Annotated in this window: 55 protein-coding genes (2 of these 55 only partly in view); 38 read left to right on the top strand and 17 right to left on the bottom strand. The window is 61.8% G+C overall.

Annotated features, from left to right (window positions below; genetic code table 11):
- The 5 genes from SZ63_RS02685 to cobT all read right to left on the bottom strand — a co-directional run.
- Positions 1-443, bottom strand: the 5' portion of a protein-coding gene (locus tag SZ63_RS02685) for a nitroreductase family protein (RefSeq protein ID WP_048180601.1). The gene continues 85 nt to the left of window position 1, outside the view; 443 of the gene's 528 nt are visible here — the first part of the coding sequence; it begins with the start codon at positions 441-443; its stop codon lies off the left edge, out of view.
- A gap of 76 nt (positions 444-519) precedes the next feature.
- A complete protein-coding gene (locus SZ63_RS02680; RefSeq protein WP_048180598.1) occupies positions 520-1,716 on the bottom strand; it encodes a TraB/GumN family protein in 1,197 nt (398 codons plus the stop codon).
- Positions 1,709-2,251, bottom strand: a complete 543-nt coding sequence (locus SZ63_RS02675; RefSeq protein ID WP_048180594.1) for a YkgJ family cysteine cluster protein — start codon at positions 2,249-2,251, stop codon at positions 1,709-1,711. The genes SZ63_RS02680 and SZ63_RS02675 overlap by 8 nt, the downstream gene beginning before the upstream one ends.
- Positions 2,239-2,793, bottom strand: a complete 555-nt coding sequence (locus SZ63_RS02670) for a GMP synthase subunit A (protein ID WP_048180591.1) — start codon at positions 2,791-2,793, stop codon at positions 2,239-2,241. The genes SZ63_RS02675 and SZ63_RS02670 overlap by 13 nt, the downstream gene beginning before the upstream one ends.
- 38 nt (positions 2,794-2,831) lie before the next feature.
- Positions 2,832-3,848 (bottom strand): nicotinate mononucleotide-dependent phosphoribosyltransferase CobT, encoded by a 1,017-nt coding sequence (gene cobT, locus SZ63_RS02665; RefSeq protein WP_048180587.1) that lies wholly within the window; start codon positions 3,846-3,848, stop codon positions 2,832-2,834.
- A gap of 292 nt (positions 3,849-4,140) precedes the next feature.
- On the opposite strand from cobT, the gene SZ63_RS02660 reads away from it, so the two are divergent.
- Genes SZ63_RS02660 through SZ63_RS02650 form a run of 3 tightly spaced genes read left to right on the top strand, consistent with a single transcriptional unit; the run spans position 4,141 to position 6,207 of the window.
- Positions 4,141-4,584 (top strand): phosphatidylglycerophosphatase A, encoded by a 444-nt coding sequence (locus SZ63_RS02660; protein ID WP_048180585.1) that lies wholly within the window; start codon positions 4,141-4,143, stop codon positions 4,582-4,584.
- Positions 4,581-5,291, top strand: coding sequence for an adenosylcobinamide-GDP ribazoletransferase (gene cobS, locus SZ63_RS02655; RefSeq protein WP_048180581.1), 711 nt, complete (start codon positions 4,581-4,583; stop codon positions 5,289-5,291). Before SZ63_RS02660 ends, cobS begins: the two co-directional genes overlap by 4 nt.
- A gap of 40 nt (positions 5,292-5,331) precedes the next feature.
- A complete protein-coding gene (locus SZ63_RS02650; protein ID WP_082122624.1) occupies positions 5,332-6,207 on the top strand; it encodes a 4Fe-4S binding protein in 876 nt (291 codons plus the stop codon).
- Positions 6,208-6,238: 31 nt separating this feature from the next.
- On the opposite strand, the gene SZ63_RS02645 is transcribed toward SZ63_RS02650, so the two are convergent.
- Positions 6,239-6,541, bottom strand: coding sequence for a hypothetical protein (locus SZ63_RS02645; protein WP_048180576.1), 303 nt, complete (start codon positions 6,539-6,541; stop codon positions 6,239-6,241).
- 178 nt (positions 6,542-6,719) lie between these two features.
- Between SZ63_RS02645 and tuf the strand changes: the two genes are divergently transcribed.
- From tuf to SZ63_RS02630, 3 genes are read left to right on the top strand one after another with little or no spacing between them, the layout of a single operon-like run.
- Positions 6,720-7,997, top strand: a complete 1,278-nt coding sequence (gene tuf, locus SZ63_RS02640; protein ID WP_048180573.1) for a translation elongation factor EF-1 subunit alpha — start codon at positions 6,720-6,722, stop codon at positions 7,995-7,997.
- Between the two features lie 31 nt (positions 7,998-8,028).
- Positions 8,029-8,337, top strand: coding sequence for a 30S ribosomal protein S10 (gene rpsJ / locus SZ63_RS02635; RefSeq protein ID WP_011843573.1), 309 nt, complete (start codon positions 8,029-8,031; stop codon positions 8,335-8,337).
- 12 nt (positions 8,338-8,349) lie between these two features.
- Entirely contained in the window at positions 8,350-10,026 is a 1,677-nt protein-coding gene (locus SZ63_RS02630) for a flippase activity-associated protein Agl23 (RefSeq protein ID WP_048180570.1), read from the top strand.
- Positions 10,027-10,987: 961 nt separating this feature from the next.
- Here SZ63_RS02630 and SZ63_RS02625 read toward each other — a convergent pair.
- Positions 10,988-12,073 carry a hypothetical protein gene (locus SZ63_RS02625; protein ID WP_048180559.1) on the bottom strand — a complete coding sequence of 362 codons (1,086 nt, stop codon included), beginning with the start codon at positions 12,071-12,073 and terminating at the stop codon, positions 10,988-10,990.
- Between the two features lie 9 nt (positions 12,074-12,082).
- Complete coding sequence (locus SZ63_RS02620) at positions 12,083-13,249, bottom strand: tubulin/FtsZ family protein (RefSeq protein ID WP_048180556.1); 1,167 nt, start codon at positions 13,247-13,249, stop codon at positions 12,083-12,085.
- 114 nt (positions 13,250-13,363) lie between these two features.
- On the opposite strand from SZ63_RS02620, the gene SZ63_RS02615 reads away from it, so the two are divergent.
- The 15 genes from SZ63_RS02615 (at position 13,364) to SZ63_RS02545 (ending at position 25,234) form a co-directional block, all read left to right on the top strand.
- Complete coding sequence (locus SZ63_RS02615; RefSeq protein ID WP_048180553.1) at positions 13,364-14,596, top strand: NAD(P)/FAD-dependent oxidoreductase; 1,233 nt, start codon at positions 13,364-13,366, stop codon at positions 14,594-14,596.
- A complete protein-coding gene (locus SZ63_RS02610; RefSeq protein ID WP_048180547.1) occupies positions 14,589-15,308 on the top strand; it encodes a dolichyl-phosphate beta-glucosyltransferase in 720 nt (239 codons plus the stop codon). The genes SZ63_RS02615 and SZ63_RS02610 overlap by 8 nt, the downstream gene beginning before the upstream one ends.
- Entirely contained in the window at positions 15,292-16,272 is a 981-nt protein-coding gene (locus tag SZ63_RS02605; RefSeq protein WP_048180544.1) for a lysylphosphatidylglycerol synthase transmembrane domain-containing protein, read from the top strand. The genes SZ63_RS02610 and SZ63_RS02605 overlap by 17 nt, the downstream gene beginning before the upstream one ends.
- Positions 16,262-18,262, top strand: a complete 2,001-nt coding sequence (locus tag SZ63_RS02600; protein WP_241481225.1) for a DUF2298 domain-containing protein — start codon at positions 16,262-16,264, stop codon at positions 18,260-18,262. The genes SZ63_RS02605 and SZ63_RS02600 overlap by 11 nt, the downstream gene beginning before the upstream one ends.
- A 182-nt stretch (positions 18,263-18,444) precedes the next feature.
- Positions 18,445-18,813 (top strand): 50S ribosomal protein L7Ae, encoded by a 369-nt coding sequence (gene rpl7ae, locus SZ63_RS02595; protein WP_048180541.1) that lies wholly within the window; start codon positions 18,445-18,447, stop codon positions 18,811-18,813.
- A 10-nt stretch (positions 18,814-18,823) separates the two neighbouring features.
- Positions 18,824-19,033 carry a 30S ribosomal protein S28e gene (locus SZ63_RS02590; RefSeq protein WP_011843564.1) on the top strand — a complete coding sequence of 70 codons (210 nt, stop codon included), beginning with the start codon at positions 18,824-18,826 and terminating at the stop codon, positions 19,031-19,033.
- Between the two features lie 2 nt (positions 19,034-19,035).
- Positions 19,036-19,227 (top strand): 50S ribosomal protein L24e, encoded by a 192-nt coding sequence (locus SZ63_RS02585; RefSeq protein WP_048180537.1) that lies wholly within the window; start codon positions 19,036-19,038, stop codon positions 19,225-19,227.
- A 5-nt stretch (positions 19,228-19,232) separates the two neighbouring features.
- Positions 19,233-19,682, top strand: a complete 450-nt coding sequence (gene ndk, locus SZ63_RS02580; RefSeq protein WP_048180883.1) for a nucleoside-diphosphate kinase — start codon at positions 19,233-19,235, stop codon at positions 19,680-19,682.
- 736 nt (positions 19,683-20,418) lie between these two features.
- Positions 20,419-21,090, top strand: a complete 672-nt coding sequence (locus tag SZ63_RS02575) for a MarC family protein (protein WP_048180536.1) — start codon at positions 20,419-20,421, stop codon at positions 21,088-21,090.
- Complete coding sequence (locus SZ63_RS02570; protein ID WP_048180533.1) at positions 21,087-21,293, top strand: hypothetical protein; 207 nt, start codon at positions 21,087-21,089, stop codon at positions 21,291-21,293. Before SZ63_RS02575 ends, SZ63_RS02570 begins: the two co-directional genes overlap by 4 nt.
- On the top strand, positions 21,290-22,087 hold the full coding sequence (locus tag SZ63_RS02565) for a nitrilase-related carbon-nitrogen hydrolase (RefSeq protein ID WP_048180530.1): 798 nt from the start codon (positions 21,290-21,292) through the stop codon (positions 22,085-22,087). The genes SZ63_RS02570 and SZ63_RS02565 overlap by 4 nt, the downstream gene beginning before the upstream one ends.
- A gap of 9 nt (positions 22,088-22,096) precedes the next feature.
- Positions 22,097-22,843, top strand: coding sequence for a metal-dependent hydrolase (locus SZ63_RS02560; protein ID WP_048180526.1), 747 nt, complete (start codon positions 22,097-22,099; stop codon positions 22,841-22,843).
- A 59-nt stretch (positions 22,844-22,902) separates the two neighbouring features.
- The gene (gene thrC / locus SZ63_RS02555; RefSeq protein WP_048180523.1) at positions 22,903-24,108 is read left to right on the top strand and encodes a threonine synthase; all 1,206 of its coding nucleotides are present in this window, start codon (positions 22,903-22,905) and stop codon (positions 24,106-24,108) included.
- Entirely contained in the window at positions 24,048-24,662 is a 615-nt protein-coding gene (locus SZ63_RS02550; protein ID WP_241481224.1) for a DUF5803 family protein, read from the top strand. Before thrC ends, SZ63_RS02550 begins: the two co-directional genes overlap by 61 nt.
- Positions 24,659-25,234 (top strand): LysE family translocator, encoded by a 576-nt coding sequence (locus SZ63_RS02545; protein ID WP_048180517.1) that lies wholly within the window; start codon positions 24,659-24,661, stop codon positions 25,232-25,234. Before SZ63_RS02550 ends, SZ63_RS02545 begins: the two co-directional genes overlap by 4 nt.
- Here SZ63_RS02545 and SZ63_RS02540 read toward each other — a convergent pair.
- The 7 genes from SZ63_RS02540 to SZ63_RS02510 form a co-directional block, all read right to left on the bottom strand.
- Positions 25,209-26,117, bottom strand: coding sequence for a thiamine pyrophosphate-dependent enzyme (locus tag SZ63_RS02540; RefSeq protein WP_048180514.1), 909 nt, complete (start codon positions 26,115-26,117; stop codon positions 25,209-25,211). The two genes, SZ63_RS02545 and SZ63_RS02540, sit on opposite strands and share 26 nt — an antisense overlap.
- The gene (gene porA / locus SZ63_RS02535; RefSeq protein ID WP_048180510.1) at positions 26,118-27,272 is read right to left on the bottom strand and encodes a pyruvate ferredoxin oxidoreductase; all 1,155 of its coding nucleotides are present in this window, start codon (positions 27,270-27,272) and stop codon (positions 26,118-26,120) included.
- A complete protein-coding gene (locus SZ63_RS02530; protein ID WP_048180507.1) occupies positions 27,272-27,532 on the bottom strand; it encodes a 4Fe-4S binding protein in 261 nt (86 codons plus the stop codon). The genes porA and SZ63_RS02530 overlap by 1 nt, the downstream gene beginning before the upstream one ends.
- Positions 27,532-28,077, bottom strand: a complete 546-nt coding sequence (locus SZ63_RS02525; protein WP_048180504.1) for a pyruvate ferredoxin oxidoreductase subunit gamma — start codon at positions 28,075-28,077, stop codon at positions 27,532-27,534. Before SZ63_RS02525 ends, SZ63_RS02530 begins: the two co-directional genes overlap by 1 nt.
- A gap of 162 nt (positions 28,078-28,239) precedes the next feature.
- Positions 28,240-28,857 carry a 6-phospho-3-hexuloisomerase gene (hxlB, locus tag SZ63_RS02520; protein WP_048180502.1) on the bottom strand — a complete coding sequence of 206 codons (618 nt, stop codon included), beginning with the start codon at positions 28,855-28,857 and terminating at the stop codon, positions 28,240-28,242.
- A gap of 100 nt (positions 28,858-28,957) precedes the next feature.
- Complete coding sequence (locus SZ63_RS02515) at positions 28,958-29,830, bottom strand: methanogenesis marker 12 protein (protein WP_048180499.1); 873 nt, start codon at positions 29,828-29,830, stop codon at positions 28,958-28,960.
- A gap of 66 nt (positions 29,831-29,896) precedes the next feature.
- Entirely contained in the window at positions 29,897-30,772 is an 876-nt protein-coding gene (locus SZ63_RS02510) for a DUF368 domain-containing protein (protein ID WP_048180496.1), read from the bottom strand.
- A 276-nt stretch (positions 30,773-31,048) separates the two neighbouring features.
- Between SZ63_RS02510 and SZ63_RS02505 the strand changes: the two genes are divergently transcribed.
- From SZ63_RS02505 to SZ63_RS02435, 14 genes are all read left to right on the top strand, one after another.
- The gene (locus SZ63_RS02505; RefSeq protein ID WP_082122613.1) at positions 31,049-31,981 is read left to right on the top strand and encodes an NAD-dependent epimerase/dehydratase family protein; all 933 of its coding nucleotides are present in this window, start codon (positions 31,049-31,051) and stop codon (positions 31,979-31,981) included.
- Between the two features lie 279 nt (positions 31,982-32,260).
- Positions 32,261-33,415 (top strand): cofactor-independent phosphoglycerate mutase, encoded by a 1,155-nt coding sequence (locus tag SZ63_RS02500; RefSeq protein ID WP_048180493.1) that lies wholly within the window; start codon positions 32,261-32,263, stop codon positions 33,413-33,415.
- 72 nt (positions 33,416-33,487) lie between these two features.
- Positions 33,488-35,035, top strand: a complete 1,548-nt coding sequence (locus SZ63_RS02495; RefSeq protein ID WP_048180489.1) for a beta-ribofuranosylaminobenzene 5'-phosphate synthase — start codon at positions 33,488-33,490, stop codon at positions 35,033-35,035.
- 170 nt (positions 35,036-35,205) lie between these two features.
- A complete protein-coding gene (locus SZ63_RS02490) occupies positions 35,206-36,324 on the top strand; it encodes a glycosyltransferase family 2 protein (RefSeq protein ID WP_082122612.1) in 1,119 nt (372 codons plus the stop codon).
- A 644-nt stretch (positions 36,325-36,968) separates the two neighbouring features.
- Entirely contained in the window at positions 36,969-39,146 is a 2,178-nt protein-coding gene (locus SZ63_RS13220; protein ID WP_082122611.1) for a CARDB domain-containing protein, read from the top strand.
- Between the two features lie 244 nt (positions 39,147-39,390).
- The gene (locus SZ63_RS12330) at positions 39,391-41,007 is read left to right on the top strand and encodes a right-handed parallel beta-helix repeat-containing protein (RefSeq protein ID WP_156168335.1); all 1,617 of its coding nucleotides are present in this window, start codon (positions 39,391-39,393) and stop codon (positions 41,005-41,007) included.
- Positions 41,008-41,181: 174 nt separating this feature from the next.
- A complete protein-coding gene (locus SZ63_RS02470; RefSeq protein ID WP_156168333.1) occupies positions 41,182-43,116 on the top strand; it encodes a hypothetical protein in 1,935 nt (644 codons plus the stop codon).
- 730 nt (positions 43,117-43,846) lie between these two features.
- Positions 43,847-44,998, top strand: coding sequence for a glycosyltransferase family 4 protein (locus SZ63_RS02465; protein WP_052959037.1), 1,152 nt, complete (start codon positions 43,847-43,849; stop codon positions 44,996-44,998).
- A 112-nt stretch (positions 44,999-45,110) separates the two neighbouring features.
- Positions 45,111-46,325 (top strand): glycosyltransferase family 4 protein, encoded by a 1,215-nt coding sequence (locus tag SZ63_RS02460; RefSeq protein ID WP_048180480.1) that lies wholly within the window; start codon positions 45,111-45,113, stop codon positions 46,323-46,325.
- Positions 46,326-46,366: 41 nt separating this feature from the next.
- Positions 46,367-47,560 carry a glycosyltransferase gene (locus SZ63_RS02455; RefSeq protein ID WP_048180477.1) on the top strand — a complete coding sequence of 398 codons (1,194 nt, stop codon included), beginning with the start codon at positions 46,367-46,369 and terminating at the stop codon, positions 47,558-47,560.
- 43 nt (positions 47,561-47,603) lie between these two features.
- Positions 47,604-48,662, top strand: a complete 1,059-nt coding sequence (locus tag SZ63_RS02450) for a GNAT family N-acetyltransferase (protein ID WP_048180475.1) — start codon at positions 47,604-47,606, stop codon at positions 48,660-48,662.
- A 170-nt stretch (positions 48,663-48,832) separates the two neighbouring features.
- Positions 48,833-49,828 carry a GNAT family N-acetyltransferase gene (locus tag SZ63_RS02445; protein ID WP_048180470.1) on the top strand — a complete coding sequence of 332 codons (996 nt, stop codon included), beginning with the start codon at positions 48,833-48,835 and terminating at the stop codon, positions 49,826-49,828.
- Positions 49,829-49,869: 41 nt separating this feature from the next.
- Positions 49,870-50,883, top strand: a complete 1,014-nt coding sequence (locus SZ63_RS02440) for a GNAT family N-acetyltransferase (RefSeq protein ID WP_048180468.1) — start codon at positions 49,870-49,872, stop codon at positions 50,881-50,883.
- Between the two features lie 46 nt (positions 50,884-50,929).
- Positions 50,930-52,018, top strand: a complete 1,089-nt coding sequence (locus tag SZ63_RS02435; protein ID WP_206539403.1) for a polysaccharide deacetylase family protein — start codon at positions 50,930-50,932, stop codon at positions 52,016-52,018.
- A 26-nt stretch (positions 52,019-52,044) separates the two neighbouring features.
- Here SZ63_RS02435 and SZ63_RS02430 read toward each other — a convergent pair whose 3' ends face one another.
- Positions 52,045-53,535 carry a lipopolysaccharide biosynthesis protein gene (locus tag SZ63_RS02430; protein ID WP_052959036.1) on the bottom strand — a complete coding sequence of 497 codons (1,491 nt, stop codon included), beginning with the start codon at positions 53,533-53,535 and terminating at the stop codon, positions 52,045-52,047.
- Positions 53,536-53,801: 266 nt separating this feature from the next.
- Between SZ63_RS02430 and SZ63_RS02425 the strand changes: the two genes are divergently transcribed.
- Entirely contained in the window at positions 53,802-54,005 is a 204-nt protein-coding gene (locus SZ63_RS02425) for a hypothetical protein (RefSeq protein ID WP_156168331.1), read from the top strand.
- A gap of 52 nt (positions 54,006-54,057) precedes the next feature.
- Here SZ63_RS02425 and SZ63_RS02420 read toward each other — a convergent pair whose 3' ends face one another.
- On the bottom strand, positions 54,058-55,167 hold the full coding sequence (locus tag SZ63_RS02420) for a glycosyltransferase family 2 protein (protein ID WP_206539402.1): 1,110 nt from the start codon (positions 55,165-55,167) through the stop codon (positions 54,058-54,060).
- A 934-nt stretch (positions 55,168-56,101) separates the two neighbouring features.
- On the opposite strand from SZ63_RS02420, the gene SZ63_RS02415 reads away from it, so the two are divergent.
- Together SZ63_RS02415 and SZ63_RS02410 are read left to right on the top strand one after the other, a co-directional pair.
- Entirely contained in the window at positions 56,102-57,184 is a 1,083-nt protein-coding gene (locus SZ63_RS02415; protein ID WP_048180464.1) for a CapA family protein, read from the top strand.
- On the top strand, positions 57,181-57,223 hold the 5' end (the start) of the coding sequence (locus SZ63_RS02410; RefSeq protein ID WP_048180461.1) for a glycosyltransferase. 1,193 nt of this gene lie beyond the right edge of the window; the window shows 43 of its 1,236 coding nt (coding positions 1-43); its start codon is at positions 57,181-57,183; its stop codon lies beyond the right edge, outside the window. Before SZ63_RS02415 ends, SZ63_RS02410 begins: the two co-directional genes overlap by 4 nt.

The raw sequence follows: 57,223 nt of genomic DNA, 5'->3' as shown, positions 1-57,223 counted from the left end.
GGCACGAGGGATACGAGCGTGTACTCCTCCGGGACGTTGAGGAGTTTCCGGACATCCTCGGCATAATCCTTCTTCTCCCCTGCAACCCAGCAGGTTCCGAGACCCCATGCCTGGAGCGCGAGGAGGAGCTGCATCGTCGCCGCACAGCAGTCTTCGAGGTAGTACTTCGCATCCCGCTTCCCGAAGACGGCGAAACAGATGGGTGCATCGGCGATGAACCGGGCGTTCTCGGCGAGATCGGCAATTCCCCGCAGAGTATCGCGGTTCTGGATCGTCCCGAAAAGCCAGGGCTGCTCGTTTCGTGCGGTCGGGGCAAGCCGCGCGCAGTCGAGGGCGTCTTTTACGATCTTATCCTCGATAGGGCTGTCCTTGTACTTCCGCACGCTGTGCCTGCTCCGTATCACGGTGACACCGAGATTAACCGTTCCACCAATCGGACTCATGCAACGATGGTGGGCACTCCAGACCTAAATACCTTGGGGAAACGGAGGAAGGAAGGACTCCGGCAGAAAGGCCGCCCTAGAAGAAGCCCAATATCATCTGGAGCATGTTCGAGAAGCCTTCGATGATGACCACCTTCGGATCGATCCCGAGGACCGGGAAGATGAACAGGAAGTAAACGATGGTCCCGAGCGTGCTCCCCACGTTCGCGAGAGCTGCAACCAGCACCACCTTAAAGAGCGGGATCCGTCGCATCTCCGTCAGAGTTTCCGCCTCGATGATCTGCCGGAACTCTCCGGCGGCGGGCTTCCTTATCTTCGCCTCGACGATGGCGGCAAACCATCCCGCCGCAAGCAGCGGGTTGAGCGACGTCATCCAGGAGACCGCAAACGCCGTGGCGGCCGAGAGAGGATGTCCGCCGGCAGCCAGCGTGAAGACAGCGCTCAAGACCCCGTTGATCAGGACCCAGTAGAGGAGAGCGGTCAGCAGGACGTCAATCCCTACACCCGAGAACGCTATCGCGGCGATCAGAAGGAGGAAGAGGACGGTGACGGCCGCTCCGAGGATCTTCGCCCACGGCAGACTCTTCACCCCGGCGGTCAGGGTCGGGAGCGGCGGCAGCGTCTCCGGTGCGTCAAGATATCGCTGCACCCCCCGGATATGCCCGGCGCCGACGACGGCGAGCACCCGCTCGTATCGACCTCCGAGCATCAGAATCTGGTGAGCCAGATAGGCGTCCCGTTCATCGATCAGGGCCTGGGCGCCCCGGGGAGAGAACTTTCGGAACTCCTCCATAGCGGCGCTCACGACGTCCTGGTCGGTAAACTCGTCGACGTCGATCTTCTGCCCCTCGACACTCACGAGCGAATAGATCAGGGCTCCGATGAGTTTGATCTTCTCCCAGATACCCATCCGGCCCCAGAACCGGGCAAGCGTGATCCGGATATCCCGGTCGATGAGCGCCACGGGCTTCTGGTGCGCTTCAGCTTCCTCGATGGCGGCGAGCATCTCGGCACCGGGCTTCACGCCGGTTTCTGCGCCGATCCGCTGCTGGATGTAGGTGAGCACCCACTGAACGAGGAGCTGGCCGAAGTTCCCGCCTTTCAGGATCTCCCCTACCGAGGGTTCGGCCGCCTCCTCTCTGAGCGATACGAACCTCCCCCGGTCGAGCTCGACGCCGACGATATCGGGCTGGAACTCCTCGATGGCGGATCGGACTTCTTCAACGCTCTTCTGCGAAACGTGCGCCGTCCCGACAAGGCGGATCTCAGCCATCGAGCACCTTCACACCTTCGCTGTCGATTACGGCGCGCTTTCCCGGCGGCACCGATGCTTCATGGAAGACGGCGCGGATACCGGATTCCTCTACCGCCTCGGCGGCCTGCCGCCTGCAGAGGTCGGCCGCCGCGTCGCGTGCATCGCAAGGAGAGAGCGGCGCACCGAGGCCGGGACACTCCGATACCCCCAGGTCGTCGTCCACCAGCATGAAGGGGTAAGTGCGGCAGATCCAGGGACGGTGAGCGTAGATCGAACACCGCCCGTCCCGGAGAAAGATGCAGGCATCGGCAGTTCGCCTGAGACACCATGCAAGGGTGTACTTCCCACCGTTCCCGGTATCGATGAAGTCGGGATAGGGTTCGGCAACCTTGTCCCAGGCCATGCCGGTCGCCGCCATGATTGCCCGGACCTCTGCAGGACTCACCAGCACGAGATTCGAGTCCTCCGCGACCCGCCGGCAGCAGGCGCCGCACCCCCTGCAGCGAAATCCGATCGACCCGAGCCGAGCCGCAACGTCATCTACTCCGAGCATATCCTGTCAAAATTTTCAAAGAGAAGCCGCCCGTTGACGGTATGGCTGACCTCCGGATGCCACTGGATGCCGTAGAGGTGTTCATCGGGAGATGCCATCGCCTCCACGCCGCAGATGGATGATCCTGCAAGCCGGACAAACCCTTCCGGCACAACCGAGACCTCGTCCGCGTGCGACGCCCATACCTGCATCCGGTCGGGGTAGCCGTGGAGGAGGGGGTTCCGTTCGAGGATCTCGACCTCGACCGCACCGAACCCGCCGCTCGCACCCCGGCGGATCGCGCCCCCGCGGGCCGTCGCCATGATGTGCAGACCCAGACAGATGCCGAGGACGGGAAGGCCGAGGTCAAGGTACTCGGAGGCGACGCCGGCGCGTTCAAGGGTCGGGCCGCCGCCGAGGATGATACCGCGGCAGCCCCGGGCGACCTCGGCCGGCGGGGTCTCATTCGAGATCATCGTGGCCTCGATATCCATGTCACGGAGCGTCCGGAGGATCAGGTGATTGAACTGCCCGTGATTATTGACCACATAGAGTGGAAGCATTGCTTATAGATAGATGCAAAAAGGTAATAGTCCTTCCCTCAGGCATAGTTCCTGACGAAATCGAAGACTTTCCGGGAGATCTCTTCGGGCTCGTGGTTCATGAGGTAGGCAAGCGTCAGGGCCCCCCCGGCCCCCATCCCCTCCTTGACTTCGCCGATGCAGTAGCGGGCGAGCCCGACATGCCCGAGCTCGGCGAAGTTCGGGTCGACGAAGTACGCGGTGGTGCCGACATCGGCAACCGACCGGACGAACCCGGCAGACGGATCGTCCCTGACGTAGACCGTCGTCGCGAGGCCCGGCACCCGTTTCCCGAGCGCTTTCAGGACAGCCGCAACGGCAAGCATCTGGGTTCCTCCGGCAAACATGATCGCGCCGGAGTAGGCGCTCGCAATCCCCGCCGCCACCGGCATCATGGGGTCGCCCGCGGCGCGGAGGATCTCGAGAGGCTCTCTCGCACCGGTCGCCTCGATCCGGGCGAGCGCTTCCCGGCAGACGGCGTCTTTCAGGCCGATAGGGTTCTCTACAAACGCGCTGCTGACCGAGGCGTCGTAGCCGAGCGCCCGCAGAACGCAGAGGGCGGTGGTCGTCCCGCCGGGGACGCACTCCCCGAGCATTAAGAAATCACTACACTGCGAAAGAAGCCTCCCGACCGCTTCGCCCCGCTCGAAGAGGGCTGCCGCCTGCGGCACCGCGTCCTCCGTCCTCGGATCGCCGCCGGGGCTCCCGTAGACATCGATGCAGGGGACGGTGGGGGTATGAGCCAGCCCCGCGTTGATGATGACGGGGGCAAGCCCGGTCAGCTCTACCATCGACCGGGTGATGGTCGCGGGCGTCGGGCAGCCGGTGGGGGTGTTCGGCCGGGCCGCGGCACTCGTGATCGCGCCGGTCGTGACGAGTTCCGCGTCCAGAACCGGGGTGAGCAGGGTCTTTTCGGGGGTCGGCCCTGCGCCGGATATGCCGGGGACGGTGGAGAGCATTGTGTTGCCGAGGATGAGCGCCAGCATCGGGCGCTCGGGCCTTATCCCGGGGTCTTGTGAGAGGAACGGGTGTGACATCTGGTACAGGATAGGTGCCGCGGGATAGAAGAGGTTGCTGTCGGAGAGGGCGGGGAGGGGGACAGGGGGCGAGTTTAAGCAGGGAGGGGGCGCAGTGGACGGGCGCCATCTGGCAGTGCATGAACTTCGGTATTTCGCCAGTCGCACCTACGGTGCTCCGGCCCGTCGGCCCGTCGCTGCTCGAAAACCCTTCGGGTTTTCTCGAACTCCGCTCGTTCGAAGACCTTCGGTCTCCTCCGAGCGTCGTTAATACCAAACCCAAAAATACCTCCCCAAACCAAATACTTCAACAATGTTCGAGATAGAGCGCAGGCTGGAAGAGAAGGGCATCGTAAGGAGAGAGATCGTCGCCGCCGCGATGGAACTCTACGTCCCCCACGGAATAGAGGCGGATGAGGCCGCGCGCAGGCTTGATGCAAAGATCCAGAAGGCCCTCGAGGACCCGAACATCTCGTCGCTCCTTCTCGGTGCCCTCCTGCTCGAGGACGAACTCTACGTGAAGCGGAAAGACTCCGAGATCGCTGACGACCCGGTCTTCCTGCTCTCCGACGAGATCATCGGGATGGCCATCGCCGAGGTGATCGGTGGGACCTATGCACGGTTCGAGTTCACCCGCTACGACCAGAAGAAGCCGGGAATCCTGGGCAAACTCGGGCCGTTCCTCGACGACGCCGTCGCCGGGCTGATCGCAGGATGCACGTCGCGCCTCTACAGCGAGTCGATGGGATCGACGTGAAATCCGTTCTCGCCCTCCTGCAGTTCTGCACCTCGCTCCCCCTCGGGAAGCCGGTCGACTTCGAGCACTTCGCCCACCGCTCTTACCTCTACCCGCTCGCCGGCTACGTCATCGGCGGGATAGCGGCCGGTATCACCTACTGGATAGCGTCCCCGCCGGTGGGCGCGGCCGTCGCCCTCGCAACGGCGCTTCTCCTCTCCGGGTGCAACCACTTCGACGGGTTGCTGGACTTCGGCGACGGGCTCATGGCTCACGGGAGCCGGGAGAAACGGATCGCGGCCATGACCGACCGGACGACCGGGGCCGGAGCCGTTGCGGCCGGGATCATCGTCACGCTCCTCGCATTCGCCGGACTCCAGACCGCCGCGAACCTCCCGGCGACGATTCTCATCGCCGAAGTCTGCGCAAAGGTCGCGATGTCCTGGCTCACCACGCTCGGCACGCCGTTCCGGGAGGGGATTCACTCCTATCTTCACGGGTTTGCAAAGCCGTGGTTCCTCGTCCCGACCTTCCTGCTCGCGCTTCCGCTCTTCCTGCTGCCGGTGCCGCAGGTAACGATCGCGCTCGCCCTCGCGGCCACGGCCGTCATCGCGGCACTGATGCTCGCCCTCGCCCGGCGGCTCTTTTCTGGCGTCAACGGCGACGTCGTCGGCGCCGCAAACGAGATCGTCCGGGCAGGGATCATTCTCCTCCTCGTTCTCCCGTAATCACCTTTTTTACCCCGGCGGCCGCTACTACTGTAGAATGATGCAGGACCATACCCTCTACTCCCGGGGAGGGATCATCACCGAGCGGAACGCGGACTATGCGACGGTCCGGGTGCGGGTTCCGGCAGGAGCCCTCTCCGCGGCGCAGGTCAAGCAACTCGCAAAGATCAGCGAGAAGTACGGCGATGGCTCGCTCCACCTCACCATGCGCCAGACGGTGGAGATTCCGCACGTGAACCCCGATAACCTCGTGAAGATAGCCAAAGACCTCGAGAAGAACGGGACGCCCATCGGAGCGGAGTACAACGAAGTCGTCAACGTCATGGCCTGCCCGGGCACGGAGCGGTGCAAATATGCCAACTGCGAGACGATCGACCTTGCCCGGAAGATCGACGCGCGGGTATTCGGAAAAGAACTCCCGATACGGCTCCGCATCGCCATATCCGGCTGCACCTACATGTGCAACAGCCCGCTCTTAAACGACATCGGGATCATCGGCAGGATCCGCCCGCTGCGTGTTCCGGGACTCTGCACGGGATGCGGCACCTGCGCGGAGTACTGCAAGCAGTGCGCCATAAAACTGAAGAACGGCGTATCGGTTCTCGACGAGAGCAAGTGCGTTCAGTGCGGCATCTGCATCCACTCCTGTCCCTACCACCTCCTGAAGTCCGAGTATGCCCACTACCAGATCACGGTCGGGGGCCGGCGCGGAGCCTCCCCCGCCGCAGGAAGAGAACTCGTCACCGTCGAGACCGAAGAGGAGGTCGTCGAGGTCGTCGACCGCATCGTCTACTGGGTCTACCGCACCGCATGGAGCGGCCGGCCCCTCGCCGACCAGATGGACGAGATCGGGTATGACAGGTTCGCGGAAGAGGTCCGAAAAGAGTTCGGGCCGGAAGTCCCGGCAGAGAAGTAGCGAAGGATAGCCGGTGCGCCGGCGGCGGCGTCTAACGGCCGTACATCGAAGCGAACCCTTCGCCCGCGTCGTCCTCGCACTCGATAGCGGTCCCGTCCCGGACAAGGGTGTTGAACATCATGGCCGCGTTTAACAGGTTTTCGTCGGGGTTGCCTCCCAGCCGGACACCGGAGAGAGCCTGGCGCTGCGGTGTCGGGATCGTCCGCTTGCCCACCCGGACACCCGCACAGTGCCTGCAGTAACCGCAGTGGGAGTGGACCGAGACCTCGCGATCTGCGCATGCTACCGTCACCCGGTCACTTCCATCGTCACGGTGAAACTCAAGTATCTTCATGGTACGAAGAACGTAGATTTCAGGAGAATAAGATTCTGTCGATTGCCGGGGTTTTTTGGAGCATGCGCGCTGCTGGCGCGCATAGAAATGCTTTATATGGAGGACGTCATACGTATAAGATACTCGCATAAGCAGGCTGTTCGAGCTGACAGGCCTATTTGAGTGGAGGATACAATCTATGGCAGTTGAAAAGCCCCACATGAATTTAGCAGTTATCGGACACATCGACCACGGGAAGTCTACCACCGTCGGTCGGTTGCTCTTTGAGACGGGAGCCGTGGCCCCGCACATCATCGAGTCGTTCAGGAAAGAGGCCGAATCCAAGGGTAAGGGCTCGTTCGAGTTCGCCTGGGTCATGGACAGCCTCAAGGAAGAGCGTGAGCGCGGTATCACCATCGATATCGCCCACAAGCGGTTCGACACGGACAAGTTCTACTTCACCGTCGTGGACTGCCCCGGCCACCGTGACTTCGTCAAGAACATGATCACGGGCGCATCCCAGGCAGACGCCGCACTGCTGGTCGTCGCCGCACCCGACGGCGTGATGGAGCAGACCAAGGAGCACGTCTTCCTCTCCCGTACGCTCGGTATCAACCAGCTGATCATCGGGATCAACAAGATGGACGCCGCCAAGTACGACGAGAAGCGCTACAACGAGGTCAAGGAGCAGCTCTCCCAGCTCCTCAAGGTAGTCGGCTACAAGCCCGACGCAATCAGCTTCATCCCGATGAGCGCGTTCGTCGGCGACAACATCTCCAAGCCCAGCGAGAACACTCCCTGGTACAAGGGCCCGACGGTACTCGACGCACTCAACGCGCTCACCGAACCCGAGAAGCCCACGAACCTCCCCATGCGTCTCCCCATCCAGGACGTCTACTCCATCTCCGGTATCGGAACCGTGCCCGTCGGCCGTGTCGAGACCGGCATCATGAAGAAGGGAATGAAGGTCAGCTTCATGCCCGCGAACAAAGAGGGTGAGATCAAGTCCATCGAGATGCACCACGAGGAGATCCCGCAGGCACTCCCCGGCGACAACGTCGGGTTCAACGTCCGCGGCATCGGCAAGGGCGACATCCGCCGTGGCGATGTCTGTGGTGCCGCCGACGTGCCGCCGACCGTTGCAGAGGAGTTCATCGCACAGGTCGTCGTGCTCCACCACCCGAGCGCCCTGACCGTCGGGTACACCCCGGTCTTCCACTGCCACACCGCCCAGATCGCATGCTCCTTCGTCGAGCTCATGAAGAAGCTCGACCCCCGGACCGGCCAGGTCAAGGAAGAGAACCCCACGTTCCTCAAGACCGGCGATGCTGCAATCGTCAAGATCAGGCCCACCCAGCCCATGGTCATCGAGAAGGTCAAAGAGATCCCGCAGCTCGGGCGGTTTGCTGTCCGTGATATGGGATCCACCATTGCGGCCGGCGTGTGCATGGACATCACGCCCAAGCAGATGAGATAAGAAGGTACCTATAATTTTTTGGTGGTTAAACATGCAGAAGGCCAGAATACGTCTTTCCGGAACCGACTTCGAAAAAATCGAGATGGTCTGCGACCGGATCAAAGAGATAGCAGAGCGTACCGGCGTCAATCTGGCAGGTCCGATCCCGCTGCCCACGAAGAAGCTCGTGGTCCCCACCAGGAAGAGCCCTGACGGCGAAGGTACCGCAACCTGGGACCGCTGGCAGATGCGGGTGCACAAGAGGCTCATCGACATTGACGCCGATGAGCGTGCGCTGCGCCAGCTGATGCGCATTCAGGTCCCGAAAGACATCGGCATTGAGATTGTGCTGGAGAGTTGAGGTGAAAGCGGCGTGAAGGCCGCCGTGTTCGCGGCACGGTTCCGTGAACGACTACTCTCATTCGAGGGGCTTTTTCTCCTCATACTTTTGGTCACAATTGCTCTCCGTTTTTACTCGCTCGACTTGAAGTTATTTCACCACGACGAGGCCATTCACGCGTGGTTCTCCTATCGGCTCCTGACCGAAGGGGTCTATATGTACGACCCCATGTACCACGGGCCGTTCCTCTACTACGTAACGGCCGGAATCTTCTCGCTTCTCGGTGACTCCGATCTCGTGGGCAGGTTCTTCCCGGCGTTGCTCGGCACCCTGCTCGTCCCGCTGCTCTACCCGATCTACAGGCTCGGTTATCTCGATAAGAAGCAGGCCATCGTCGCGGCGCTCTTCCTCGCCGTATCGCCGAACATGGTCTACTTCTCGAGGTTCCTCAGGAACGACATATTCATCGCTTTCTTCACGATGGTGCTCCTCGTCGCCCTCCTCTACTACTTCGAGCGACAGAAGGCGCAGTACGCGCTCATCGCCGGGGCGGCGATCGGGTTCGGGATGTCCGCAAAGGAGAACATGCCGATCATCGTCCTGATCTTCGGAGCATACCTCCTTTACCTTGTCTGGACACAGAAGGTCCGGCTCCCGAAGCGCTGGATCCGGGATCTCGCGCTCGGCGCCTTCGTCGCAGTCGGGATCATGGCGGTCCTCTACTCGTCGTTCGGCGCCCACCCCGAGGTGCTCATGGACGGATGGCTCCGGGCTATCGAACACTGGACATCGATGCACCAGGCCCAGCGCCTCGGGGGGCCGCCGTATATCTATATCCTGCTCTTCCTCCTCTACGAGGTGCCGATCCTGATCCTTGCCGTGGTCGGGTTCCTGCAGTTCGTCGACATCTCCGGCATCGTCTCCCGCTGGAGGGAGCGAAGGGCGGGAAACGCAGGGAGCCCCGGCGAAGGGGAAGAGACGGAGGCGGAGGCGACCCGGATGAATGCAGCCCCGCCTGTCGAGCCGGCGCAGGGCTTCAAAGACCGGCTCCGCGAGATCCTTTCAGGCGGCGGGGAACTCCGGCCGATCGACCGGCAGAAGGAGTTCGCGAGGTTCGCCATCTTCTGGATGCTTCTCTCGCTTGCGGTCTACGCCTACATCGGCGAGAAGGTACCATGGCTGATTCTCCACCAGCTCCTGCCCATGATCTTCGTCGCGGCCTATATGATGACCACGAAGAAGGCAATCGTCGCCGTCGCGGCAAGCGCCTTCCTGATCGTCATGACGTTCCACGTGGCGTTCACCCCGGCAGACATCAACGAGCCCATCGTGCAGGTGCAGAACTCCGAAGATCTGCGGGAAGTCTTCGCAAAGATCGATGCCGCGGACAGGGTGGCGGTCGCGACCGACTCTTACTGGCCGCTGCCCTGGTACTACCGCGGCGGTAGCGCCTCGAAGCTTGCCTATTATAGCGAGAAGGTGAGCGAGCCGACGATCTACGGCGGTAACTTCGACCTCGTGATCACCCACGACGGTGATACCTACCCGACTCTCGACGGCTACGTGAAGGAGACCTACCGGCTGAACTACTGGTTCTCGTACGAGGAGAACAAGGACAGGGTGCTTGAGTATTACTTCCTGCGGGACGGGAAGATGGGGAGCAGGAATCTCGAGGTATTCTCGAAGGTTCCCGCAGGGACGACTGCCTGACACCATTTTCCCGGTCCAGCGGCTGGAGATCTAGTTCCCCACACCCCCTTCTTCTCCCCAAAGTCTCCCGGAGTTCTCAAGACTCGGATTCTCGCGCTTCGCGTCCTTCGCGTGAGACTGCATCATCGCATATAGACTGTTAGCTCACACGAAGTGCGAGCGAGAGCGAGCTTGAGCCGCCCCAAGTGCGAACCGCGAAGGACGACTTTTCCGAAGGGTGCGACGTTCCGGAGAACGACTGTTCGTAGGTTGCAATGGCCCGCAGGGCCGGAGCTTGAAAAACCCGAAATGTTTCGGACAGGAGTTTGAGAAGACCGGAGGTCTTCGAGGCGTGAGCGATAGCGAACGTAAGCACCGTCAGTGCGGGAAAGGAGTTTGAGCACCGTTAGGAACGGTGTTCCTAGAGGAACGGAGTTCGGGCACCGAAGGTGGGAGGTGCGAAGTGCGAAGAACACGAAGGAGATTGTCAATACTCAGTACTTCGCTAATTTCGGCATCTGAAATAGACCAATGCAGCCTCGCATAGCGACCTACAACGGGATCGGCAGCACCCGGGCACCGGACTTCGCACCTTGCGGTGCTCATGCTCCTGCCCACGCACCTAACGGTGCTCCAACTCCGTTCCTCTGGAACGCCGCACCTTCGGCCAGTCGCACTTCGCGGCTTCGCGCTCTTCGCGCGAGTTAATGGGTGAAGATAGCAATATGGCTTCACGCGAAGCACGCGGGAGAACGCGAAGGACGATGGATGGAACATCCGGAGTTTGAGCAACCGTTAGGTTGCGAAGGGAGGTCGATGGTTTGACCTCTTGAAGATTACCTCAACCGTTTTAGCGAAGTACTGGGGTTTTAGATGACAACAAGCAGTAGGGTCAATGGACTTTACCAGGAGCGTTTGACGCCACTCACGCCGGAGAACAGATACAAAAGATGAGGGTGCGAAAAGAGGGTGGATGTCAGGGCTATCCGAGTTCGTCCCAGCCGGTCTTCTTCCGGTAAAGAACGATGCCTGCGACAACCAGGACGATGACGACCCCGATACCGATGTAGAGGAGGAAGTCACCGCCGATGCCGAACCCCTCCCCGATCCTCTCCCGGAGCGCATTCGCATCACCCAGGGCCTCGTTCGCCTTATTCAGGCCATCCCCCGCCTTCGAGCGCGCCAGCGGATAGTTCTTGCCGTTCAGGTTGTCCTGTGCCTGGGAGTAGAACTGGACGGCGCTCTCGCGCTTGGTCATGATGGCAACCACCTGCGGGTCGCTGCTCATGGAACGGTTCTCGACGAAGTAGGTGATCATCCCGTCGAGGGACTCGATTGCCGCACCGGTGTCGGCGACCGCCTTCTCGGCCCACGCTTTATCGAGGAGCGCAATCCCCTCGTCGATATCTTTCTTCGCGGTAGCGATATAACTCGCCGCCTGTGACGGGCCTGCAGACGCAGCGCTGGTGAGCGCCTGGCTCGCAGCACTGTACTCGGCCTGGACGGCAGAGACGTCCACGCCCTGTGCGGATTTCTCATCCATGTCGGCCTTCAGGTCTTTGAGGCGCTGCTGCTGTGCGGCAAGGGAACCCTCGACCTGGGCCGTGTTCACGACGTCGCGGCTCACGGAGTGTGTGTCCTTCACGTCGTCGCCCCGCAGGTGCTCGATCTTGGTCACCAGAACCTTTGTGCTCCCGGTCGAGGGGACGATGCCGCGCAACTGCGCGTCCAGTTCGATCTCTTCATCGCCGTAATCGATCTCGAACTCCGTCAGGACGGGGTAGTACCCGGTCTTCCTGGTGGTATAGATGGCGACCCCGTCACGGAAGACAATGAAGTCCCAGACAGGGTTCTGCAGCCCGGTGCTGAACTCGAACGTCTCATCGTTGCCGCCGGAGGTGACCATATCGTAGGTGAGCACGTAACGCGCGGTCACCTGCTGGCCGGGTTCGAGAGCACCGCTCGCGGGATCAACCTTCTCGGTCTTGACATCGAATGCCGATGCTGCCTGCACGACACAGACCAGTGCCAGCAGGAGAACAATCCATCTGCTGATATTTGCCTTCATAACGCCCCCTCACTCGAACAGCGGCTCTATGCCGTCATCGAACATGTTCGAACGCTTCTCCTTCGATTTCAGGACATCTTCCTTCGTGGACTTGGCAATCTCGAGGAGTTCCGTGATCCGGGGGGCGTTGCCGATCGTCGCAAGAACCACCACCGCGGCGACGTAGTCGCTCTGCACCGGGTAATCCCCGCCACGCACCTCGACACCGGCGATGTTCTCCTCCACCCAGCTCTTCGACTTCTCAACGCCCTTCCTATCCATCTCATCGGGCGGACCCGCGAGAAGAACGAGACCCCGCTCGGCCGTCGAGTAGTCGCACGGCAGGGTGAGACGCCCGAGCATGGCACGCCTGACAAGGGCGATGATCTTCGCCGACTTGTCCTCGCCGGTCAGCACCTCCTCGGTCTTCTCCTTCTTGCGCACCAGGCCGGAGAGGAGCCCCTGGTTCTGCTTCGTGCGCGGACTGATCTTCTCGCTGATAGCGTACCCGACAGTGCTGATGCCGCCGCCGCGCAGGGTGTTGATGACCTCGCTCGAGTCGACGACCATCTCGCCGACACCTGCCCTGCCGACCTCGCCTGCACGGAACAGCACGCCGAACCGACGGACAATCTCGTCGTTCAGCCGGTTATACGCATCCTTGACACTTTCCCCTTCATTCTTCCAGGCACTGTTATCGAAAATGAAGGTATTATCAGCCTCGTTCACCAGGGTGCTCAGGGAACGCGCTGCATTATACGAATAGAGCCGGCCTTCCTCAGGGGCAGGAAGGATGCCGATCGCGTAGACCGGTTCCCGGTAGATGCGCTTCAGGTGGCGGGCGAGTACCGGCGAACCCCCCGAGCCGGTTCCGCCGCCGAGGCCGGCGACGATGACAAAGGCATCGATATCGTGCGTACCGCGCGAATCGACGGCGTTTATGATGGCATCAATCTCATCGGCGGTCACCCGCGCACCGGTTACGTTGTCGGTTCCGACTCCATGGCCTTTCACCACAGTCTGGCCGATCAGGAGCCGGTCTTTGAGCTCGATGTTCTTCAGTCCCATCAGGTCGGTACGCGCTGTGTTTACCGCGATTCCCCTGAAACTCTGGGTCTGCATTCGTTTGTCCTGTTCGACGAACATGTCGACAATTTTGCCCCCAGCCTGACCGAATCCTATGAAGAAGACCCTCATTCAGCTTCACACCCTCATATTGACTAATTAATTATATCCACGCTTATGTATAAAGACCATACATACATTATAACCCAAAAGTGTTCTTATAATTTTCATACGTAGGGGTAGGTAATGAAGATCTGCGTTGTAGGGGGGGGTCTTTCCGGTCTGGTCTCGGCGCTCGAACTCGCCGGGACACACAAGGTGGATCTCTTCGAGCGAAGGCCGATTCCGGGCGGCTGCCTCGGCTCGTACCGGATCGGCGATTACTGGATCGAGGAGTATTATCACCATTGTTTTGCCGGTGATGCCGCCCTGCTCGATCTTTTCGATACGCTGCAGGTGGCGGATCGGCTGGTATGGCTTCAAGGATCCACCGGCTACTACGCCGACGGAACCATCCACCCGCTCACCACTCCGACCGAGATCCTGCGCTACCCCCATCTCACGCTCATGGAAAAGGTCCGTCTCGGCCTGCTGACCCTGCGCTCCCGCCGGTTCGACGTCTCGGCGCTCGACGGGATCACCGCGAAGGACTTCATCCTGGATAACCTTGGTACCGGCATTTACACCTCGTTCTTCGAACCGCTCTTAAAGAGTAAGTTCGGCGACCGTGCCGGCGAGGTTTCCGCAGCCTGGCTCATATCCCGCATCGCCATCCGGTCCGACCGGGGTGCCGGAGGCGAGCGCCTGGGGTACCTGAAAGGGGGTTTCCGGCACTTCGTCGCGCGGCTCGAGGAAGAGGCAGCGCAACGGGGCGCCTCGATCCTGCCGGACACTCCCGTCGAAGAGATCCGGCGGGAGGACGGCGGCTGGGCCGTCAACGGGAGATCGTACGATGCCGTCGTATCGACGCTCCCCCCGCAGGTAACCGCGGACCTTGCCGGTCTCGATCTCGCCGAAATTCCCTACCAGGGCGCCGCGTGCATGACCCTCGCGCTCGACCGGGACGTGACCGACGGCATATACTGGCTGAACATGAAGGATGCGGCTCCTTACGGTGCGGTGGTCTCGCACACCAACTTCGCCCCGCTCGAATGGTACGGCGAGCATATCGTCTACCTTGCATCCTACTTCACCGGCCGGCTTCCGGAAGGATTTGAGCAGTCGATGCTTGCCGACTTCTGCCGCAGGTTCTCCGTAGGTGAACGCGAAGTCCACTGGCACCGGCTCGCGGTCGACCCGTATGCCGGCCCGGTCTACACGACGGGACTCCGCAGCCGGCTGCCCGACTACGAAGAGCACGGACTCTTCCTCGCCGGGATGTTCAGCCCCTCGAACTACCCGGAGCGGAGCATGAACGGCTCGGTCGTCGCCGGGCAGGAAGCGGCGAAGAGGGTTCTCGCGAGGTATCCGGATGCGTGAGGTCGAGGTGAGCGCCGTCCTGCCGGTCTACAACGATCTTTTAGCACTCAAGGCTGCGATACCGCAGTCGCTCGAGACGCTCGAGGCGATCGCTCCGGGAAGATTCGAGTTGATCGTCGCCGAGGACGGAAGCACCGACGGGAGCACGGAGTTCGTCAGGGAGTGCGAGGCTAACGATCCCCGGGTCCGCCTGCTCCATTCCGACGAGCGGCTCGGGCGGGGGCGGGCACTCAACCGCGCGTTTGCCGGGGCGTCGGGATCGATCGTCTGCTACTACGACGTGGATCTCGCCACCGACATGCAGCACCTCCCCGAACTGGTCGAGGCCATCCGCGACGGCCACGACATTGCAACGGGCTCCCGTCTCCTCCCCGAAAGTGTCATCGTACGGAGCGGCGGGCGGGAGATCGCGAGCCGCGGCTACAACACGCTTGTCAGGACGATCCTCGGAAGTTCGCTCTGCGATCACCAGTGCGGGTTCAAGGCGTTCCGGCGCGACCGCCTTCTCTCCCTGATCCCGTCGGTGACCGCAGATCACTGGTTCTGGGACACCGAGGTGCTGGTTCGGGCACAGAAGAACGGTTACCGGATACGGGAGTTCCCCGTGCAATGGCGGCAGGGCGAGGGGACGACGGTACGGAGGAAAGACGTAATTGAGATGGGATCGGCGATTCTTCGCCTCTGGTGGCGGCTCCATGTGGAAAAAAGTTAGTGCGGTCGTCATCCCCACCCTGATCGCGGTCGGAATCGTCGCCTACATGCTCTACCGTGTATGGGACGAACTCCTGCTGACGCTTGAGCACGCCGTAATACCCTTCCTCTTTGCCGCCGTCGGGATCTGCGTCACCGCCTGGATCCTCCGGGGGTACCGGTACCGGTTCATCCTGCAGGGGCTCGACGTCAGAAAAGACCTCTGGTTCTCGACCGCCTGCATCTTCATCTCCCAGACGGCGAACCTCATCGTCCCCGCGCGTCTCGGCGATTTCGTGCGGATGCTCATCCTGAAGCACGAGGACGACGCCACCTACTCGCAGGGGTTCTCGTCCCTCGTCGTCGAGCGCGTCTTCGATATCCTGATGATCGCGGTGCTCGGCGTCATCGCGCTCCCGTTCGTCCTCGCGGTACTCGACGTCCCCGACTGGTTCATCACGGTCATCGTCGTCCCCCTCGCCGCAGGGGGCGTCTTCTTCGCCGTGCTTCTCTGGTCGGGCAGGATGGAGTCGGGGAACCGGATCGTCGCCGCCATCCAGAAGATGCTTGATGAGGTGAAGCGGGCCTCCCTCAACCCCCGGGCCCTCGCCGTGCTCAGCGGCTCGTCGCTCCTGATATGGCTCGTCGACGTGCTGGTCTGCTACGCGGTCGTCCTGATGTTCCAGGAGCCGGTGCCGTTCGGCATCGTCGTTCTCGCGATCGTCATCGGCAACCTCGTCAAGGCCGTTCCGATCACCCCGGGAGGGGTGGGTACCTACGAACTCGCGCTCGCTCTGACGTTCGGACTCGCGGGAACCCCGGCGGTCACGGCAACGCTGATAGCGGTCATCGACCACCTGATCAAGAACCTGGTCACGCTCGTCGGGGGCGTCGGGTCGATCTACTACTTCGGCGACTGGTCGATGAGCCTCTTGAAGAGAGCGTTCAACAGGGAGATCGAGACGGAGGATACGTTTGGCGGTTGAGTTCATCGTTCCCGTGCTGCTCTGGCTTGCGGTCGTCAAAATGCTTCATCTCGCCGTCTGGCCGGCGCTCGACCGCACCCTCGGCAACCTCTCGGCAGCCGCGGCATACCCGGCATCGATCCTCCTCTTCACGCTTGCAACCTGGTACTGTGGTCTTTCAGGCCTTCCGATCGTCCTCGCCCTCCTGCCGTTCGCGGCCGCGAACGCGTATGCAGGAGTGCGGCGGTTCTTCACGAAGGAGCGGCTACGGTCCGCGCTCACCTGGGACCTGGCCTTCCTGGTCCCCTTCCTCTTCATGCTCGAGGTGCGCTGGATCAACCCGAGCATCTCCTACGCCGAGAAGTTCATGGATCACGCGATCCTCGCCTCGATCATGCGGGTGCCCACCGTCCCGCCGCTCGATCCCTGGTATGCGGGGGGGACGCTGGACGTCTACTACTACCTCGGCTACTGGACGAGCGGGGCGCTCGGGCTCGTATCCGGCGTGCCTTCGACGATCGCCTTCAACCTCGCACTCCCGACGGTGCTCGGCCTCTCCGTCGTCTCACTCTACGGCCTCGGGCACCTCCTCCTCGATCGCTACCGGTGGCTCCCGGTGGTTGCGCTCTTCCTCCCGAACCCTTCGGCGATCTACCATATCCTGATCGGGGACACCTGGTTCGACGTCCTCTGGGGGAGCACCCGGACGATCGAGAACACCATCAACGAGTATCCCATCTTCTCGATGCTCTGGGGCGACGTACACCCGCACGTCATGAGTTTCTTCAACCAGGGGTTCCTGCTCTTTCTCCTGGTCTTCGCCTACATGCGGTGGGGGACCCTTTCCATGCGGGGCCGGGCGCTCCTCTGCGGGCTCGCCGCCCTCTCCCTCGGGTCGATGCCCGGGTTCAACTCCTGGGACGTGCTGGTCTATGCTCCAGTCACGCTGGTCTTCGGCCTCCTGATATGGTGGCGCTACGGGGATCTTCGGCCGGACAGCCTGAATTCCTGGATGGTGCTTGCCACGGTGCCGCCGCTCGCGATCCTGACCTACCTCCCGTTCTACCTGCAGCTCAACAGCCCCGGCGTCGCAGGAGTCGGAACCGTCCCCACACCCTCCGAACCGGTGGAGTTCCTGCTGGTTCACGGATTCTTCCTCGCGGTGCTGATCGCCTACTGCGCACCGGATATCCGGAGACGCCCCTATCTCCTGCTCGTTGCGGTGCCGTTCGTGCTCGCCGGCTACCCGGCCGCGGCCATCGCCGCCGTCCCGCTGGTCTACCTCGCCGCCCGTCGCCGCTTTACAGCCGTCGATACGCTTGCCATGCTCGGGCTTGTGATCGTCCTCGTCACCGAACTCGTCTACCTCATGGACAACATGGGAGAGACCTACTTCCGGATGAACACGGTCTTCAAGTTCTACCTTCCCGCGTGGTTCCTGATGGGGACGGCAACCCTCGCCGTCGTCGGGGAGTGGCTTCAGAGCGCCGGGATCGACCGGCACGTCCCCGACCGGATGGAGAAGGCACTCCCGGCACTGGCAGCGGTGCTGCTCCTCGTCGCACCCTTCGCGATCAACGTCGACTTCGGCTACGGGAGCCACACCCTCGACGGGGCGGCATACCTCGAAGGCTCGAATCCCTCCGATGCGGCGGCGATCGCGTTCCTCCGGACTCTCCCCGGCGACCATGTCATCGTCGAGGCGGAGGGCGGCGACTACACCTACTATTCAAGGGTCTCATCGTTCACCGGGATCCCGGCCGTCATCGGGATGCCCTTCCACGAGTACATGTGGCGGGGCGACGAGGGCCGCATCAGCGAGCGGAGCGCCGACGTGCGGACGATCTACGAGCAGCCCGGCCGGACCGTCGAACTTGCGCGGGCGTACAACGCCACCCTGCTGTACGTGGGTCCGGCAGAGCGCGAACGCTATGCCGTCTCGATCCCGACGGATGCGCTCGAACTCATTTATGATGCGCAGGGAGTCCGGATCTACCGGATCCCCGCGTAAACCGTCTGCGGCCATGTCCATGCGGGCCGGCGCGAAAACAGCGGAACCCTACCCCCGAAAACGGGGTAGAATGACAAACCTTTATCACTCCTCTTATTGACATAATACAGCGCATTCGATCAGCTACGCTACTGATGAATGATGACGGAGCAGCAGAGGGCTGCACCCGAAAGAGGTGAGTTATGGCAAAGGCATATGTAAAATTCGAGATTCCGGAAGAGATCCAGAATAAGGCCCTTGAAGCCCTTGAGATTGCAAGGGACACCGGTAAGGTGAAGAAGGGGTCCAACGAGGCAACAAAAGCAGTCGAGCGCAACATTGCCCAGCTGGTTCTCATCGGTTCGGACGTTGAGCCTGAAGAAATTGTGATGCATCTGCCGCCGCTCTGCGACGAGAAGCAGATTCCGTTCGTCTACATCTCCAAGCAGAACGACATCGGCTCCGCAAGCGGCCTTGAGGTCGGCTCGGCAGCCGCCGCGATCGTCAAGTCCGGCAAGGCAAAGGACCTCGTCGAAGAGATCGCGAAGCAGATTGCTGCACTGAGAGAGTGAGGGATAAATCATGGCAAACGACGGAACGCCCGCAGAAGTTATCGAGATCATCGGCATGACCGGGATGCATGGCGAAGCCCAGCAGGTGAAGTGCCGGGTTCTCGACGGCCCGAACAAGGGGCGGATCATCACCCGCAACACGGTCGGCCCGATCAGGGAGGGAGACATCCTCTCGCTGCTCGAGACCGAACGTGAGGCCAAGAAACTCTCGAGGCGGTAACCATGGTCGACAAGTACGTCTGCAATTTCTGTGGAGAGGTTCTGGAGCCGGGCACCGGCAAGATGTTCGTCAGGAAGGACGGAACCATCTACTACTTCTGCAGCACCAAGTGCCAGAACAACTACAGGCTCGGCCGTGTGCCGCGCCGCGTCGAGTGGACCGCGATGGGACGCAAGGCCCGCGGTAAAGAGTGATCGGCATGGACCGCACCTTCGTGATGGTCAAACCCGACGGCGTCCAGCGCGGACTCGTCGGGGAGATCGTCTCCCGGTTCGAGGCGAAGGGCCTCAAGCTCGTCGGGGCGAAGCTCGAGCTCCTCCCCGAGGGACGGGTCGTCGAGCAGTACCGCGAACACCTGGAGAAGCCCTTCTTCCCGGGCCTTAAGGCCTACATCATGAGCGGACCCTGCTTCCTGATGGCGTGGGAGGGGAAGGGTGCCGTCGCGGTCGTCCGCAGGATGGTCGGCGCCACCAACCCCGCGGAGGCTGCACCGGGCTCTATCCGCGGCGACTTCGCGCTCGATATCGGGCGGAACGTGATCCACGCGTCCGACTCCCCCGAGAGCGCCGCCCGCGAACTCGGCATCCACTTCGCCCCGGGCGAACTGGTCGACTACTCGCGGATCGACGAGCCCGTTCTCTACGAGTGAACGGCGGAACCGCCGGGTTCCGGCGGAGCCGATTCTTTTTCTTGAATAATTTGTTGCGGAGCGGTGCGTGGGGATCTCACTGTGGGCGCTCCCCGAGGATCAGGGTCATGTCGATACCGGGGGTGTTTCTCATCTGGAGGTGGAGATTCGTGATCTTCATGTTGCGACTGCAACCGGGCATGACGGAATGCAAAACCGCCACGCAGGAGAAAGCGCGACACAGTGAATCGGGTAAGGTTCGCACCCCATACACGGCTTTTCTGTGGCTATCGCCACGCACTGCCCCCGCCCCCCGGGGCGGGGTGCGACGGGTCGTAGAGCCGGAGCATGAGCACCGCAGGTGCGAATGAGGAGGCCGGAGGCCGGGCGGGGTGGGGGTTACAAGTATGGTTTTAGGGGGGGAGACAGGGGAGGGGGCACGCCCCCTCCCCGTCAGCCCCACCCCCAATTGCGATATACCCTTGAAATCCGTGCCAGATGCAACCAAAGAAAATCGTCAGGCGCGCAGGCCCCACAGACCACCGCGCCGGGCTTCCCTCATCATATAACCTCACCCTCCCGCTATATCACAAACCATCCGAACCACAAAAAGATCCCGCACAGGAATAACCCCGCACCGCCGGCCCCCTTCGTCGGAAACATTCTTTACAAAAGAGGATTTCCGGAGCAACGGATCGTCCATCTACCCCCAAAACCACAAGTGCTAATATCGAACCTGCTGCATACCTGATTACAAATGGCGGATCTCCTGAGTTTTGTGCTGCTGAGTTTCTCTTCGATCCTCATCGTAGTGAACCCGCTCGCAGCCACCCTGATCTTCGTCTCCCTCACCGGCACGATGGATCAGGCGGCAAAACTCAGGGTTGCACGTGACGCAAGCCGGTTTGCCCTGATCATTCTGCTGCTCTTCACCATTGCAGGCGGCTGGATCCTGCAGCTCTTCGGCATCTCCATTGAGGCCTTCCGCATCGCAGGCGGGCTCCTCCTCTTCGGCATAGGCATGGACATGGTCTACGCAAAGACTTCCCGGACGAAGATGACGGCTACCGAGAAGTACGAAGGGCAGGACGCGGACGACATCGCCGTCATGCCGCTCGCAATCCCGATGATCACAGGCCCCGGCGCCATCACCTCCGCAATCGTGCTGATGAACGAGGCGATGGGCATGAATGAGGCGATGGAAATGAACGTCGCCGCAATCGCCGTCGTGCCGCTCGCTGCCGTTACGGCCATCGGTATCACCTACTACATGATGCAGAACGCCGACGTCATCGTCCGGCGCATCGGCCAGCGGGAGTACCGCGCCGCCAACCGGCTGATGGGGATGCTCCTCATCGCGATCGCAGTCCAGTTCATCCTCATCGGCATCAGAACCGCCTTCCCCATACTCACCGGAGGTATTGCATGACACCCGACCTTACGCTTCCCGGAGCCGCCCTGGTCAGCACCTGCATCATCGCAGGCGGGATCCTGATCGCGGCGCAGATGTTCGCTGTCGTTATCCCGTTCGCCCCGTACGTCATGGTGACGCTCGCCGTTCTCGTTGTCCTCGGCGCCGCCATGCTCATCTTCTCCTGCAGGAGCCGGGACGCAATTCCGTCTCAAGAATGACGAAGATAACGCTTGCGCAGGTCGCCGGCGGCCGCGGCAGCCCTGCGGAGAGGCTTGAGGCGGCCGGCCGGATGGCCGGGGAGGCCGCGGCGGCGGGAGCGTCGCTCATCTGTTTTCCCGAGCAGTTCGTGACCGGATGGTCGCCGAAGGTCCCGCCGGGTTCGGGCGAATCCCTGGACGGTCCGCTCGCCGCCGCGTTTGCGCGGATAGCACGGGAGAACGGTATCGCGGTAACAGGATCGATCGTCGAAGCGGGGCCGGAGAACCGTCCTAAAAACACCGCCGTGGTGCTCGATGAAGACGGCGAACTCCTCGCAGGTTACGCGAAAGTGCACCTCTTCTCCCCCGAGGGGGAAGACCGATACTACACCGCGGGCGACCGTATCACCACGTTTTCCGTCGACGGGACGAAGTTCGGGATTGCCGTCTGCTACGATCTCCGGTTCCCGGAACTCTTCCGCATCTACGCACTCGCCGGCGTGGAGTGCATGCTGGTCCCGGCGGCATGGCCCTGCTCCCGGCTCTCTCACTGGGAGACCCTGCTCCCCGCCCGGGCTCTCGAGAACCGGTACTACGTGGCCGGAGTCAACACGGCCGGCCGGCCGGGCGCGCCCTGCTGCGGGGGGTCGCTCGCCGCCGACCCCGACGGCACCGTCATCGGCCGGTGCGGGGCCGGGGAAGAGGCCATCTCCATCGAGGTCGATCCTGCAGCGGTCCATGAGGCACAATCCGCACTACCTTCACTTTCAGACCGCAGAAGTGACCTTTATCACAGACTCCTCTCTAAATTTTAGAGATTTCCCATGCGGGGTGACCAGCACGTATCGCTCAGTCTTGCTACGGCAGCACTTCTTATCGCTCCCTGGGCTACCGCCATCGACGCGGCCGCGATCGCCGTCCTCTTCTTCGGCATCTTCGTCGGATCGCTCGCCCCGGACGCAGACGCCGTCGATGCGGCGATATTCAACGGGAGAGTTGCCGGTGCGAAAGGGAAGAGAGGACAGGTCGTAAACGGCTTTGCCGTGGTGCTTCCGATCTTCGGCTATACCATCAGGTATCTCATCTACTACCCGCTCTCCCTCGTCTTCATGCTGCTCCTCAGGAAGAGTTACCGGCACAGGCACCGCGGGCTGCTCCACTCGTTCCCGGGTGTCGGGCTGACAACCCTCGTCCTCTCCGGTTACCTGGCGCTCATCCTCACCTGGCTCGGGAGTTCCCTCGCGTTCCTTCCGGCTTTCGGGTGCGCATTCTTTGCAGGGTGCGTCCTCCACCTCATGGAAGACACCTGCACCCCGGCCGGGGTCGCCTGGCTTTACCCATTCTCCAAGCGGCGAGTGGCCGGCCGTGTCCGGACACAGGGGCTCTTTGAGGTGCGCCCGACAGCCTTCGCCATCGTGCTCATCGTGGCGGCGGCCGGGATGTTCGTCGCACCGTTCGTGACCACCACGCCGGTCGAGGGACTCGGGTGCCTCGCGCTCGCCGCCGCTCCCGCCCTCTGGCTGATCTTCATGGTCGTCTCCCGCGTCCGGCCCGAGCAGCGGCGGCGGTAAGCCGAACACCTCGGAACCCATAGCATATCTATACGTATCCCCGCGATCAACGATTCTCTATGTACCGTCTCGTCTGCGTTCATTGTGGTGCAACCTACTCACCGGACCAGATCATCTATACGTGCAACCGCTGCGGACACCTGCTGACCGTCGAATACGACCTGGACGGCATCGACGTCTCACGCGACGAATGGAACCGGCGCCCCCTTTCAGTCTGGCGCTACCGCGAACTCCTCCCGGTTCGGGGCGAACCGGTCTCTCTCCAGGAAGGAGGAACCCCGCTCTACCACCTAAAGAACATCGGCAAAGAACTGGGCCTCCCCGAACTCTACGCCAAACACGAGGGAATGAACCCGACCGGTTCGTTCAAGGACCGCGGCATGACCGTGGGCGTCAGCATGGCCTGCGAACTCGGGATGACGACGGTCGCCTGCGCGAGCACCGGGAACACCTCCGCAAGCCTCGCCGCCTACGCGGCAAAGGGCGGCGTCCCCTGCGTCGTCCTCCTGCCCGCGGGAAAAGTCGCTCTCGGGAAGGTTGCCCAGGCACTGATGCACGGTGCCCGGGTCATCTCCATCCGCGGCAACTTCGATCGGGCGCTCGAGATGGTACACGAGCTCTGCATCAGCCACGGTCTCTACCTCTTGAACTCGGTCAACCCCTACCGGCTTGAGGGGCAGAAGACGATCGGGTTCGAGGCGATCGACCAGCTCGGCGGCGAGGTGCCCGACAGGATGGTTCTCCCCGTAGGAAACGCGGGCAACATCTCCGCGGTCTACAAAGGGCTCCGGGAGCTCGAGGCTCTCGGGTTCATCGACCGGCTGCCGATGATGACCGGCATCCAGGCTGCCGGCTCACAGCCGGTGGTGAAGGCGATAGAGCAGAACCTCGAGGTGCTGGTTCCGGAGTCCGCGCCCGAGACCGTTGCGACCGCGATACGGATCGGCGCCCCGGTGAACGCGGAGAAGGCGCTCGTCGCCATCCGGGCGACCGGCGGGACGGCGGCATCCGTGACCGACGAGGAGATCCTTGCCATGCAGCGGGATCTCGCGAGGAAGGAAGGGATCGGGGTCGAACCCGCCTCGGCAGCCTCGGTCGCCGGAATACGGAAACTTGCCGAACTCGGCCTGATCGATAAGGATGAACGGATCGTCTGCGTGGTGACCGGTCATCTCTTAAAAGATCCCGAAACAGTGGTACGACAATGCGAGCCCCCCATCGAGATCGACGCGGACCTGCCCTCGCTGCTCTCTGCCTTGCACTGATCCTGATCTCCGCTCCGGCGACGGCACAGGAGGCCGTCGTCCGGGTGCTCCCCGACGGCACCGCCTTCGAGGCCTCGATCGAGGTCTCGGGGAGCGAGCACGTCTTCTGGACACCGGGGATGCTCGGGGAGCGGGTTCCGCTCCAGGTCGAGGATCTCGAGGTGCTCGATCCTTCTGGCCCGGTCGACTACCAGGAGACGGGGAGAGGGGTCATCACCTTCCCGGAGGGTAACTACACGATCACCTACCGGGCCCCCGTGAGAGACAACCACCTTGTGGCGGCCTTCGATACGCCGTATGCCGTAACCGTCGCCCTTCCCGAGGGATTCGACGTCAGAAACCCGCTCATCGGCATGGTCAGCCCCGGCGGGACGATCTCAGCCGGGCCGAACGGAACCACGGAGGTCGCCTGGGACCGGATAAGTTTCGTGGAGGTCCGTTTCTACACCCCGGAGCGCGAGATCCTGCTCACCACTTTCGGCACCATATGGCTCGCGGTCGCGCTCGTCCTGATCCTCCCCTACCTTGTCTCACGCAAGAGGGACGGCGAATGATCGAGATCGTCGCCGCATCGTTCCTGATCGGGTTCTCCGGGGCCGCCTCGCCCGGTCCCATGACCGCCTCGGTTCTCGGCCTCGGGTCTCGGCCGCCCGGCCGGTTCGTCGCGGGGCTCGTCGCGGGGCACGGGATACCCGAGGCGGTCATGGTCGCGGCCATAGCCTTCGGCGTGCGCGACGTTCCGTACATCAACCTCATTGCCCTTCTCGGCTCGGGCGTGCTCGTCGCACTCGGCACGATGCAGTTCCTCCGTGCGGGAGAGACCGTCGCCGCGACCGGGGAGACGAAGACGCCCGTTGCCTTCGGGCTGGCCTGCACGCTCGGCAACCCCTACTGGTGGGTCTGGTGGCTCACGTTCGGCGTCGGGTTCCTCGCGCTCCACCCGTCGTTCGTCGAGTTCTACGTCGGGCATATCGGCGCGGACATCGTCTGGCTCGGGCTCCTTGCCTTTGCAGTCTCGCGGGGAGCGAACGTTCTCGGCCCCCATTACAAAAAAGTGGTGCAGGCGAGCGGACTCGCCATGGTTCTCTTCGGGATGTACTTTATTCTGACGATTCTTTTCGTTTGATGTCGATCCCGAACCGCTCGGCATTCGCGTCGGCGACCGCCTGGATGCTCGCGATCATGTCGTCCTGCCGGGCAGGCTTGAAGAGGTGACGGAAGCGCTTCTGCTTTTCAAGATACTCCTCGACGGGTTTGCGCCGTACCTTCTTTGCCTTCTCTACCACGCCGTCGACCAGCTCGTAGTTCACCCAGAGACCGGTTTCGATGGCGAGTTTGGCCATGTTGAGCGTCTCGCCGGCCTCAAAGCCCCATCCTGTGCAGCAGGGAGTGTGCACCTGGATGTAGCAGGGCCCGGGGGTGTTGATCGCCCGCTCGACCTTCTTGACGAAGTCGTTTGGATAGGCGATCGAGGCGGTCGCGACGTAGGGTGCACCGTGAGCCGCGAGGATCGCGGGCATATCCTTCTTTTTGTGCAGGTTTCCAAGGGAGCACTTACCTGCCGGGCTCGTCGTGGTGCTTGCACCGTAGGGCGTCGCGCCCGACCGCTGGATGCCCGTGTTCATGTAGGCCTCGTTGTCGTAGCAGATGTAGGTGATGTCGTGGCCACGCTCGAAGGCGCCGCTGATGCAGAGCACCCCGATATCGAACGTGGCTCCGTCGCCGCAGACGCAGAGAACCTTCTCGCTGCGCCCCTGCCTCTTCAGCGAAGCCTCGATGCCGGAGGCAACCGCCGCGGCGTTCTCGAAGAGCGAGTGGATCCAGGGGACTCCCCAGGCGGTCTCCGGGTAAGGCGTGGAGAAGACCTCCATGCAGCCGGTCGATGCTACCAGGATGGCGTTCTTCCCGGTCGCCTTGAGGAGAAGCCGGGCCGCAAGCGCCGGGCCGCAGCCTCCGCACGCCCGGTGCCCGGCCGAGAAGAGTTCGCATCCTTCTTCTACTTCGGCCATTCAGAGCACCTCCGTCCGTAGTCCATAGAAGATATCTCCTTTCCCCTTCTCGGCGAGATCGACGACTGCGGCGATATCCCTCTTCCGCACGTCGCGCCCGCCGAGAGCGATGATGTAGTCGTATACGGATATGCCGGAGCCGTAGAGCGCCGCTTTCACCTCGGTGCCGACCGCTCCGCCGTTGCCGAGTGAGATGTTCTTGTCGAGCACCGCCACCGTCGAGACGCCCTTCAAGGCATCCGCGATCTCCGGGGCCGGGAACGGCCGGTACGTCCGGATCTTCAGGAGCCCGACCTTTCGGCCGTGCTCGCGCATCTCGTCGATGGCGTCCTTTGCGGTGCCGCAGATGGAGCCCATGGCGACGAGCGCGGTATCGGCGTCTTCGAGCCGGTAGCCCTCTACGAGCGCGGAGTAGTCCCTGTCGAACTGTTCGCCGAACTCACGCCCGGCTTTGACGAACGCCTGTTTGGCACGCTGCATCGCCCGGTCGACTTCGTAGCGGAACTCCATGTAGTACTCGGGCGTCGCATACATCCCGAGACTCAGGGGATTTGCAGCGTCCAGCCGCTGGTACGGGTTAAAGGCCGGCAGGTAGGCGTCCACCTCCTCCTGGGTTGGGAGGGCGACAGGCTCGAAGGTGTGCGTGAGGATGAACCCGTCGAAGCAGACGAATGCCGGGAGGAGGATGTCGTGGTCTTCACAGACTTTGTAAGCGATCATGTGGAGATCGGCGGTCTCCTGGTTGTCCTCCGCGTAGAACTGCAGCCACCCGGAGTCGCGCAGGGATATCGAGTCCTGCTGGTCGTTCCAGATCGAGAGCGGCGCACCGAGAGAGCGGTTCGCGATCGTCATCACGATCGGCTGGCGCATCCCCGCCGCGTTGAAGCAGACCTCGAACATCAGGGCAAGTCCCTGGGACGTCGTCGCCGAATAGACCCGGGAGCCCGCCGCACTCGCACCGAGGCAGGCGGAAAGGGCCGAAAACTCGCTCTCGACCGTGATGTACTCGGCATCGATCTCGCAGTTCGCCACCATCTGGGCAAGGTCTTCGACGATGTGCGTCTGCGGCGTGATGGGATAGGCTGCGATCACCTGCGGGCGGCAGCGCTTCACGATCTCGGCCACCGCATGCGATCCTTCCATAAATTCCAGCATTATTTCTCCTCCTTCTCCATCCTGATGCCTTTCTTCGGGCAGATCTCCACGCAAATGCCGCAGCCCTTGCAGTAGTCGAGATCAGGCTCGAACGTGCCTTCCTCCGTCTCGCGGACGCACCCTTCCGGGCAGACCATGGCGCACATGCCGCACTTCGTGCAGTTCTCGGGATCAAAGACCGGTTTGAAGACCCGCCAGGCGCCGGTCTTGTTCTCGAGCGCCCTCCCGGGAGCTGCGGCGCAGCCGACCCGCAGCGCCATTATGCGGCACCCCCGATCTGGTTGTACGCGCGCTCTGCCGCCCTGACGTTTTTGTCGGCCATGCTCCCGGAGAACCGGCTCCGTAGCGCGTGCTCGAGCGGCTCAAGTCCGATCTCTCCGGTGGCTGCGGCGAACGCGCCCATCAGGGTTGTATTGGTGATGGGCACACCGAGTTCTTCGAGCGCGATGGTGGTCGCATCGATGGTGTAGACCTTCACGCCCTCCGGAACACCGGAATCGAAGTCGGATTTCTCGGTGTTGACGATGGCAATCCCACCCGCTTTCATACCGTTGAAGACGTCGACATCTCCGATCAGGGTAGGATCCTGCACGATGATGTAATCGGGTTCATAGATCTGGCTGCGCAGCCGTATCTTCTCGTCGCTGAACCGGACGAACGCCTGAACCGGGGCGCCCCGGCGTTCCACACCGAAGGCCGGGAATGCCTGGGAAAAGACACCGCCCTCAAATGCCGCGTAAGCAATGAGTTCGGCGGCGGTCACGGAACCCTGACCACCCCTGCCGTGAATGCGTAACTCTCTCAAACAAAAACCCCCTTTAAATCTTAATGATTAATAATATAAATACCCGGCACCAACAGGGCGCGCCGGAGCCGTGAACGTGCCAAAACATCTGTTGCCCCCCAGAGGACATAATTATTGCCGGTGCCGGGAGAGGGGGAGCGGAGGCCCGAAGACTCCCGCCGTTCACTGGACGTTTGCAAGGCGGCTTTTGAGTTCCTCGGCGGTGCAGTGCCGCACTTCCATCAGGGCCGAGACGATCGCGTCCGAAAAGACCAGCGCAGCGGTCTCGAAGAGCGTTCCGAGAGGGGCGAACGAACCGGAGACCGACCGATACTGTCCGGTGAGCTGGCGGATCTCGAAGTCTCGCGGGATATCCGCATCTTTGAGCCGGTTGTTCCCGATCTCGACGATGCAGTCGGCCATGCGGCCGATATGCGAGTCGGCCGTCGAGGTGACGAGACAGATCGTTCCCCCGATCTCCCGGGCGGTCTCGCACGCGTCCACGACCGACTGGGTCTCGCCCGAGCCCGAGAACGCAACGAGCACGTCTTCCGGGCCGAACGCGGGCGTGATCGTCTCGCCGATGACGTAACTCTCGAACCCGAGATGCATCAACCGCTGGGCAAACGCCCGCGCGACAAGGCCGGAGCGTCCGGCCCCGGCAAGGTATATCCGTTTTGCGTTGAGGATCTCTTCGAGAAACCGGCCGGCATTCTCCTGGTCTATCGTGCGCGCCGTCTCTTCAAGACGTGACGTCATCAGGAGCATGAGATCGGCGATACTGGGGCAATCCGGCTGCATGGTTCCGGCCTCTCCTTAATTTACTCCACTATACTACCCGGCACCACTTAAAAGAGTACGAAACCGGAGGGGCGCTGCCCGCCGGTTTGCCCGGGCGGGGCTACCGCTCAACCGCGAGTCCGAGGATATCGGTTGCTCCCGAGAATACGTCGCGGGCGATCCGGGCGAGCCCCCGGGAGGCGCACCACTCATCGTAGACGGTGACGTTGCGGGAGAGGAATTCCTTTACCCGCGGCGCGATGGCGGGAGCCATGGTGCCGGCGAGGGCGACCTTCGCACCGGGATTGAGGAGGAGCATCGAGGCGCACTCCATCGCGGCAAACATGGCCATCGTCTCCGTCCGCAGATCGGGGGGAACCGTGTAGTTCACGCCCGCATGGAGAAAAGCGTCGTTCGCCGTCGACTCGCCCCGGTCGATCCGGCGGATGGCATCCACGTCGAGAGCGCCGTGCCGGGTGCCGGGCGCGAAGACGCAGGCATCGAACGCGCCGGTGATACGCCCCCCGGTCACGAGGAGGGTGACGGTGTTCGAACTCGCGTCGCAGACCACGACATCGCCCCCGAGGTCGTGCACGACCTCGTACAGGATCCCGATCTTCTCGGGACTCGTCTGGTGGGAGTAGGCCTTGAACCGCGGGTCGGTCGGGGATCCGCGGTGCAGCCCGGGGATGACGACGGCGGGAAGACCGCTCTCCCTGATCGCATCGAAGACCCGGGTGCCGCCGCCGATGTGTTTGCCGGCGCCCTCCCGTGAGATGACGCCGCGGTTCTCGACGTTTCTGATATCGGTTACGGCCGAGATGCCGTCGCCCATCGAGTAGCAGACGGCAATGCCCTCGATCTCGTCGAGCGGAGCGAGGCGGGCAAGATCGCCGGCCGAGAAGTCTCTCGCCTCTTCCCGGGAGATCTTGAACTCCGCATCCCCGCTTGAGAAGCGCATCGCGGTGGTGCCGTGATCGATGCCGATGAACATGATATATCCCGTTGCACCCGGAGGAGGAAGTAAGTTTTCGGATCGCTCCATGCGGAAAGGCGTAGATCAGGCCGTGCCGGCCTGGTAACGCCTCTTTAAGTACTCGACCGCGCCGACGACGGCAAGACCGACAAGGAAGAATATCCAGCCGCCGGAGAGCATATCCCCGGCCGCAGCACCCTTTTCCCAGAGCATCCTCGCCGAACCGAGCATCAGGCCGGTGAGCAGAGCGAGCATCGGCCCGTGGTAGGTCGCAAGGAGGTACTTGAGGGCTTTCGTGAAGAGGAGGAGGCCCGTAACACCGCCGGCGACGTAGGCCAGGATCTCGGGAAGCAGGAACCCCCGGAGCGCCGCAAGCATGAACTCGTACTGATTGAGGACGAGGGTGATGTAGGCTCCCGATATCCCGGGGAGGATCATGGCGCAGAGCGCCGCCATCCCGGTGAGGAAGAGAACCGGCAGGGAGTGGCCGAGATCGATGTTCCCGAGGCCCCCGAGGAGGTAGCCGGCGCCGGTCCCGACGGCGAGGAAGGCGAGGGTACCGGCGTTCGGGGAGCGGATCTCAAGGAATATGGCTACCGCAGAGGCGATGATGAGGCCGAGGAAGAAGGCGTAGGTCTCCACCGCGTGGTCGGCGAGGAGGGAGAGGATCACGCGGGACATCAGGAGGAAGGCGGTGCCGATACCGGCAAGGAGGACGACGAGGAACGGGATGTCGATCTTCTCGAGATCCGCCCGGAGAGAGGAAAAATCCCCTCTCGCAAGGTGTTTTACCGAGGCAGGGTCGACACTGCCGATGGCCCCGACCAGCCGCTCGTAGATCCCGGTGATGAGGGCGATCGTCCCTCCCGAGACGCCGGGGATGATATCGCAGGCCCCCATCGCGAGACCGCGGAGATAGATCCCCGCGTGCTCCCGTATACTGTCCGGGCGCAGGCTCATCTTCCGGCTCCGTTCCGGGTATCGACGAACACAGAAATTCGGCTCCGCAGGCTGACGGCGACTAAAAGCCGGTCGAACCCGCAACAGGTGCATGCCTCTCTCAATCGGACAACTCCTTGTGATTCATCATATGTCGGGGGCAATCATGAAAAATCTGCCCCGAACGAAGGTACCGTATCGTGGAGTGGGCCGCATGCGGGCATTAACTTTTCTCCGGGTCGGACTCCCCCGCTCCACCCATAAGTAAATCCTATAGCGTGAGAGGAAGATTACTCTATGATGTTCTGTATCGTAACGGGCGGTGCCGGTTTCATCGGTTCGCACGTCGTCGACGCGCTGGTCGCGGCGGGAGACGACGTGCTGGTCATCGACGACTGCAGTGCGGGCACCGAGACGAACCTCGCACACCACACAGCGGGCGGGCGGGTCGCCTTCGTCAGGCAGAACCTGCTCGACGACGGGTGGCAGGAACGGTTTTCCGGCGCAGACCGGGTCTACCATATCGCCGCAGACCCCGACGTCCGGCAGAGCGCCGTGACCCCGGACTCCCAGATCAGGAATAATATCGTTGCGACGCACCGGGTGCTCGAGGCGATGCGGGCGCACGGCGTGCCGGAACTCGTCTTCACCTCGACCTCGACCGTCTACGGCGATGCCGCCGTCATCCCCACGCCGGAGACCTACACCCCGCTCGAACCGATATCCGTCTACGGCGCGACGAAACTTGCCTGCGAGGCCCTCATATCGTCGTACTGCCACTCGTTTGAGATGACGTCCTGGGTCTACCGGTTCGCAAACATCATCGGCGAGCGGAGCGGGCACGGCGTCATCTCCGACTTCATCCGCAAACTCCGCGAGAACCCGCAGGAACTCGAGATCCTCGGCGACGGCAGGCAGACGAAGTCCTACCTGGAGGTCGGGGAGTGCGTCCGGGCCGTGCAGTTCGGGATCGAGCACTCGCGCGACCCGGTGAACACCTTCAACATCGGCTCCGAGGACTGGATCGACGTCGTCAGGATCGCCGATATCGTCACGGAGGAGATGGGTCTCTCCGGCGTCCGCTACCGGTTCACCGGCGGAGCGCGCGGCTGGGTCGGCGACGTCCCGAAGATGCAGCTCTCGGTCGATAAACTCAAGGGTCTCGGGTGGCGGTGCGGGACAACCTCGGAAGAGAGCGTCCGGACAGCGGTCCGCGCCATGCTCGGGTAGGGGGCACATCCAGGGAATTGCATCCGGGTCGGTGTTTCGGGCGCTGTTGGACCACTGCACTTAAAATTTCACGCAACGTCGCCTCACGCGAAGAACGCGAAGCCGCGAAGTCCGTGGGATTGTTACGCCCTCCTTTCGCGTCCTTCGCACCTAACGGTGCTCTTGCTCCGTTCCAACGGAACGTCGCACTTCGCGGCTTCGCGTGAGATGGCAGTTCTCCACGTACCAGGACAACAAAATAGGTGAAACAGTTCACTATCGGGACTCACAAGGATTCACATGAAATACATCATCATTCTCGGGGACGGCATGGCGGACGAGCCGCTTGCCGAACTGGGGGGCAGGACACCCCTCGAATACGCAGAGATACCGAATATGGACAGGATCGCCCGCGAGGGGCGGTGCGGGATGCTCCGGACGGTGCCGGACGGATTCGAGCCGGGGAGCGACGTCGCGAACCTCTCGATCCTGGGCTACGACCCCCGCACCTCCTATACCGGGAGGGGGCCGCTCGAGGCGGCCAGCATGGGCATCTCCCTCCGGGACGGCGAGATGGCCTACCGGTGCAACCTGGTCGCGATCCACAGTGGCGTGATGGAGGACTTCAACGCCGGGCACATCTCGAGCGCCGAAGGCGCCGAGCTCCTCCGCGACCTCTCTGCCGCGCTCGACGGCGTCCGGGTCCACCCGGGGATCAGTTACCGGAACCTGATGACCGTTCCCCGCGCGCGCGGCGCCGTCACCACCCCGCCCCACGACATCGTCGGCCAGCCGGTCACGGAGTTCCTCCCGCGCGGAGACGACGCCGAACGCCTCCTCGACTGCATGGAACGGTCACGGGAGGTCTTTGCCGACCACCCGGTCAACCGGCGCCGCCTCGAGGAGGGAAAGACCGCTGCAACCGATATCTGGCCGTGGAGCGGCGGGAAGAGGCCGTCCATCGCACCCTTCCGCGAGAAGTACGGTCTTGCCGGGGGAGTGATCTCCGCGGTCGACCTCCTCGCCGGCATCGCCCGCCTTGCCGGGATGGAGGTGATCCACGTCCCCGGCGCCACCGGGTTCATCGACACCGACTACGAGGCGAAGGCCCGGTACGCGGTCGACGCCCTCGACCGCCTCGACTTCGTCTACATGCACGTCGAGGCCCCCGACGAGGCCGGGCACATGGGGAGCGTGGAGGAGAAGGTGCGGGCGATCGAGCGGCTCGACGAGGCGATCGGGATCGTCCTCGACCGCCCGGATACGGCCGTCGCGGTTCTCCCCGACCACCCGACGCCGATCCGGTGTAAGACCCACACGGCAGACCCGGTGCCGTTCGCGGTGCTCGGGAAAGGAAGGGACGATGTCTCCGCGTTCTCCGAGCGCGAGGCGAAAGGGGGCTCGTTCGGGCTCATAGAGGCTCCCGACTTCCTTTCCCGGTTCTTTTCGCCGTGAACCGCCCCTGAGATGACCGGATTTTCCGGCACCACCTTTTTGTAGTCTCCATGTACAACGCTACCCAAGGACATGGAACCCCTGACGGCAGACAGCATCGTCGAGAAGATACGGGAGATCGAGCAGGGCGTGGGAAGGCTCTCCCCGCTGCAGAAGGTTCTCATCGGGACCGACGGGTCGGTGACCGGCCTGCTCGAGATGGCGACCGGCCATCCCGTCACCATCACCACCCTGGTGCAGGACGTCGTCGGCGCCGATACCGAGGCGGCGGCGGCACTCGATATCGAGCAGGGCGACGAGGTCAACTACCGCGTCGTTGAACTGAAAGACGGCGTAACGGGAGAAGTGCTCATCTATGCGGTCTCCTGCACCCCGCTCCGGCGGCTTGCACCTGAGTTCAGGCAGGACCTCATGCAGGCCGATATCCCGATAGGGAGGATTCTCCGCCGCCACAGGATAGAGTCACGCCGGGAGATCACCGACGCCCGCGTCGTCCGTGCCGGTGCGAACCTTGCCCGGACGTTCAACGTCCACCGGTGCGAACCGATGCTCTCGCGGAAGTACCGGATCATCCACCACGAAGAGCCGCTGATCGCCATCGAGGAGATCTTCCCCTGCACGGCGTTCACCGACGAGATCAGGGTGCTCGTCGATGCTCCGTCCAGGATCCACATCACCCTGCTCGACATGAACGGCGCCTCGGGCAGGGTGGACGGCGGGGTCGGGGTCACCCTCGACGAGCCGGGGTGCGTGCTCGATGCACGGAAAGCCTCCGGGATCGAGGTTCGCGGCGGCGACGAGGAGTCGCGCAAGAGGGTTGCCGATGCGGCCCGGACGGCGAAGGAGACGCTCGGACTTCCCGGGGGTGCGGAGATTGCCCTCCACGCCGCTGCACGGCAGCACGCCGGGCTCGGGAGCGGGACGCAGGTCGCTCTCGCCACGGCCGCCGCCCTCTGCCGGCTTTACGAGCGGGACGTCTCCGTATGCGATCTCGCGAAGGCTGTCGGGCGCGGCGGGACGTCCGGCATCGGTACGGCGGCGTTCGAGCAGGGCGGGTTCATTCTGGACGGCGGGCACCGGTTCTGCTCTCCGGGGGGCAAGGACGATTTCCGCCCGTCGGCGGCGTCGCGGGGCGTCGCGCCCCCGCCGGTTCTCGCCCGGCACCGGTTCCCGGAGGACTGGCGCATCCTGCTCGTCACGCCGGAGGTAAGCGCAGGGGCGCACGGGGGAAGGGAGGTCGATATCTTCCGCACCCACTGCCCGGTGCCGCTCGACGAAGTCCGGGAGGTCTGTCATGAGGTGCTCATGCGGATGATCCCGGGCCTCGTCGAGCACGACCTCGACCTCTTCGGTTCGGCGATCAACCGGACGCAGTCGCTCGGGTTCAAGAAGGTCGAGGTGGGCCTGCAGCACCCGGTCGTCTCCTCGCTCCTCGAGGCGACGGTGCAGGCCGGGGCCGCCGGAGCGGGTCTGAGTTCGTTCGGGCCGACGGTCTACGCAGTCGGGGATTCCAGCATGCAGGACGTGGCCCGGGCGGCGAAGGAGGTGCTCGGTGACCGGGGAGGGTCGGTGCTCCTGACGCGGGCAAGGAACTCCGGGGCGAATGTGCGGGCGGAGTGACAAACTCGAGTGCTCCTTCGCGTGAGGCGGCGAGCTGCACCCGGATCCACATGATGCGGCGAGGTGCCCGCCGGGATCAGGACGAGAAACGAGCCATATTCTGACACTATGAGCCCTGCTCCACCCGGTTCCCGGAATATTTTAATAGTAACATATTACCCCGGGCATGAATGCCCGCACGCGCCCGGGATGCCGGAGACCGGCCGGCGTCTGAAACACCCCAAAGCAATAGCACCGGTTCGGAGTATGCCCGCGAGTGCTCCACGGAAGGGGATCGAGAGGGCGGGACGGTGGTGCCGGGTGTTTCGGTCGTCATCCCCCTCTACAACAAAGGTCCCTACATCGTCCGGGCCCTGAACTCGGTCCTCGCACAGACCGTCCGGGACTTCGAGGTGATCGTGGTGGACGACGGTTCCACCGACGGCGGGGCGGAGATGGTCGGGGGGTTCGGCGACCCGCGGATCCGGCTGATCCGGCAGGAGAACCGGGGGGTGTCAGCGGCGAGAAACCGGGGGATCGACGCAGCCCGGGGTGAACTGGTTGCGTTTCTGGATGCGGACGACGAATGGACGCCGCGGCATCTTGAAGCCCTGCTACAACTGCGGGATAAGTGTCCGCAGGCGGGAGCGTACGGGACGGCATACCTCTTGCAGGAGAATGCGTCGACGATCCGGACGCCGTCATACAGTGCCGCCATTCCCCCGGAGCCATGGGAGGGGCTGCTCTCGAGCTACTTCAGGGACGCCATCCTCGGCAGCCCGCCGATCTCGTCGTCGATCGTCGCCGTCCCGAGGCGCGTCCTGAACGAGATGGAGGGGTTTTATACCGGCGCATGGTATGGCGAAGACGTGGACCTGTGGGGACGGATTGCCCTGAAATATCCCATCGCGTTCACCTGGGACGGAAAGGGGATCTACCATACGGAAGCATCGAATAGAGCCTGCAACAGGAAAGAGCCGATCCGGGAGCATGCCTTCGTAGCCTCCGCACAGAACGCGCTGCAGGCGGGGGAGGTGCCGCCGGAGTTGAGAGAGAGCGTTCTCGAGTTCGTCGCATCCAGGCAGATCCAGATAGCATGCCGCAACCTCGAAGCAGGCAGGCCCGACCTCGCGAGAAGCAACTTAAAGGGTTGCAGAACGCGGCTTCTCTGGAGATCCAAATGGCGGGCACTGATTCTCGCGCATATCCCCTCCGGGGCATATCTTGCGTTGCGGAACCGGAGAACGCGGCCGGGGAGTGCTTCGACAGGGGCACCGGGGGTTAAACCCCACGAACGTGGCCGGAGGTGACCGGGGCGTTGCACGGCATCGTTACGGGTTGCCGGGATTTTTGCGAACCGGTGCGGCAGTCCAGTGATCATCGATCCGGGGGCACCGGGTTACGGAAACTCTATCGTATGCAGACGTCTGCGCCCAGTAAGAGGACGCATCTCCCGGCTTTACGGCTATTTTTCATCTCACCGCGAGCGTAATCACGGATCTGGTGCGGTGCCTCCCCCTGCGCGCCGGATCACGTTGTCCCGACGCCGGCGGCGCCGGGGGCATCGAATTGAGCACCTGCCCGCCGGCTGCAACCGAAGTTCGTAGTGTGCACAGAGAGTATGGATCGCGCAAAGGACCGGTTTAACCTCAACATCCGCGCTCGCATTCTCGCGGGAGAGCGCATCGCGCCATCAACCCGCAGAGGAGGGGGGACACTAAAATAAGAATTTCATATATAATTTTATCTATCGAAGCAACAATATTTTTAATTAGAGTTAATTGGAATTTGTGAGATTATAATCAACAATGGCTTTATTAAGGCATATTTTGAGTGTTTTAAAGACCAATTAGTATATATATCAGAGTAATAAATTAATTTTGAGGGATCCACCCTCACCTGCTTGCCGGGAGGCCAGAAGGGGTCCTCCCGAGGCGGCTCTAGGAGATTACGCATGAAGAAACCCCTATTTCTTGCGATAGCCCTGTGCATGGTGCTCGCACTCGCTGCACCGGCACAGGCCGCGCAAAGTGAAGTGCTCTCGGAGGGTACCTACGACATCGTTGTGTACACCGACGGCACGACAATCATCGCAGAAGACAGCAACGGCCAGGTGATCAGCAGCGGAACAGCGGGAACGGATGACAGCAAGGTCGTCCAGACTGCCGTACAGGCCGTCGGTGACGGTACCGTGGTCCTTCAGGCAGGAACCTACGCCCTGCAGAGCCCTATCGAGATCGGGGTATCCAATCCAACCCCGACACCGACACCCACACCGACGCCTACCGCGACGCCCACGCCGGGAACACCCGATCTCGTCGTGACCGACGTCTCCTGGACACCGGCAAGCCCGGCACCGGGTGATGCAATCACGATGAAGGCGACGATCCGGAATCAGGGCACCGGTGCAACACCCGCAGGCGTGATCCACGGCGTGGCCTTCACGGCGGACGGGAACCTCGGTTCCGCGGTCTGGTCGGACAGCCACGCGGCATCCATCGCCCCGGGCGAATGGGTTACGGTGACCGCGAACGGCGGCGTTGCCGGTGCAACCTGGACCGCGGTCGCAGGCACGCACACCGTCACCGCAACGGTCGACGACGTCGACCGCATGACGGAGAGCAACGAGGACAACAACGTGCTCACGAAGACGATGACGGTGACTGCGGCGGCCCCGACACCTACCGCGACGCCAACACCGGGAACACCCGATCTCGTCGTGACCGACGTCTCCTGGACACCGGCAAGCCCGGCACCGGGTGATGCAATCACGATGAAGGCGACGATCCGGAATCAGGGCACCGGTGCAACACCCGCAGGCGTGATCCACGGCGTGGCCTTCACGGCGGACGGGAACCTCGGTTCCGCGGTCTGGTCGGACAGCCACACGGCATCCGTCGCTCCCGGGGCATCGGTCACCCTGACCGCGAACGGCGGCGTCGCCGGTGCAACCTGGACCGCGGTCGCAGGCACGCACACCGTCACCGCAACGGTCGACGACGTTGACCGCATGACGGAGAGCAACGAGGACAACAACGTGCTCACGAAGACGATGACGGTGACCGCGGCGGCCCCGACGCCAACGCCCACCGTAACCCCGACACCGACGCCCACGAAGACGCCGACGCCAACACCGACGCCGGGTCAGAGCGCCTACGGAGCGGATGCCAACCCGACCGGAAACCCGATCGGGGGAGGCGACGGCTATAAGAACATCGTCAGCCGGAGCAGCGCAGACTTCATCGTCGACACGACGAGCGAACTCGTGAACGCCCTCAACTCGGCGCAGTCCGGCGACATCATCTGGGTCGAGGAGAACGCCAACATCGACATGAGCGGCCGGACCTCCACGATACGGGCCGGGGTCACCCTCGCGAGCAACCGTGGCGAGGACGGATCGGACGGCGGCCGGATCTATCAGACGTCTGCCGGATCCAGGCTGTTTACGATCGGCGGCCAGAACGTGAGGATCAGCGGCCTTCGTCTCGAAGGGCCGCAGAAGGACACCAGTTCATCAGGTTCGACGAATGTCGGCATTTACACCTCCTACCGGAATCTCGAGGTGGACAACTGCGAGATCTTCGGCTGGGGCAATGCTGCAATCGGCATCGCCGGGACCGGCGGATCCGACATGAAGACCGGCGCGTACATCCACCACAACTACATCCACCACAACCAGGTAGCAGGTCTCGGGTACGGCATCTGCTTATCCAGCGGCGGTGTAGCTCTCATCGAGGCGAACTACTTCGACTACTGCCGGCACGCCATCACCGGTGCCGGGATGGCCGGAGACGGCTACGAGGCACGCTACAACATCTGCGGCCCGAACTGGATCTCGACGTCGCCCCACAACTTCGACATGCATGGAACCACATCCGGTTCCACCACGATCGCAGGGGACACGATCAAGATTCACCACAACACGTTCCTGGGTACAACCTCGCAGATGCCGACGTGCATTGCCATCCGGGGCGTTCCCCGTGACGGTGCGTACATCGACCACAACTGGTTCTACTTCACCAGGGATGCCCCCGTCTGGCAGACCGGCGGAACAAGCGGCATCAGCATGACGAACAACCTGATCGGCGCGAACGGGGTTCTCTCCACATCGGGTCCGATCAAGTACTACTGAACGGGAAGAGTCGGAGGATTGGGCCGGAAGCAACTCTCCGGCACCCCTCCTTTCCCACAGCCGGGGAAGTTTCTTCAACCCATCTCTGTTCTTGACACGTTGAAACCGCTTATGTAATCCGGCTGGCGAACGAGATTTGCCTGCGGTGAACTACCCCCGCTGAAGGGCAAGGCATTCCACTCCGTCCCCCTCACCCCCGTAAGACAAAGTTTATTAGACTTACGGGAACCAGAACGGAGATCGCGTGCGTTCCAAAGAAGTGGTTCTCGTTGCTCTGCTTGTGCTCTATGCAGCCCTGGTCATCCCGGCGGCCATCGAAACCCTTTCCGGAGGACAGGGCGGGGTAGGTTCGCCTGATTCGGCTTTTTCCAGTCCTTTTGCGGATCTTCGGGATATGGCGACCGCCCATGCCGATGGCGATCAGGCATTCGGCGCCGAATCGAATCCCACGGGCAGTCCCGTCGGAGGAGGCGAAGGCTACGGCGAAGGAGTCGCGACGCCCGACCCGGAGGAGGACACCATCGTTGCAACCACGGACGAACTGCTTTCGGCTCTTTCGAGCGCGAAAGACGGAGACGTCGTCCATATCGACGAGATGGCCCTGATCGACCTTACAGACATCCCGGGCGGGGTAACCATCCCGGGAGGCGTGACGCTCGCCGGCAACCGGGGAGAGAGGAGTACGGCCGGATCGGCGGTATATCCGTTCGAGATCGAGGAGCCGGACGAGTATTTCTTCTGGGTCCGTGCGTCGGCGCCCGGCGAGAAGAGCAGCCCCATCTGGGTCTCGATAGACGGGGAAGGAACCTGGCGGTGGGATATCGAACACGGTTCCGACTGGCACTGGAACAGTGGAGGGGGCCACTACCTCTCCGGCGGCCGGCACAACCTGACCATCCACTGGCGCGAGGACGATTTGAACGTCGATGAGATCCTCGTTACCGCCGATGCGGACTACCTCCCCGATGCTGCCGGGCAGACGGGAGAGGTGCAGGCCAGGATGGAGGCGGAATCCGGGGAACTCTCCGCCCTGATGGAGGCGAACCCGGACGACACGGCATCGGGAGGGATGTACCTCTCGATCGCGGACGATCCCGATGGAGAGGAATACCCCCTCTCCCCGGGCGGGACGATTTTCCAGGGAGCGACAGACTCCGGCAGCCCGGTCGCACTCATCGCCGGAGGAGAGCACGTGAGGATCACCGGGGTCCGCCTGGAAGGGCCGGATATGACGACCAGAAGGCTTCGTCATCCGGGTCTCGGGATCTATTCGGCCTACCGGAACCTCGAGGTCGACAACTGTGAGATCCTGGGCTGGAGCGGCGCTGCAATCGGTATCGCCGGCACCGGCGGATCGGATATGAAGATCGGCGGGTACATCCACCACAATTACATCCACCACTGCCAGATGAAAGGTCTTGGATACGGTGTCGTGGTCTCCGGCGGGGCGGTGAGCCTGATCGAGGCGAACTACTTCGACTACTGCCGGCATGCGATCGCCGGAAGCGGGGTCGCCGGGGACGGCTACGAGGCACGCTACAACATCTGCGGCCCGAACTGGGTCTCGACGTCGCCTCACAACTTCGACATGCATGGAACCGTGTCCGGGTCCGGCACAATCGCAGGAGATACTATCCGGATCCACCACAACACGTTCATGGCCACCGGCCCCCTGAACGCATTCCCGGTTGCTATCCGGGGCGTCCCCCGCGACGGGGCGTACATCGACCACAACCGGTTCAACTACGACCTGGCGCCACCGGTCTGGCAGACGGGAGGGGAGGGAAATGTCTTCGTAACGGACAACCTGATCGGGCCGAACGGAGACCTCTCGGCATCGGGCCCGATCGAGTATTACTGAACCGCCGCGAGAGCACCCCGCTCTGTCCCTGAACCGGGGGCATGCCGATATCGCCGCACTCCGCGGAGAAGGGGGCGGAACACCGGCATTCCCGATTCACCGGAGACAGCAAGCTCACCTTTATTAGGGTTGAGCAGCGAACGAGGGGCGTCATGGGTGGGGGCAGGGTCCGGAATGAAAAATCGATTGCTCGAGAAACTCGCAGATGTGTTCCCGTACCTGGTGTTGTCCACCTATATCGCAGGCTGTATCCTCTGCATCCTGATCGACAGGGTAAGTTACCTTATCGACGGTTCGATCCTGGCGATCCCGGCGATCATCGGATCGTTTGCATTCCTGGCAATTAAACGAGAGGATATCGATCTCGCGGCCCGGCCGGTGTTCTTTTCGTACAACCCTTCGGCATCCCTGAAACTCTTCCTGATACTGTACACGCTCACCATCCCGGCCCTTCTTCTGACACCGGCCGATTCCGGGTGGGGCCTGCTCACGGTGCCCTTCCTGTACGCCGTAATCCTCATCCAGATACTGTCTTCACGGCCAGGGCCGGCAGTGGTGCTCTTTGAAATCATGCTCACCCTGGTGGCCACGATCTACAGTTACACCCTGCGGCCGGCCCTGTACTTCGGGACGACCGATATCATGCCGCACGGGTATATGGCCACCATCACCTATCTGTCGGGACATGTTATCCCGGGCGAACTCGGGACATACACCTACTTTCCCCTGTACCACGTGTTTGTAGCCGTATCTTCGCACATGCTCGGCCTGGATCTCCAGACCTCCCTCTTCGTCGTCACCGGTCTCGTATTCTCCTCGACGGTTCTGTTCCTGTACCTGCTGGTCAACTACGTATTCAAAAACGAGCAGATCGCCCTTCTGGTCGCTCTTTTCTATGTGGTGAATGCCGACGTCATATACTACGGCACCTATATGGTGACGAGAACCATGGCATATGTCGGGTTTCTCATCCTCCTCTACCTGCTCTATTCGATGGGCGGTGCGAAAGCCGGAGCAGGGAGTGCGGTCACGAGGCCGGTCGCGAGGAGGGGCCTTGCCGTGGTTGCGGTCGTCTTTATCCTCCTGACGCATCAGGTCTCCATGCCCATGATCATCATCCTGCTCGGGATCTTATTTCTCCTCGAACGGGTTGCCGGTGAGCGAAGGTACATCAGTCCGGCCTTCCTGATGGTTGCCGTCTCCCTGCTCGCCTGGTACTGGCTCTTCATAGCCTACCCGTTCATAGACGATCTCTTCCCACGCGCAGATCTGTCCCTGTATCAGAACATCGTCCTCACCGAGGCGGTGCATGAGGGCTGGACGTTTCTGCTCAACCAGGTCGATACTCTCTTTGTCGTGTTTTTCTCGTTGATCGGGGCGGTCTATCTCATATGGAAGCAGCAGCCGAAGTACTCGATCGTCTTCGGCATAACGGGGTTGATGGCGATCATCCTGAATGTGCCGGGCGTCCTTACGGTGATCTTCCAGGCGGTTTCGATACTCCGGATCGACCGGTTTGCGATCCTGTTTCTGCCGATTCTTGCCGTGGCAACGGGTGTCGGCATATACATCCTCGCCCGATACCTCATCGCCATGAACATGTCGCCGGGACGGGTCGGGGCTGTTCTCGTCGTGCTGATTGTTCTCTACGGCATCGCAACCCTCGGGTTTCTCGGGGAAGAGGCGGGCTACATCCGCTACTCGTTCAACCAGAACGAGATGACCGGGTTCGAACATGTGCTGGAGACGGTGCCGAGCGGGTCGCCGTTGCACTCGGACTACTATACGCTGCGGTTCTTCGAGCGAAAAGAGATACCCGATTCCGAACGTCTGGGACTGCCGTACTACACCATTTACCTGCTAAGGACCGATCTGGATCTGCCGGAGGGAGAAGGGGGCTATATCGTTCTCCCGAGCAACCAGCTCCGGCACGGCGGGTTGCTCTTCGGGCAGGAGGCTGCGATAGACGAGACCGAGTTCGATCCGGAAGACACCCTTCAGGCCTACCTGCCCACGGAGCGGAATATTCGAAACGTCACCGGCAGGCTATCCGCAACGGACAGGGTTTACTCAAACAACGGCGTCGAAGTGTATCGTCTCCCCCAATGACGAAATGAGGGCCGGGTTAGATCGAACGGCGCCGCACAAAAGGATCGTATCAAGGCGGATCGAACCCGCATGAGGGCGGACGGTGCGGGGAGAGAGGGGGTGCTGCCGTGAATGTCCTTTTTTGAGCCCTGTTGAAATGCTTTCCACAACCCCTGGATAACACCCGGTTGCCGATAGAGGCGGGTGATGTGGGTCTCACGCGAAGCCGCGAAGTCGCGAAGGGAGACAGTCAATACCCATCCAGACTTCGCGTTCTTCGCGCCTTCGCGTGCGTCGGTGAGACATGGATTATCCGGAGATAATTCATCCTCCGGGAGAGGGTTTCAACAAAGCCCTTTTTTGAGCCTTTTGTGGGCGGAACCCGGCTATAGGACGGCATCCCCGCAAACGATATATACGATGCCCCCCCGATGCGCCCCGTTATGACCGACGGGAATTCCTTTGGATTTGGTGCATTTTGGGCATTCGGAGGTCATTTACGCGCTTCAGGCTCACGTACCGCACATGCGGAACGAGAAGCGGTGCCATGCTCGCACTCAAGGAAGCCGTCATCGGAGTGCGCCCGTGCACCGGCAGGGCATCGATATGATGCCGTTCTTACAGCCGGGCAGGATGAGGGCGCTGCAGGCGTGGAAGGCAGGCCGGCGGCAGGAACCCGCTTTCACCCCCGCATCCGGGGAGGCGACCTCCCGCCGGCCGAACAGACGCCGGATAATCTCCGGGGTGAGCTATGAAGGTTGCCCAGATAACGCCCTATTTTCTACCGCATAACGGCGGGATGGAGATGTACGTCTACAACCTGAGCAAAAGCCTGATCGACGACGGTCATATGGTAGAGGTGATAACTGCAAACGTCCCCGAGGGCCGGCCGCTCGAAGTCATGGACGGAATTCTCGTCAGAAGACTGAGATGCATCGGAGAACCGTTGCGAAACCCTCTTGTTCCGTCCATATTCTTTCTCTTAAACGAACTCAAAAAATTCGACGTCATCCACATCCATAATCTCTACAGCTTCACCGCTCTCACCTTTCCCCTGTTGAAGAAGTTCTGTAAGATCCCCCTGGTTCTCACGCATCACGGCCAGTTGATGTTCGGCGAGCCCATGAAGGACGTATGCGTGCGGCTCTATGAGAAGAGCGCAAAGGGAGTCATCCTGGACTCCGTCGATAAGACCGTGGCTCTCTCTGAAGCGGATGCCCGGCATATCGCGCTTCGCAACAACGCGCCGGTACGCCGTTACGCGTCGACCGCGCCTCGAAGCGTCGTCACGATTCCAAACGGTTACGATGGCAAAAAGTTCCGCCCCATGGATACCGGGGAGTGCCGGAAGAGGCTGGGTCTGCCCTCCGACAAAAAGGTGATCCTGAACGTCGGGAGATTGTACGGCGCGGTCAAGGGGCACGACTATCTCATCGAAGCGATGTCGGAGGTCGTGAATGAGCGAAGAGACATCCTGTGCGTGATAGTCGGCTCGGGAAGGCTTCATGGAACGCTTGAGAACCGGATTCGCTCGCTCGGTCTCGAGGATTACGTCGTGCTCGTCGGCGGGAAGCCGCACGACGATATCCCCGTCTGGTTGAACGCCTGCGACCTCTTCGTTCTGCCGAGTCTCAGCGAAGGCAACCCGACGGTCATGTTCGAAGCCTTCGGGTGCGGGAAGCCTTTCGTGGGGACGAGCGTCGGCGGGGTGCCCGAGGTCATCACTTCCGACGAGTACGGTCTGCTGGTCGATCCCGCCGATCCCGGCGGCCTGGCCGGGGCGATCCTGGAGGCGCTGGACAGAGATTGGGACGGGCAGACGATTCGCGCATTTTCGGAACGATACACATGGGAGAACATCAGCAGGGAGATCGTGGATGTATACGGCCAGGTGAGGTTATGACGGCGGCAAACACCCCGGGTGCCGCCGCGCTCGCAGACGATGGCGGCAGGGGCGGGAGGTTCGGACCGCGACCGCAACACACCCTCCAAATCAGCAGAACCGGGGTGCCCGCATGAGGCTGCTCGTCTGCACAACGGAGTATTTCCCCCACGGCGCGGGCATCGCCAACGTGGTGTACAACATCGTAGAGCGACTCAAAGAGAAAGGCGTCGAGTGTACGGTCTGTTCTCCGAAAGGCCCGGATATCAGGCTTGGCAACTGGCCGCTGATCGAGAGGGCGGGCGTTGTCGGGCTGCTCAACTACTGGTACCGGGTCTCGCGGCATTTCAAAGACAACGACTACGATGCGGCATGGCTCCAGAACCCCTTTATCGTCACCGGAAATCCGTTCGAACGCTGCCTGGTGACGATGCACTCGACCTACTCCGGATCGAGCGCCCGGAAAGTAGGGGACCTCCCCATTCACCTGTACGAGTCGGTCGTTGCCCGTATCGAGCGCACCTGCCTGACCCGTATGCCCCCCGCCACCCTCTTCACCGGGGTAGGGCAACCGGTTCGCGAGGAACTGGCCCGGCTCGGGGTCGCACGGGAGAGGATATCCTACATCCCGAACGGGGTCGACGTCCGGCGGTTCCGTCCATCTTGTGATAAAGCAGGTATCCGGGAGAGGTTCGGCATCCCGGACGAGGGCGTTCTCCTCCTGAGCGTCGGACGGCTGACTCCCGCAAAACGACCGTTTGCCATGCTCGAAGCCTTCTCATACCTCGAGAGGAAATGCCGGGACGTGACCCTCTGCATCGCCGGCGGGGGCGAACTCCTGGAATCCGCAAAGGCTCTGGCACGGAGACAGGGACTGCAGAACGTCCTCTTCCTCGGGAACGTGAACCACTCACGGGACCTCCCCGATCTCTATGCCTGCGCCGATTACTACATCATGGCCTCGAAGTACGAGGGGGGAATGCCCCCCCTCACTCTTGCGGAAGCGATGGCCTCGGGACTGCCGTGCATCGTCTCCGGCATCCCCAACCTCGCGATGGTGAAAGACGCGGATGCCGGGATAACAATCGATTTCGAGGATGCCGAACGCGCCGGCGATGAGATTCTCCGCTACCTCGGCGAGGAGCATCCGGATCATGCGGCGAATGCAAGAAGGTACGCCGTGGAGACACTGGACTGGGAGGTTCTTTCGGGGAGATACGTGCGCATCTTCGAACAACTGATCGCCGGCGATCCGGATGACGGTGTGTCCCCTGCCCGGACTCTTCCCGCCGGTGCAAGAACAGGCGCCGGATACCTGGAATATCGCAATCCACGCGGAGGTCGTTAGTTATAAACCGGATCGGGATGTCACTACCGGCAGGTGCCCGTATGGATGTCATCGTTCTTGACGCACACCCGGTGGAAGATGTGCGAATCGCAAGGCACATCACCTATCTCTCGGACAGGGGGGTGAACGTCTGCCGGATACACTACAACTACACGGACGAGTCCGCAAAGCCGGGGATCTTCTCCCGGAACAACGTGAGGGGATTCAGGATCAACCATCTGCCTCTGCGGGGAAAAGCCAGGACACTGTCGTTCATGGGGTACTGTTTAAGGCCGAAGATACTGGCCGGGTGCCGCAGAGCGCTCGAAGCTCTCGATATCGATCCGGGACGGCCGTCGGTTCTCCATGTGCACGACCCCCTGCTGCTGCCGCTGGCCGCGATGCTGGTGAGAAACGGCATGAGAAACTCCAGGGTGGTCTACGACAGGCACGAGGTCTACGAGGAATGGCTCCATTTCGGGCGGATCTCCATACCGGTCTTTTACGAAGACCGTGCAAAGAGATGGATATCCGGAACGGTCGTCGTCTCGGAGCGCCATCTTGACGCGGTCGGGAAGTTGTTTCCGGGAGCCCGCGTTATAGCGGTTCCAAACTATGCGGCATCCGCGGCTTACGATCCGGATGCGATAGATGCAAAGATTCGCCGGGTCGAGCCGGGGGCGCAGATGCACGCAGTCTATATCGGGAGCCTCAATAACCTGGCCGATCGGGACGTCGACCTCCTCCTCGAGATTGCGGATGCGGCCATCCGGTCGTTTGAGAACGTGACCTTCTTCGTCGGCGGAACCTCGCTCGACAACGATTCGAGAGTGAAGCTCGACGATCTTGCCGGAAAACATAACGGCAGGTTCCGGTTCCTCGGCTACGTTCCCTGGGAGAAGACCGTCGAACTCACCGAGAAGGCACATGTCGGCTTCCTCCTCGTGAGGCCGGACGCGAAATACTGGGTGAAGACCTCGCCCAACAAGATCTTCGAGTACCTGGCGTGCGGCACGGTCCCCATCGTCAGGGCGGACGTCGATCATGCCGAACAACTGAAGGATTGTTCGCTGCTCTTCGACCGATCGGATGAGAACGAGGTCATCATAAAGGCGGTTCTCGATCTGCTCGGCAATCCCGAAGACCTGGCACGGCATATGAGGGCCGCAAGGGAACTGAGCGCCGCCTATACCTGGGAGTCCGTAGCGTGCCGGTATATTGAATTGTATACTGCGGTGCTGGACGGAAAGTGTTAATGCCGGTGTCGATTAAGGTGCCTCTCCAATCCGGGTGTTGCAAATGGTTCGAATAGAGGTCAGGAGATTACATGCCGACGAACTTCCTGCGTGGGACGAACTGGTCGCCGCCTCCCCCCAGGGAACGATCTTTCATTCGAGCGACTGGCTGGTCAGGACCGCCTCGTCCCTGAACCGGACACCGATGATACTCGGGTGCTACGAAGACGGGGATCTGATCGGGGGTTGCCCGCTCCTCCTGTCGAACCCGTACGGACTGCTCAGGACGGCTTCTTCCGCAGCGCTGCTGGCCCCTTACGGCGGGATCGTGACGTCCGGCATAGAGAGCACGAAACGAAGAGAGCGGGAGCTGCATGCCAACAAAATCGTCGCATCCGTCTGCAGCCATATCGCCCGGATGAGGTTCGCTCACGTAGAACTGGTTCATTCTCCGTGGTTTGAGGATATCCGATGGTTCACCCGGAACGGATGGGACGCAAAGGTCTACTACACGTATGTGCTGCCGACCGACGGCGATGTCTTCAGCCGCATCTCAAAGAACGCACGGAGAAGCATCAACAGGGCAGAAAAACAGGGCATTACGGCGGCGAAATACTTCGATGCCGGGGCTTACTGGATGCTCATCGTGAACACCTTCGAGAAGCAGAACGCCCGCCCCCCTTTCACCAAAAAGCACCTTTTCAGTATGCTGGATGTAATCCGGGAGAAGAACCTCGGCGAGATGTGGGTCGCCAGGACACCTTCCGGGGAGATAGCTGCGGCCGAAGTCGTCGTTTACGACGCGAAAACAGTTCATCGCTGGTCCGCCGCCTCCGCGGAAGAGCACCTCTCTACCGGAGCGCCCTCGCTTCTTCTCGGCGAGGTTATCGCGCACGCCGCGGAGCGGAACTATCCGTCGATCAACCTGATGGCGGGGAATATGGCAAACCTGAGCGCGTTCATAGCAACCTTCAACCCGGATCTCGTTCCGTACTACGGCGTCGAATCGTCCGGCATCAGGTACGGCATCTTAAGAAGCGTGAACCGGTGCATGCGGGGCATGGCCTCGCGGATCGCCCGCCCCGCACCCCAATGCCGGAACGACCGGTCTTTCGAGGGGTGAGGTCCGGCCTCGCCGATTGCCGAAGAGCGTGCGGTGCACAAGCCCCGATTCCGGCCGGGGCTCCGGCGTCCACCCGCACCGGCCACCCCGTACGAACCCGGGGGTGAAGACGATCCGGATGGCCTCGCCGGTGGAAGGTATATTATATTATATCCGAAAGGTGTGTCTCCATGGCATACGCAATCGAACCGCTATCCAGGGATAACGCCGACTTATGGGACGCATTCAACAACCGCTCCCCGGAAGGAACACTCTTCCACAGCCTGAAGTGGAAGCAGGTTCTTGAGGATGCGCTCCACCCGAAACTGAAGTATTACCTCATCCTGGACGGCGAGGACGTTGTTGGGATAAGTCCCTGGGCCGAAGAATCGGCGTTGAACTTCAGGGGACTGATCAGCATCCCCCAATCCGACGCGAACAACATCGTGCTGGACGGTGGATTCGATGCCGCCCGTTTCAACGATCTCCTCTCGCTGTTCACGAGAGATCACTCGTTCCTGCACTTCAATACCTACCGTTCGAATCTTCTCTCCGGGATAACCTACGCCGCCTATTCCGGTGGAGAGACCGGGGATATGGTAGTGCACCTGAAGAAAAAACCCCCGGAGATCATATGGAGTGCCCTTTCGAAAAAGACGACAAAGAGCATCCTCAGGTTCCCGAGGGAGGGGTTCGAGTTGCAGGAGATCGATCGGAAGTCCGATATCGGGTTATTCTACCGGTATTACGAGAAGAACATGTTGCACATAAACGGAGAGACCCTGCCGCTCTCGTTCTTTGAGACACTCTGGGATCACTTCTCTCCGGACTACCTGAGAATTGCGGTTCTGGCAAAAGGAGACACCGTTGCCGGGGGGTCGGCGGCATTCATGGATCCGGTCAAAAAGACGGTTTATTTCGGATACCTGGCTCTCAACCGCGACCTTCCGCATTACACCCCCACTTACTACATGGACTGGGAACTGATCAACTGGGCATGGGAGAACGGTTACGAGAAGGTCTCCCTGGGACGGCAGAAAGCGGACCCGGACAACCCCCGCTTCCGGGACAAGGCAAAACTCGGGGCGGAACATGTCCCGATCCATTCGAGGCTGGTCCTGTTCTCAAAACCGACGCAGATACTCTACAGGATAAAAAAACTAATCCCGGCGAGTCGAAACGCTTAAGTGAATAAGGTGTCCGTATGCACGCCGGAGGGTCTACCGGTATGAGACAGCCGGAAGTGAGGGAACTCGGGAGTGCTGAATTCAAGGCGTGGGATGCGCTGGTCGCCGGGTCGGCACAGGGAACTGTCTTTCATACGAGCGACTGGCTGGTGGAGAACGCTCTCCTTCTGGATCAGACCCTGATCCTTATCGGGTGCTACGACGGCGAAGAGTTGATCGGTGGCTGCCCCCTCTACCTCTCGCGCCCCTATCGCCTTCTCCACGTGGCTTCCTCGAAAGCGGTATCGACCCCATACGGGGGGATGGTGATCTCCGATACAGGAGATGCAAAACAGAGGACAAAGGAGGTGCACACCAACCGGATCATCGCCGCGATACTCGAGCACATCACCCGGCAGGGGTTTGACTACGTAGATCTGGTGAACGCTCCGGGCCTGGAGGACATCCGGGCATTCACGCAGCAGGGGTGGAGCCCGGCGGTCTACTATACCTACGTGCTGCCCACGCATAACGATCTCTTCAAGACCGCATCAAAAGATGTGCGGCAGAACATCCGCAAGGCCCGGAGACTGGACATTTCTTCGGCCAGGATCTTCGACCCGGACATTTTCTGGAACCTTCTTATCCGTACGTTCTCAAAGCAGGGTAAAGAGCCACCCGTCACCGAGAGGCATCTTACAGGCATGCTGAAGCTCATCAGGGAGAAAGGGATCGGTGAGATGCGGGTTGCGAGCATGCCTTCTGGAGAGATTGCCGCTGCCGAAGTCACCCTGTGGGACGCGAAGATGGCTCACAGCCTGTTTGCCGCCGCCTCTCCGGAGCACCTCTCCACCGGGGCGGCGACGCTCCTCTGTTACGACAATGTGAATTCGCTCAAAGAGCGGAATCACAGGATGCTGAACCTGATGGCAGGAAACATCCCTCATCTCAGTGCGTTCATCTCCGGGTTCAATCCCCGGCTTATCCCCTACTATGGCGCCGAGTATCCCCGGTTCAGGTATCGCATCCTCAAGCGGCTGAAGGACGGCGTGTATCCGGACAACCGCGCCCGGTAGGAGAACTCTCAACGTACCCCGGCCCGTACTCCCCGGAAAAGTATACATGCTCTTACCCCGGTATGCAGGGGAAGAGGCCGTTCCGGACATGATGGATCTGCTCAGGCAGGATAGAGAGGTATGGGACCTGTTCACCCGAAAGGAGGAGTACGAGGAGTCCGACCGCGACCGATTCGACCGGTTTCCGTACTACCAGAGCCGCCATCGTGACGTATTCGTGCCCCGGGCATCGCAGATCCTGGTGGAGAACGGTTTTTCCTGCGAATACCCCGAATCCCAGCCGTTTGCAATCTGCCTCTCTCACGACGTCGACACCGTCTATCGGCCCCTCCACGTCAGTGGGCTTGAGATCGTAAAAGCGCTCAGAGCAAAGAGGCTCCTCCATGCAGGAAGCATCATCAGAGAGCTGAGTCCCGGAAAGTGCCGGAAACAGACTTTCGAGGAGATCACCGGACTCGAGGAGTCATACGGCGCGCGATCCGCCTTCTACGTTCTGGCACTGGAAAAGGGGGCACGGGAGCACGCCTACCCGGTTGAAGACCTGGAGCAGGAGATCTCCGCACTCCGGGATAGGGGATGGGAAGTCGGCCTGCACGGCGGATGCGAAGCCTACCGCGACTTCGACGGCCTGGTGAAAGAGAAACGGTATCTGGAGAGCATTCTTGACCGGAAAGTAACCGGGTATAGAAGTCATTACCTCAGGTTCCGCGTCCCGGAGACCTGGGAACTGCTGGAGAGAGCGGGTTTCCTCTACGACACCACCCTCGGGTATCCTGACTGCATCGGGTTCAGGAACGGCATGTGCCACCCGTTCCGGCCGTTCGACCTTGATCGCGGGAGAGAGATGGCGATCCTGGAGATCCCGCTCGTGGTGATGGACCGGACGCTGCTTCTGCACATGCGCCTGAACCCGGAGCGGGCCTGGAACCGGATGAAGCGCCTCCTTGAGGCGGTCGAGCGGTATCACGGCGTGATCACCGTCCTCTGGCACAACGAGTTCATGACCGGCGATCCGCTCAGGTTTTACCGGAAAATCCTTGAGTATGGTCATGAGAAGGGCGCCTGGATGACCGGCGGCCATGAGATCGCGGCATGGTGGGGGAAAGGGCGGATGCGCCCGCCCCCCGGGCCGTGAAGATTCCGGACGCGATACGGTGCCGGTCACCGGAACAGGCCCAGCCGCTCCATCCAATCGAGGTGTTTTGCAGGGATCAGTCCCTGAACCATCCCCATGAGCTCCCTGCGGACCAGGGTATCGGTGAAGAAGAGCAGGAGATAGTAGGCGATCGCGGTCATCCCCGCAATCCCGAGCAGGATGATGAGCGGGAGGTCCAGGAACTTGCCGATGATCAGGGGCACGGAGATGACGATGCTGACCGTCAGGTGCCGGATCAGGCTGATCGTGCTGTCCCGGTATCCGGCCCCGGATACCCGTACGAGGTATGCAGCCTTCGACCCCCATATGAGCGTGCCGCCGATTGAAAAGAGGACAAGCGTGGAGACGGGATTTCCGGTGATGCCGCCGATGTAGAAGATGGTCGCCCATGTAAGGAGGGTCAGGATCTCAAACGAGAGAAAACTCCTCTGCCGTTCGAGAACTCCGAACAGGGATGAGATAGGTGAGAATATGAAGACCGTGAAGATCCAGGGAGCAAGGAGCATCGCATACGTGCCCGCCGTGAGCCAGTCCGCACCGAAGACGAAGGAGAAGAGATCCTCGGCGAGGATGGTGAATATAACGAAGGGAAAAATGCCGATGGAGATGAGTCTCGTGTGGATCTCCCGGACAACGCTTTTGACGCTCCCTGTGCGGTTCTTCTCCTCACTCGCCTTCTGGTAAAACACCTGCGAGATCGCCGTTCCTACCATCCCCATGGGCAGCCTCACCGCCATCATGGCAAGGGCGTAGTATCCGAGAATCGCGGGGTTGAAGAAGTAGGCAAGCATGAACGCCGGCAGTTCCCAGGACAGGCTGTTTGCAAGGCCTCCGGCGGAACCGTAGAGCGCGAAATCCCTGTACCGGACGGCAATCTCCTTCATCCGCTTTACCCTGACGGCCTTCAAGAGTTCGATATCCTGCGTCAGCCCCCGGAGCATGTAGAGAACGGCGAAGGTCATGCCTGCCACCGAACCGAGGATGAGTCCCAGGGGCGAGGGAGCGACCAGCCCGCCCCCGATCTGGACCATCCGGGTGGAGATCGAATTCACGACGATGCCTCTGGAGAGAACGCCGTACTGCACCTTCCGCGAGAGCCATTCGTTCAGGATTGCAAAGAGGCTGCTGAAGACGACGAATACCGGCAGCCATACGAAGTATTCGGCTATCATCGGGGTTTCGAAGAAAGCACCGAACCAGTCCCCGAACCCGATGAAGACGGCCCCGATTGCGGCGGACACCCCCAGTATGCAGACGGTGCAGAGGGCAAACGCGTTTATCGAGTCTTCGTCCGTCTTCGGCAGCATGATGGTATAATCGTACGAGAGAGAAGAGACGACCACGGCCACCGTTGCGATGGAGAGGAAGAGCTGGTTGACTCCGAAGAATTCCGGCGAGTAGAGCCGTGTAATCACGGGGATGAGGATGATGCCGGTCACCTGGGCGATCATGGTGCCCGTCGTCAGTTTGAAGATGTTGCCGAGAAAACTCGCCATGGAACCTTCGCGTCGCCTACACCCATGATATACTTTGCCCGGCCAACCGTCGGATCGCCACCGGGCGCTGCCGGCCCAATCAGACCCGGTCAACCTGCAGAGCGCACGCGAAAGGGGCAGGGAACGATTGCAGGCCCTCCCTGATCCGCCCGGGCAGCCGCAGGTGTTATATACGATACGCACGAGTCCGGTCCGGTTACAGCGATGCGTGAGAAGAGATTGCGCCGGCCGTTCTCAGGGTCCGGGTGTTCACCGTGACCGGCCTTATGGAGACACTCTACGGTTGGGATTCAAAGGCTGTCATAGCCGCGATGCTCGCTTTGTTCATCATCGCCGCCTACACGATCCGCCCGATGCTCGAAAAACCGGCCTTTATCCGCACCATGGATTACACGACGATAGCCTGCGCGGCACTCCTGGGCCTGATAGTTTACCTGAGGATACTGGAATTGACCGAATACTGGGGTTGAGCAGCGGGCAGGGACGAACTCCGGCAAGATCACCGTCGTCTCGCAAAAGTTCCTACGTTTCACCCGCCCGCCGCTCTAGCATCGATACCAGGAAGTTGAGGACCAGTCCGGACGAGACCAGCAGCAGCCCGAGAATGAGTGCGGTTATCCCTAACGTAAATATGACGTAATGAAACTGGCCGATCCGGTAGAGCTCGGAGAAGGTGTAGATCTCAAGAGCGATCCCGAAGAGCGCGATAGATCCTCCGGGTATTCCGAAGAAGAGGAGCGGCCGCTTATACCCGATCAGCCCCACTATCCGGGCGAGCACGCCGAAGCCGTGGGAGAGCGGGTTCTTCTTGTGCTTGTGGGGGACGTCGTAGGTGACGGAGATCGGGACCTCGGTCACCCGGAGGTTGAGAGAGGCGAAGTGAGCGATCATGTCGGATTCGATGTTGTACCCCTCCGACGCGAAGGTGAGGTTCTCGAGGGCCCGCCGGGAGAGAGCCCGGAAGCCCGACTGCGAATCCGTCGTCGCGAAGCCGCCGCCGTCCACCGAGATGTTCGTGAACCCGGTGAGCACCACCTGCCCGGCCCGCCGGTAGGCGGGGATCTCGGCCCGGGTGTTCAGGAACCGGGAGCCGATGACCAGATCGGCCTCGCCGGCAAGCACCGGCGCCGCTACGACCGGGATCTCGCCCGGGTCGTGCTGGCCGTCGCCGTCGAGCATCACGACGGCGTCGTAGCCGAGCTCGCGGGCCCGGGCAAACCCGACCATCATCGCTTTCGCCTTGCCGGCGTTCTCGGGCAGCCTGATGACGTCGGCACCGGCAAGCCGGGCGGTCTCGGCGGTCCGGTCGATCGAACCGTCGTCGACGACGATCACCCGCTCGGCGTGCCTCTTCGCCTGAAGAACGATGGAGCCGATAACGAGGCCTTCGTTGTATGCAGGCGCGACAACCGCGAACGGGGGGAGTTCTCTCCCGGGGATTGCCGGATCACCCGTCCCGCCGCTCGATCCTCCCATGAGCGCTCCGCCGGAAGAGGGGGGCCGCGCGTACCCTTCAGGCTGCGTCCCGCGTGCATCCGTAGCACGACCGGCCGTATCATCCCTGCTCCTGCCGATACCGTGCGCCGGCGGGGAGTTGCCGCCGGCGGGGAGAAAGAACCCGAGAGCCGTCATCTCCGCACCGGCGGAAACCCCGGCCGCAACGGGAAGAATAGATTCTGGCCAGTGCACGTGAAACCCTCCATCGCAGTACCTCCCGGGAACCCCTCCGAACGGGCGGGACGCCGGAAGGAAGGATCGGGAGCGGATCCGAGGAGTTGCTCGGTCCCATCACACCACGCTGGGTCTGCCATGCGGCTGCTGATATATATACATTCCCGCGGCGAAGACCCGTACGGGTGCCGGCACCCGGTTCGCCAGCATCGAGGTTGACGAATTGACCAGAAAATATGACGAATCGAGAGGAGAGCCCGTCTCGAAACGGCTGCTTTGCTGCAAAATCCGGAGGGACCGAGTAGCGCCGAAACCCATAACCGCCTGTTTGCTGTTAATGACGATCGCACCCGCACGACATCTTCGTGAAGGAAACGGTTACGGCCGATCGAGGAGACGCACAGCACGACCGGGAGCAAAGGTGCAAAAAATCGGTGCCCGGCGCATGGACCTCCCCCACAGGATGGCGGCATCAGCCCCCTGCTTCATCACCGGATCAGTGGGGGTAACTCTCATCATCTGCCGCCTGGCGATCCAGGTACATACTCGGTGCATGAGCAGTTAATGGTTCGGCATCACGAGTTCCACCGCTACCGGAACCGCCCCCCGCCCCGCCGGGGTTCCGGGGTTCTCGGGAAGCCGTATGCGTCGAGATACGCATGCCGGGGGCATAATCAGGGCAAAATATATATTGTCGCATCGCCTGTCTGGAACTCAACGCATCGGGGAGGGAAGGCAGTATTCACGATTACCCGTACATGGAAGCTTCTCTCGCAGACGTCAACGGGGTTCCACCGCTACGGTTCAAGGGGGTGGGGATCTTCAGATCGACGATGAAGGCAGGCCGCAGGCCCGGATCTCCCGTCCCGAGCAGAGATTCTGCAGGAGAAGAGGTATGACATCGGTGCGACTGCGAGCGGTCGGAGACGTGCTGCTCTGGATCAGGAACGGCAAGAGACCTTTTGCCCGGGTCCAACATGAACTCCGGCGGAAAGACCTGCTCTTCGGGAACCTGGAGACGGTTCTCTCCAAGAGCGGAACCGAGAGCAGGAAACGCTGGGTCAACACAACCCCTCCGGAGGCGGGTGAGTTCCTCAAAGAAGCCGGGTTCGATATCCTCAGCGTGGCGAACAACCACACGCTGGATATGGGCAGGGAAGGTTTTGAGAACACCCTCGAGGGTCTCGAGGCCCGCGGTATCGCCTACGTCGGAGGGGGGCGGGGCGACGATCCGACAGAAGGGCTGGTCGTCGAGCAGAACGGTATCAGGTTCGGTTTTCTCGCATACACGAGCGGAAGGTTCCGGTCGCCACCGGGCGTCACCGTAGCCAAACTGAAGAAAAAGGCCGTCATCGAAGAGATCAGGGCACTGAAGGACCGGTGCGACCATGTCGTCGTCTCCCTGCACTGGGGGATCGAGAACACCTACTACCCCTCGCCCGACCAGGTCAGACTCGCTCACGCCTTCATCGACAACGGGGCGACCCTGATCCTCGGACACCACTCGCATACCATCCAGGGGCTGGAACGGTACAAAGACGGCCTGATCGCCTATTCTCTCGGAAATTTCCAGTTCGATACCGAGATCTTCAAGGAGCAGATCAACAGTTCCATGATCCTCTCGGTGGATTTCGACCGGGACGGCATCCGGGACTACACGACCATTCCCTGCGTCATCAACAGCGACTTCCAGCCCGAGGTGGCGGAGGGGCGAACCAGGGAACTGGTGGAGCGCTGGATAGCGAAGTGTTCCGAGAGGGTGCGCAACGGGAACGTCACCCGCCAGTGGTGGTTCGAGCAGATCGGCGCGGACTACCTGGAGTACAACCTGGAGAGTTACCGTTACCGGATCCGGCAGCACGGGCTTGCACCCCTGGTCGAGTGCGGGGTCTGGCTTTTTACGCCGTTCTGCCTGAACTGCTACGCGGGCCTGATCAGGAAGCGGCTCAGAGAACGCAGCATCGGGGGGCGGGCATGAAGATCCTGCAGGTGAGCCCGTTTTTCAAACCGCTCTGGG

Origin of the sequence: Methanoculleus sediminis (assembly GCF_001017125.1) — an archaeon.
Lineage (GTDB): Archaea > Halobacteriota > Methanomicrobia > Methanomicrobiales > Methanoculleaceae > Methanoculleus > Methanoculleus sediminis.
The sequence above is the reverse complement of the archived record's forward strand: the minus strand, read 5'-3'. Positions and strand labels throughout refer to the sequence as shown.

Bases quoted from the DNA above. Each gene is read 5' to 3' on its own strand.
- SZ63_RS02680 (WP_048180598.1), bottom strand. From the start codon at position 1,716: ATGGCTGAGATCCGCCTTGTCGGGACGGCGCACGTTTCGCAGAAGAGC.
- SZ63_RS02675 (WP_048180594.1), bottom strand. From the start codon at position 2,251: ATGCTCGGAGTAGATGACGTTGCGGCTCGGCTCGGGTCGATCGGATTT.
- SZ63_RS02670 (WP_048180591.1), bottom strand. From the start codon at position 2,793: ATGCTTCCACTCTATGTGGTCAATAATCACGGGCAGTTCAATCACCTG.
- cobT (WP_048180587.1), bottom strand. From the start codon at position 3,848: ATGTCACACCCGTTCCTCTCACAAGACCCCGGGATAAGGCCCGAGCGC.
- SZ63_RS02660 (WP_048180585.1), top strand. From the start codon at position 4,141: ATGTTCGAGATAGAGCGCAGGCTGGAAGAGAAGGGCATCGTAAGGAGA.
- SZ63_RS02650 (WP_082122624.1), top strand. From the start codon at position 5,332: ATGCAGGACCATACCCTCTACTCCCGGGGAGGGATCATCACCGAGCGG.
- SZ63_RS02645 (WP_048180576.1), bottom strand. From the start codon at position 6,541: ATGAAGATACTTGAGTTTCACCGTGACGATGGAAGTGACCGGGTGACG.
- tuf (WP_048180573.1), top strand. From the start codon at position 6,720: ATGGCAGTTGAAAAGCCCCACATGAATTTAGCAGTTATCGGACACATC.
- rpsJ (WP_011843573.1), top strand. From the start codon at position 8,029: ATGCAGAAGGCCAGAATACGTCTTTCCGGAACCGACTTCGAAAAAATC.
- SZ63_RS02625 (WP_048180559.1), bottom strand. From the start codon at position 12,073: ATGAAGGCAAATATCAGCAGATGGATTGTTCTCCTGCTGGCACTGGTC.
- SZ63_RS02620 (WP_048180556.1), bottom strand. From the start codon at position 13,249: ATGAGGGTCTTCTTCATAGGATTCGGTCAGGCTGGGGGCAAAATTGTC.
- SZ63_RS02615 (WP_048180553.1), top strand. From the start codon at position 13,364: ATGAAGATCTGCGTTGTAGGGGGGGGTCTTTCCGGTCTGGTCTCGGCG.
- SZ63_RS02610 (WP_048180547.1), top strand. From the start codon at position 14,589: ATGCGTGAGGTCGAGGTGAGCGCCGTCCTGCCGGTCTACAACGATCTT.
- SZ63_RS02605 (WP_048180544.1), top strand. From the start codon at position 15,292: ATGTGGAAAAAAGTTAGTGCGGTCGTCATCCCCACCCTGATCGCGGTC.
- rpl7ae (WP_048180541.1), top strand. From the start codon at position 18,445: ATGGCAAAGGCATATGTAAAATTCGAGATTCCGGAAGAGATCCAGAAT.
- SZ63_RS02590 (WP_011843564.1), top strand. From the start codon at position 18,824: ATGGCAAACGACGGAACGCCCGCAGAAGTTATCGAGATCATCGGCATG.
- SZ63_RS02585 (WP_048180537.1), top strand. From the start codon at position 19,036: ATGGTCGACAAGTACGTCTGCAATTTCTGTGGAGAGGTTCTGGAGCCG.
- ndk (WP_048180883.1), top strand. From the start codon at position 19,233: ATGGACCGCACCTTCGTGATGGTCAAACCCGACGGCGTCCAGCGCGGA.
- SZ63_RS02575 (WP_048180536.1), top strand. From the start codon at position 20,419: ATGGCGGATCTCCTGAGTTTTGTGCTGCTGAGTTTCTCTTCGATCCTC.
- SZ63_RS02570 (WP_048180533.1), top strand. From the start codon at position 21,087: ATGACACCCGACCTTACGCTTCCCGGAGCCGCCCTGGTCAGCACCTGC.
- SZ63_RS02565 (WP_048180530.1), top strand. From the start codon at position 21,290: ATGACGAAGATAACGCTTGCGCAGGTCGCCGGCGGCCGCGGCAGCCCT.
- SZ63_RS02560 (WP_048180526.1), top strand. From the start codon at position 22,097: ATGCGGGGTGACCAGCACGTATCGCTCAGTCTTGCTACGGCAGCACTT.
- thrC (WP_048180523.1), top strand. From the start codon at position 22,903: ATGTACCGTCTCGTCTGCGTTCATTGTGGTGCAACCTACTCACCGGAC.
- SZ63_RS02550 (WP_241481224.1), top strand. From the start codon at position 24,048: ATGCGAGCCCCCCATCGAGATCGACGCGGACCTGCCCTCGCTGCTCTC.
- SZ63_RS02545 (WP_048180517.1), top strand. From the start codon at position 24,659: ATGATCGAGATCGTCGCCGCATCGTTCCTGATCGGGTTCTCCGGGGCC.
- SZ63_RS02540 (WP_048180514.1), bottom strand. From the start codon at position 26,117: ATGGCCGAAGTAGAAGAAGGATGCGAACTCTTCTCGGCCGGGCACCGG.
- porA (WP_048180510.1), bottom strand. From the start codon at position 27,272: ATGCTGGAATTTATGGAAGGATCGCATGCGGTGGCCGAGATCGTGAAG.
- SZ63_RS02530 (WP_048180507.1), bottom strand. From the start codon at position 27,532: ATGGCGCTGCGGGTCGGCTGCGCCGCAGCTCCCGGGAGGGCGCTCGAG.
- hxlB (WP_048180502.1), bottom strand. From the start codon at position 28,857: ATGCAGCCGGATTGCCCCAGTATCGCCGATCTCATGCTCCTGATGACG.
- SZ63_RS02515 (WP_048180499.1), bottom strand. From the start codon at position 29,830: ATGTTCATCGGCATCGATCACGGCACCACCGCGATGCGCTTCTCAAGC.
- SZ63_RS02510 (WP_048180496.1), bottom strand. From the start codon at position 30,772: ATGAGCCTGCGCCCGGACAGTATACGGGAGCACGCGGGGATCTATCTC.
- SZ63_RS02505 (WP_082122613.1), top strand. From the start codon at position 31,049: ATGATGTTCTGTATCGTAACGGGCGGTGCCGGTTTCATCGGTTCGCAC.
- SZ63_RS02500 (WP_048180493.1), top strand. From the start codon at position 32,261: ATGAAATACATCATCATTCTCGGGGACGGCATGGCGGACGAGCCGCTT.
- SZ63_RS02495 (WP_048180489.1), top strand. From the start codon at position 33,488: ATGGAACCCCTGACGGCAGACAGCATCGTCGAGAAGATACGGGAGATC.
- SZ63_RS02490 (WP_082122612.1), top strand. From the start codon at position 35,206: ATGCCCGCACGCGCCCGGGATGCCGGAGACCGGCCGGCGTCTGAAACA.
- SZ63_RS13220 (WP_082122611.1), top strand. From the start codon at position 36,969: ATGAAGAAACCCCTATTTCTTGCGATAGCCCTGTGCATGGTGCTCGCA.
- SZ63_RS02470 (WP_156168333.1), top strand. From the start codon at position 41,182: ATGAAAAATCGATTGCTCGAGAAACTCGCAGATGTGTTCCCGTACCTG.
- SZ63_RS02465 (WP_052959037.1), top strand. From the start codon at position 43,847: ATGAAGGTTGCCCAGATAACGCCCTATTTTCTACCGCATAACGGCGGG.
- SZ63_RS02460 (WP_048180480.1), top strand. From the start codon at position 45,111: ATGAGGCTGCTCGTCTGCACAACGGAGTATTTCCCCCACGGCGCGGGC.
- SZ63_RS02455 (WP_048180477.1), top strand. From the start codon at position 46,367: ATGGATGTCATCGTTCTTGACGCACACCCGGTGGAAGATGTGCGAATC.
- SZ63_RS02450 (WP_048180475.1), top strand. From the start codon at position 47,604: ATGGTTCGAATAGAGGTCAGGAGATTACATGCCGACGAACTTCCTGCG.
- SZ63_RS02445 (WP_048180470.1), top strand. From the start codon at position 48,833: ATGGCATACGCAATCGAACCGCTATCCAGGGATAACGCCGACTTATGG.
- SZ63_RS02440 (WP_048180468.1), top strand. From the start codon at position 49,870: ATGAGACAGCCGGAAGTGAGGGAACTCGGGAGTGCTGAATTCAAGGCG.
- SZ63_RS02435 (WP_206539403.1), top strand. From the start codon at position 50,930: ATGCTCTTACCCCGGTATGCAGGGGAAGAGGCCGTTCCGGACATGATG.
- SZ63_RS02430 (WP_052959036.1), bottom strand. From the start codon at position 53,535: ATGGCGAGTTTTCTCGGCAACATCTTCAAACTGACGACGGGCACCATG.
- SZ63_RS02425 (WP_156168331.1), top strand. From the start codon at position 53,802: ATGGAGACACTCTACGGTTGGGATTCAAAGGCTGTCATAGCCGCGATG.
- SZ63_RS02420 (WP_206539402.1), bottom strand. From the start codon at position 55,167: ATGACGGCTCTCGGGTTCTTTCTCCCCGCCGGCGGCAACTCCCCGCCG.
- SZ63_RS02415 (WP_048180464.1), top strand. From the start codon at position 56,102: ATGACATCGGTGCGACTGCGAGCGGTCGGAGACGTGCTGCTCTGGATC.